Here is a 57,671-nt window from a genome sequence, read left to right on the forward strand (position 1 = left end):
AGGCGTTCGTCCGGCAGACGGTCCTGCCGCGCACGTACCCGAACACCATGGAGCGCCGCCGCGTCCTTCAGGCGCTGGGCGATGCCGGCGGGCTGTGCAAGGCCCGCACGATCGAGTACGCCACCGGCGACGTCATCGTCTGCACCCGGCAGGCCGGCCACTACGACCCCGAGGGCTACACCCCGCAGCGCGGCGGGACAGCGGGTGAGGAGATGCCCGGAGCGCACGAGTGCAACGGCATCACCTGGATCGACGACCAGCCCTACAACTACCCGCACAAGACCGCCTGAATTCCACGTAAGGGAGGTAAGAAGATGTCTGCTATTCGACTCAAAGAACACCAGGTGAAGCAGAAGGCGGCTTTCCGGAAGTGGGTCGGATTCCCCGCAAGATCATCCGTTCCCGAGCGGGGGGAACGGGGCACCATCGTGTCCGCGACCGGATCGGGCAAGACGATCATGGCCGCCGCGAGCGCGCTGGAGTCCTTCCCCGACGGCAGGATTCTCGTCACCGTGCCCACGTTGGACCTTCTCGTGCAGACCGCCCAGGCGTGGCGCGCGGTCGGCCACCGCTCCCCGATGGTCGCGGTGTGCTCCCTGGAGAACGACGCGGTGCTGAACGAACTGGGGGTGCGCACCACCACCAACCCGATCCAGCTCGCCCTGTGGGCCGGGTCCGGGCCCGCGGTGGTGTTCGCCACGTACGCCTCTCTCGTGGACCGCGAGGACCCCAAGGACCCGTCGGGCCGGGAGAAGGTCCGCGGGCCGCTGGAATCCGCGCTGGCGGGCGGAGACCGGCTCTACGGGCAGCGCATGAACGGATTTTCGCTCGCGATCGTGGACGAGGCCCACGGCACGGCGGGTGATCTTGGGCGGCCGTGGGCGGCGATCCACGACAACGCGCGCATCCCCGCGGACTTCCGCCTCTACCTCACCGCCACCCCGCGCATCCTGGCCGCGCCACGGCTACAGAAGGGCCACGGCGGCAAGGAACTGGAGATCGCTAGCATGACCAGCGACCCGGAGGGCACCTTCGGGGCCTGGCTCCCCGGCGCAGAGCTGGGGCTCTCGGAGGCCATCGAGCGGGGCGTACTGGCCGGGTTCGAGATCGACGTGCTGGAGATCGAGGACCCCGACTACTTCCTGGGCCTGTCCGACGAAGCCCGGCGCGGCCGGCGCCTGGCGCTGCTCCAGGCCGCGCTGCTGGAACACGCCGCGCGCCTCAACCTCCGCACCGTGATGACGTTCCACCAGCGGGTCGAGGAGGCCGAGGCGTTCGCCGAGAAGATCGGTGAGACTGCCGCCGACCTGTACACCGACCCGGTCACCGACTACGTCCTGAAGCAGGCCGACGAACGCCCCGACTCCCCTCTCGGGGCCGAGCCCGACGAGGTGGAGCCCGGCCGGCACGTACACCCGGACCGGGTGTGGGCCGCGTGGCTGTGCGGCGACCACACCGTCGCCGAGCGCCGCGATGTGCTGCGGCAGTTCGCGAACGGCATAGACGTCGACGGCCGCCGGGTGCACCGCGCGTTCCTCGCTAGCTGCCGCGTGCTCGGCGAAGGCGTCGACATCCGCGGCGAGCGCGGCGTGGAGGCCGTCTGCTTCGCCGACACCCGCGGCAGCCAGGTAGAGGTCGTCCAGAACATCGGCCGCGCCCTGCGCCCGAACCCCGACGGCTCTGAGAAGACGGCGCGGATCATCGTGCCGGTCTTCCTCGAACCCGGCGAGAACCCCACCGACATGGTCGCCTCCGCCAGCTACGCCCCCCTCGCAGCCGTGCTTCAAGGACTCCGCTCACACGACGAGCGCCTCGTCGAGCAACTCGCCTCCCGCGCCCTCACCCGCGGCCGCGAACAGCGCAAGATCCACGTCAAGCGCGACAGCCAGGGCCGGATCATCGGCGCCGGCAGCGGAAGCGACAGCGACGACGAGCAGCAGGCCGACACCGACGCGGGCTTCGAGTCCGTGCTGCTGAACTTCGCCTCCCCCCGCGACGCCGCCACCATCGCGGCGTTCCTACGCACCCGCGTCCACACGCCCGAGTCCCTGGTGTGGCTCCAGGGCTACCAGGCCCTCATCCGCTGGCGGAACGACAACGGCATCACGGGCGTCCACGCCGTGCCCTACGACACCGAGACGCCCGTCGGAGTGACGGAGGACTTCCCCCTCGGGCGGTGGGTGCACCAGCAGCGCAAAGCCCACCGGACCGGGGAACTCGAAGAACACCGCGAGGAACTGCTGAACGCCCCCGAGGCCGGCATGGTCTGGGAACCGGGCGAAGAAGCGTGGGAGAACAAGCTCGCCACCTTCCGGTCCTACCGGCGAGTCACCGGGCACCTCGCACCCCGCCAGGACGCCATGTGGGGCGAAGGCCAGGCCACGGTGCCCATCGGGCAACACCTGGCCAACCTCCGCCGCAAGGGACCCAAGAACGGACTCGGCAAGGACCCGCAGCGGGCCGCCGTGCGCGCGGCGCAGCTCACCGAGATCGACCCGGACTGGAACTGCCCCTGGCCGCTGGACTGGCAGCGCCACTACCGGGTGCTGGCCGACATCGTCGAAGCCGAAGCCGGGCTGCCCCACCTCGCACCCGGCGTCATCTGGGACGGCGACGACATCGGCAAATGGCGGTGGCGGCAACAAGAACCCGGCACCTGGAAGCAGCTGCTGCCCGAGCAGCAGCAACGGCTGACCGCGCTCGGCATCAACGCCCCTGTAGCCCCCTCTCCCGCCCCGGCAGCCGGGGGCACGGCGGAAGGGACGAGCAGGGCGCAGCAGGCGTTCCAACGGGGCCTGGCGGCCCTCACCCAGTGGGTGGAGCGGGAAGGCCAGCGGCCGGTGCCGCGTGGGCACGGTGAGCAGATCGCGGTCGACGGCGAGACCGAGCCGGTGACCGTGAAGCTCGGCGTATGGATCTCCAACACCAAAAGCCGCCGCGACAAGCTCACCGCGGAGCAGCGGGCAGCGCTCGCTGCACTGGGCGTCGAATGGGTGTAGGACCCGATGCTGAGGGGCCGACCGGGACACTCCGCGGCCGGCCCCTCCTTCGTGTGCTGGAAGACGGCGCGGAATCCACCAGGGCCAGCAGGCCTCCAATCGCCCCCAGTACAGGCTCCCAGTGTTCTCCGAAGACCGACGGCGCGATGGACGGGTAGTTGTCGGGTACGAGGTAGCGATCCCACCGGTAGTACACCGCCCACATGTGATGCTCAGGCGGAACCGTGCCCCGGAGGTAGACGACCGCAGCAGTACGCCACCGGATCTGGTCGCACGGGTCGCTGTCGAACTTCAGATCACGACCGTCACGCAGAAGATCCCGTAGCACGGCCACCTGCTCCTCACTGAGCTCCATACCTAACGCAACGACCAACCGGTTCGTACGGCACCGCGCCTCAGCCATCTGCGGGATACCTCCCGCCCGGGCCTCGGCGCCCCCGGCCGATCGGTCAACGGGCGCCCTGTCGGATCTTGGCGAGGCACCCTGCTTTTCCTTTGCCGAGAAGGGGTGTCCGAGGTGGGTCGTAGCGTTGGACGCAGGTACGTGGAAAGGCAAGAGATGAGCGCGAGTTCCATCCGGTCCCAGCTTGAACGCAAAACCAGAGCGCGAGCTGACGCGGAGAAGAAGGTCGGCGAGTTCCGCAGCAAAGAGGCCGCCAAGCGGACGAAGGCCACCAGCGAGCGGGAAGCCGCCGCGAAGGCCACCAACCCGACGACCGTCAAGAGCAGGCTCAGGGCCGCTGCCCGGTACGAGGACGACGCCAACAAGGCGGCCAAAGAGGCCGGGACTTGGAGCACCACGGCGGCCAAGCACAGCAGGGAGGCGGCGGACTTGCAGGTGAAGCTCGCGAAGGCCGAGCAGAGCGAGCGCGACGCTGTGGAGAAGACCCGTAAGAGGGAGCAGGAGCAGGCCGAGCGGCGTGCGGCTTCTGAACGGCGGAGTTTCGAGAACCGTCTGTCGACGGCGGAGCAGCAGGTGCGGACGGCGTTGAGGGATCTGCGGGCGCCGAAGCCGGAGCCGCTTCGGGTGCTGCTGCTGGGCGCGTCGTCCGAGGGCGATCTGCGGGTGGGCCGGGAGCAGGAGCGGATTCTCGCGGCCGTGCGGAGCGCGACGCACCGGGACCTGGTGAAGCTGGAGGTGCACCCGGCCGCGACAGCGGACATCCTTCTGAACGGGCTCACCCGGTTCCATCCGCACGTCGTCCACTTCTCGGGCCACAGCTCGGCTGACAGTGAGGATGTGACGTGGTGACGCTGCTGGTGGGTCTGACCCCTCGGCTGACTGACGTCTCGACTGTCCTGTTTGGGATGTGTCGGCCCATCCGGGCGTCACCACGCACGCGGCCGGACGGGCGCTTGTGACTTCATAGGAGCTTGTCGCATAAGCCCCGTCACTGTCTTGTCCACCCGCCCGACCGGCGCGTGCCGCCCTCGTCGGTACGGATACGCAAGGACGGACATGACCAGCATGACGCACGACGGGCCGCGGATCACCGGCGGAGTCGACACCCACGGCCTGACCCACCACGCGGCCGTGATCGACTCCATCGGCCGGCACCTGGCCGATCGCGAGTTCGAGGCCACCATCCGCGGCTACCGGTACCTGCTGGACTGGATGCGCTCGCACGGCGACCTGGTCGCGGTCGGCGTCGAGGGCACCGGTGCCTACGGCGCCGAGCTCGCCCGCGTGCTGACCGCCGCCGGGGTCACCGTCTTCGACGTGGACCGGCCGGACCGCAAGACACGGCGGATGAAGGGCAAGTCCGACCCGATCGACGCCTATGCCGCCGCAATGGCCGTGCTCTCGGGCCGAGCCGCCGGCATCCCCAAGAGCCGGGACGGCGTGGTCGAGGCCGTGCGGGTCCTGCGACTCGCCCGCCGCAGCGCGGTCAAGGCCCGCACCCAGGCGATGAACCAGATCCGCGGCCTGCTGGTGTCGGCCCCCGCGATGCTGCGCGAGCAGGTCGCCGGTCTGGACCGGGCCGCGCTGATACGCACCCTGGCCCGGCTGCGACCCGGCGAGGACCTCTCGCGGCCGCTGGCGGCGACCCGGGGATCGTTGCGGCGCCTCGCCCGCCGTCTCCAGGCACTGGACACCGAGATCACCGAGCTGGACGCGGAGATCGGCCCGCTGGTCAAGCAGGCCGCCCCGCAGCTGCTGGAGCTGTTCGGGGTCGGGCCCGAGACCGCCGGCCAACTGCTCGCCTCCGCCGGGGACAACCCCGAACGAATGCGGTCGCAGGCCGCGTTCGCCCACCTGGCAGGAGTCGCACCGATCCCGGCGTCCTCCGGCCGCACACACCGCCACCGACTCAACCGCGGCGGCGACAGGGCCGCCAACAACGCCCTGCACACCATCGTCCTGACCCGCATGCGCTTCGACGAACGCACCCGCGCCTACGTCGAACGACGCACCAAGGAAGGGCTGAACAAGAAGGACATCATGCGCTGCCTCAAGCGATTCGTCGCCCGCGAGGTCTACCGCGCCCTGACCACCACACCAACGGAACGAATCACTCAAACCAACCTCGCACCGGCCGCTTGACAAGCATAGGAGCATCCTCATCGCGTTCGAGCAGGATGTGGACGAGCACCACAAGGGCGCCATCGTCACCGCCGGCGCGTTCGCTCGGGCGATCGGAGCCGTGGACGAGCCGCCGCTGCTGGTCCTGTTGAACTCCTGCCATTCCGCTCCTCAGGCCGAGAAGCTGATCGGCACCGTCCCTTTCGCGATCGGCATGTCCGACTCGATCGGCGACGTCGACGCGATGACGTACGCCGCCCGCTTCTACGCCGCCATCGCCGACGGCCAGTCGGTCGAGGGCGCACACCACGTCAGCCAGGCCGCGATCGAGATGAACGGCCTGCCCGACTACGACCTGCCGACCCTGGCCTGCGCCTCCGACGTCGACCCGCGGACAACGCGCCTTGTCACGCCGCCCCCGGCGTAGGGGGGACAGCTTCCATCCCCGATGGGGCGGTCTCCGCAGACCGGCGAGCTTCTCCGCCGCAGGAGTGACAGTGACATCGGATCCCCGCGTCAGGTGTCCGGCGGGCGGTTCCGGCATCGGTGGAGGGCCTGCGCGAACTGACCGAACATCGCCGCCCGGTGAGCGCCGCGGACCCCGCGCAGGGACGCCAGCAGTCCGAGCAGCAGGACAAGCGGCCGGCCCCAGCGCGCCAGCAGGAACAGCGCCATGGCGGCAGGCGGCAGACCGGCGAGCACGGCGGTCAAGGCGGTCGGCGTAGTGGCCGGCATGGTGATCGGTTCCTTTCCCGGCGCCGCTGTACGCGGCACCTGATGCCATCTCCTCACACCGCCGGACGGCTACTGCCCGACACTTCGCGGGGCTGTAACCTGAGGCAGGTGACCCGCTCCGCGCCCTCCGGCGCCGACGCTGCGCTCATCGCCGCACTCGCCGGCCTCGGACTGACCGTCTCCCAGGCGCAGTTGGAGCGGTGGCGGGCAGCGCACTACCTGCCACCCCACCCCCGCGAGCACTTGGGGCGCGGCCGGGGCACCGCCTCGCACCTGCTGCCCCAGACCGTGGCCCGGGCCGCCTGGCTGGCCGCAGCCTCCCGCCAGGGCCGGGCGCTGCCGGTGGCGGCGGCCTGGGCCTGCTGGGCAGCCGACGGCTCCCCGGGCGGCATGGCCCGGTTGCGCACGGCGGTCGTGGACCAGCTCGACCGGTACGGGAAACTCCTAGCGGCAGGCAACGCCCGTGACAACAACAGCTGGCAGCGGCGCCACAACGCGGCGAAGGCGGCCGCGCGCCGGGTGCCGGACCTCGACCAGCACGCCCTGCTGCGGGCCATCGCCACCACCGCCGCACGCGACCCGGCCGCGGTCGCGCCCCTGCCGCGCGTCGACCGCGGCCTCGCCCTCGTGCTGGGCCGGCTGCTCGCCGGCGGCGGTGAAGACGTCGGCGAGGACGAACTCCTGGACGCGCTGTGCCAGGTCCTCCCCGAACAGGCCGAAGCGCTGCGTACCGCAGCCGCGGCCCGGGACGCAGCCGGGCACGGCGGCACGTGGGAGGGCTTCCCGCTGGCCGGGGGCTGGCCGGCACTGCAGCACGCGGTACAGGCCGCACCCGACCATGCCTTGCGCCGCGCGGTGGAACTGGTCACCGCCACCGCCGCGGCCCTCGAACTGCTCCTGGTCCACCTCGGATCCGCCGCCCAGGCCGGACTGCCCGCACCACCCACCGGACTCGATGTCGAAGCAGTCCCGGACGCCATGACCACCGCGCTGGCAGACCCCATGTGGGACGAGTGGGGCCGCCACATGCCCCTCCACAGCGACAGCCCCGCCTGGCCCACCGTCGCCGCCTACCAGACCGCGCTCACTCTCCTCCTGCCCGGCCGAGCCGACGCCCTTGCCGGCTACCGAGAACGCACCGAGCAACTCATCCGTCGCACCCGGAACCCCGTCCAGCCGTAACCCTCCCCGGCCGCCCGTCGTCCTGGGAACGCCCCGGCACCAGCGCAGGAGCAGGTGAACCATGACCGAGTCCACTCCCCCGGGCCGTATCCCCGACGCGGGGACGCGGGAGCGGCGCCCGGCACAAACCGGTCAGACCGCCGGCCCCCGCAGCGCCGCCCAATCCCAACCGGCCCTCCGGCCAGCGGTGCTGCGGGTCGCCCCGATGACCGGGGAGACAACGTGGTCGTACCTGTCCCGGCTCGCCGGGCGCTACGGCATGGAACCCGCCGCGTTACTGCCCTGGTGGACCTGGTCCGGGTCCCGCCCGCAGGACGAGGGCGGTCCGCGCGACGACGCCGAGGTGCTGCTGAGCCCGGCAGGCCGGCGGTTACTCGCCCAACTGGGCGGGGTCGCCGAGCACGATCTGGCACGTGCCCTGCCCGCGTTCAACGACGAGCCGCGATCAGGCACGCCGGACCGGAGCGGCGAGACCGCCGGGTCCGGCAGACCGGCAGGCCGGTGGAAGGTCGCGTCGGCCGGGGAGCACGGGCCGGTGGCGTACGGGTGCGCGCTGTGTGCGGCGGCGCGTACCGGGCAGGACACGGTGGTGGTGCGCTACGTCGCGCCGTGGCAGCGGGCCTGTGCCCGCCACCAGCGGTGGATGCTCACCGCCGGTGACGGACACCGCCACCACCACCTGGATCTGCGGGCGGCCCCGGAGGTCGCTGCGGCGCAGCGGGCCTGGCCGAAGGTGGCCCGGGTCGCGGCTGCGGCCGGGGCCGATCCGGGGCGGGTGTTCACCCTGGCCCACGCCGTGGTCTGCGCGTGGTGGGAGCAGGCCCTGCAGTGGGAGCGGGAGCGGATCTGGCCGGCCCGGCTGCACGCGGTCGCGGGCGGGGATGCCGGGCCGCGGTTTTGGTGGTGGCGGATCATCGCCCGCGACGCGGTCGTCTTCCCCGAGACGGTCACGCTCGCTGGCGCACTGCTCGACCCCGGCATGCAGGAACGGATCTGGGAGGACCACGGGGCCGGCGGGCTGGTACGCCCGTTCCGGCCGGACGGGGCGTTCTTCCGCGAACTCACGGCGCGGCTGGGGCGGCCCTGGCTGGCCGACACCGGCCAGGCCCCGCAGACGGGGCTGGTGCTGGGCGGCCCGCTGCATGCCGGGCCGCTGCTGGAGTGCATGGGCGCCTTCACCCGCATCCGCCGCGGACAGCAGCACCCCCGCGGGTACGGGCTGGACCCGTGGTGGCTGCGCGCCGACCACCGCCCCGCCTCGGGACGGGTCCAGTTGCGTGCCCTGGCCGAGCGGGCCACCCAGTCCGCGGCCGGGCGCGGAACGGGCCGTTCGGGCGGTGCCGTGAACGCAGGCGGCGGCGCGCTCATGGTCCGGCGCCTGTTCCGCGACCGGCACGGCCGCGCCGGCGTCGCGTACACCGCTGCGCCCCCACCACCGCAGTGAGTGCTCCGTGCCGCCGGCGCCCCGGGGGGAGGCGGCGTACGCCAGGGCAGGGGTCTGCACTGACACCGGCAGCCGGCCTGCGCCATCATCGGCAGCCTGGGTGAACCGGTCAGTGTGCGGCGGAAGTTGGCCGGATTCGGTGGTCCGCGCGCACGGGCACGCTTGACTGGAGCACATGATCGACACGCACCACCCGCCGGCGCCCGGCAGCCCCGCCCTGCCCCCGCCAGCGTCGCTGCCGCGGCCGTTGCCGTGGCAGCCCGCCGAAGCCGCGCGGGCGGCGGCCGGGATGGAGGCGGTCTTCACGGGCCCGGACGGCCAGTTGGTGCAGCAGCGGTGGGATCAGGCGGCCGCCGCGGTGCGGTGGGAGGACCAGCCGCCGGTGGCGCCGTTCCCGGTGGTGCCCGGGCGCAGTTGGGGTCCGGGGTGGTGGTGGTCGGCGACTACCGGCGGGCACGTGATGCACGGCTCGGTGGCGATGCGCACCCAGTTGATGGTCCTGGACCGCGACCCGGGAGTGACGTGGCTGGCGGCGCGGCCGGTGCGCCTGGTGTGGCGCGACCCCGGTGACGGGCGGCCCAGGTCGTGGGTGCCGCAACTGTTCGCGCGCTGCGTCGACGGCAGCGGCCTGCTGGCCGACTGCCCCGCCGCCGCGGACGCGGGCGGGATCCGGGCGCTGCGGGCCGCGCAGATCGTGGACGCGGCGTGTACGGCGGTGGGCTGGTCCTACCGGCGCCTGGCGCTGCCCGGTGCGGTGGTGGCGGCGAACCTGCGGTGGCTTGCCGGCTACCGCCACCCCCGCAACGCCGGCACCCCCGGCCTGGCCGCATCTGTGCAGGAGGTGTTCGCCGAGCCCCGGCCGCTGGAGGAAGGCGCCGCCGCGTGCGGCGACCCGATCGCGGTCCTGCCCGCCGTCTTCCACGCCCTGTGGGCCGGGCGGCTGGACGTGGCGCTGGACCAGCCGCTGCATCACCGGTCCCTCGTCGGCCCGGGGAAAACGGCACAGACGTCAGAACAGGAACGCGGCCAGGAGCGGGAGCACAACGCGCGGTGAGCAGCAGCAGCGGCGGGGCGCGGCGGTTGGAGCCCGGTGCGCAGGTGGTCTTCGACGGCCGCACCTGGCAGGTCGGCGCCCTGGTGGGTGCCACGGTCCGGCTGGTCGACGAGAAGGGGGTCACGGCCTCGGTGCTGGCGACGGTGCTGCTGGCCGACCCGGGCTTTGAGGTGGTCGGGGTGCCGCGGGCCGGGGCGCCGCAGTGGGGGCTGTTCCAGAGCGTTCCGCTTCCCGCGCAGGAGCGGGCTCTGGCCTGGCAGCGGCACATCCGCGAGGTCGAGACCGGCCTGCCCGGCGCCCCCGGCGACGGTGGCGTGCCCCGCCCGCAGTACGACCCGGCTCGGTGGACGCTGGCCCAGCGCGAGCAGGCCGAGGCCGACGAACTGGCCGGCCTGGGCTGGACCAGAGTCTCCCGGGCCACGGTGCAGAAGATGCGCCTGGACTACCGCAAGCAGGGGCTGTGGGGCGTGGTCGACAAGCGCTCCATGCGGCAGACGGCGGGCCGGGGGCGCGGCGACGAGCGGGTGGCGGCCGCGGTGCTGGAGGCGTTGCGCCTGCGGCGCGGCCGGCCGAAGACGAGCATCCGGCAGATCATCGAGTTGACCGAGCAGATCCTTACCCGCACCCACGGGCCGGGGCAGGTGAAACTGCCGGCCCGCTCCTCGCTGTACCGGCTGGTGAACGCCCTGGCCGATCCGCTGGCGCGGCCCGGCAGCCCGGCCCGGACCGCCACCGCGACACGGCGGGGGCCTGCGCCGGAGCCGGTGCTGCGGCCCGGGGAGAGGGTCCAGATCGCCACCGCCGGCCTGGAGGTAACGGCGGTGGGTGATGACGGGCGCGCGGTGGCGGTGGAGGTGACGATCGCGCTGGACCTGGCGACCCGCTCCCTCCTGGCCGCCGGCTTGTGCGCGCAGGGCGGCGGGCCGGTGGATCCCGGCGTGCTGCTGGCGGAGATGGCGGTGCCGCACCCGGTGCGCGCGACCTGGCCGACGGCGCTTCAGATGGCGCACGCCAGCGTGCCCTACGAGCGGCTGCTGGCTGTGGACGCGCGGCTTGAGGCGGCCGCTGCACGGCCTGTCATGGTGCCCGAGACCCTGGTCGTCGACGGCGCCGGCACCACCGGGTCCGGTGCCTTCATGGCCGCGTGCCAGACCCTGGGCGTCAGCGTGCAGGCGGCCCCGCCCCGCAGGCCCGGTGCCAAGGGCGCCGCCGAGCGCACCCTCGCCGCCCTGAACACGCTGTTCGCCCGGCACATCGCCGGCCCGCCCGGTGCCACCGGCCCGCGCGGGCACGGCGGCGTCCACCAGGCGCTGTGGAGCGTGCCGCAACTGCAGGACCTGCTCGACGAATGGATCACCGCCTGCTGGCAGAACCGCAGCCACGAGGACTTGCGCCACCCCGCGATCAGCGGCGCGGCCCTGAGCCCGAACGAGATGTGGGGCGCGCTGGTGGCCTGGTGCGGATACGTGCCACTGCCGCTGACCGGTGCCGACTACCCCGAACTGCTGCCGGCGCGGTGGCAGGCGGTCACCGAACGCGGTATCCGCATCGGCCACCGCACCTACGACCACCCGTGCCTGGACACTCACCGCGGCCAGCCCTCCCCGGTCGCCTCCCGCGGCGGGAAATGGGAGGTCCACACCCACCCCCACGACCTGCGGCAGGTCTGGATCCGCCTGCCCGACGGCCACCTCCACGCAGTGCCGTGGATCGACCGCGACCACGTCCAGCGGCCCTTCGACGACGCCGTGCGGCGGCAGGCCGGGCAAGCCGTGGAGCAGCGGACCGCCCGCGCACAGCACCAGACCGACCTCGCCGACACCACCGGGCAGCTCCTTGCACGCGCCCGGACCGGCCCCGCCACCAGATCCGTCGCCCTCCCGGACGGGGGCCTGGCGGAGCGGCCGGCCCGCGCGACTGCGGCCGGGCACGCTCGCCGGACCGCGCGACTGCGGCCGGGCACGCTCGCCGGACCGGTGCGGGCGGTGACGACGAAGGCCGCTCATCGGATGCCGGGCGGACGACACCGACACCGGCTCAGACCGCGCCGGCGCAGTGGGACACCGGCGAGGACAACCTCGACGCCCTCGACAACGGCGGCGTGTACGGCCGACCGGGAACGGGCCAGGGCGTGTTCGCGGTGTACGACGCTGGTCTGGAGGCCGAGCAGTGGTGAGCGGACACGCCCCCGCGGACGACACCGCCACGACCGCACCCGTCGCAGACGCCACAGTCGCCGCCCCGGACATCGGCGAGGTGCCCGCGGCGCGTGGCACGCCTCGGCCCCGGCGGGCCGAGCTGGGTGCCCGGGTGAGGTTCGAGGGCCGCATCTGGGAGGTGGTGGCCGTGGTGGGTGCCACTGTGCGGCTGGCCGGGCGGGACGGCGGCACCGCGTCGGTGCTGGCCTCCCACCTGTTCGCCGATCCCGCCTTCGAGTTCGTCGACGCCGCCGGGCCGGCCCCCACGCCGCAGTGGGGGCTGTTCGAGAGCGCGCCTGCGCGGGAGAGGGAACGGGCTCTGGCCTGGCAGCGGCACATCCGCGAAGTCGAGACCGGCCTGCCCGGCGGACCCGGCAGCGGCGGGACCCCCAGGCCCGAGTACGACCCCGCCACGCGCCTGCTGGCGGACCGGGAACGCGCCAAGGCCGACGAACTGGCCTCGCTGGGCTGGCCGCAGGCCAGTGCGGCCACGGTGCGGCGGATGCGGCGCCGCTACCGCGCGCAGGGCCTGTGGGGGCTGGTCGACCAGCGCAGCCGGCGGCCCTCCAGCCGCACCGGCCGCGCGGACGAGCGGGTGGTGACCGCCGTGCTGGAAGCCCTGCGGCGCCAGCGCGGCCGCTCGAAGGGGACCCTGACCGGGCTGCGGACCGTGACCGGGCAGATCCTGGATGACGCGCACGGCCCCGGCGCGGTTGCCCTGCCGCCGGCCTCGACGTTCAACCGGCTGGTCCACGCCCTGGCCGACCCGATGGAGCTGCCGGGCCGTCCCGCCCGCACCGCCACCACCCCCGCCCGCCCGTTCACCGCGACGGTGGCCCTGCGGCCGGGTGAGATGGTCCAGGTCGACACCACCCGCCTGGACGTGATGGTCGTCGCCGCCGACGGCCGCCCGATGCGGCCCGAGCTGACCATCGCCGTCGACGTCGCGACCCGCTCGATCCTGGCCGCGGTGCTGTGCGAGGAAGGCACCAAAGCCGTCGACGCCGCCCTGCTCCTGGCCGAGATGGCCGTCCCCCACCCGCTGCGGCCCACCTGGCCGGCCGCGCTGGCCATCGCCCACGCCAACCTGCCCTACCAGCGGCTGCTCGCACTGGACCAGCGCCTGGAGCACGCCGCGGCCCGCCCCGTCGTCGTCCCGGAGACGATCGTGGTGGACCGCGGCGCAGTGTTCATCTCCCACGCCTTCCTGGCCGCCTGCGAAACCCTGGGCACCAGCGTCCAGCCCGCCCCGCCCCGCACCCCGACCGCCAAGGGCTCCGTCGAGCGGACCTTCGGCGCGATCAACACCCTGCTCCTGCAGCACATCGCCGGCTACACCGGCTCCAACCCCACCCGCCGCGGCCCCCGCACGGACGCAGAAGCCCGCTTCACCCTGCCCCAGCTACAGGACCTCCTCGACGAATGGATCACCGTGTGCTGGCACAACCACCCGCACGAAGCCCTGCGCCACCCCGTCCTGCCCAAGACCGCGCTCACCCCCAACGAGATGTGGGGCGCCCTGCTCGGCATCACCGGGTACGTGCCGCTGACCCTGACCCGCGCCGACTGGCTCGAACTGCTGCCGGTGCGCTGGAACGCCGTCACCGACCGCGGCATCCGCATCGACCACCGCACCTACGACCACCCGTGCCTGAACGCCCACCGCGGCCAGCCCTCCCCCACCGCCTCCCGGCGCGGCCGGTGGGAGATCCACACCCACCCCCACGACCTGCGGCAGATCTGGATCCGCCTGCCCGACGGCCACCTCCACGAGATCCCGTGGATCCACCGCGACCACGTCCACCAGCCCTTCAACGACCGCGTCTGGCGCCACATCCAGACCGCGCTCGCCCGGCGCGCCGACCGCGACCGCCACGAGGCCGACCTCGCCGACGCCCTCGACCGACTCCTGCGCCAAGCCCGACCCGCCACCTCAGCAGTGCCCCCTCAGACACCCTCGCAGCGCCTGCCCGCGACGGATACCGCCGCCCCCGCGACCAAACCCGACACGACCGGCGGCCACGCATCGGCGCGGCCGGCCGAGCAGGACGGCGGCGACAGCCTTCAAGCCGCCGCCCAGGCCGGCCACCGCGGCCAGGACAGCGAACCCCACGACGAAGGCGCCCCGCACGCCGGGGCGTTCGTGCTGTACGACGCGCAATCGGAGGCCGACCAGTGGTGAACACCCCAGGTACCGGCACCCCCGCGGACGCGGTGCAGCGCGATACCGAGCCGGGTGCGGTCACCACCTGGAACGGCTTCGCCCGCTTCGCCGCCGCCCCCGCACCCGCTCCCCCGGCGCCCGGTGACCCACCGCGCAGCCTGGAGCAGCGCCTCGCCTACCACTCCGCGTTCGTCACCGTGCGGACCCCGGCCATCGACACCCTGGCCACCAGCGTGCGGACCCTGATGATCCTGGGCCGCCACCAGAGCGTCACCGCGCGGCCCTCGGTGATCCTAACCGGACCGGCCACCACCGGCAAAACCACCGCACTGCTGCAGGTCGGACGCACCTGCCACCTCGCCCACACCCGCCGCGCCGCCCCCGGCGACGACACGGTGCCGGTCGCCTACGTCCTGGTGCCGCCCGCCGCCACCGCCAAATCCCTGGGCGCAGAGTTCGCCCGTTACCTCGGCATCCCCGTCACCACCCGCATGACCACCGCCCAGATCACCACCGCGGTCTGCCACACCTACACCGCCGCCGGCGTGAAACTCGTCCTGCTCGACGAGATCCACCGCCTCAACCCCCGCACCACCAGCGGCGCCGAAGCCGCCGACTGGCTCAAGGACATCACCGAACGCGTCGGGGCGACGTTCGTCTACGCCGGGATCGACGTCACCGGCACCGCCCTGTTCAGCGGGGTCCGCGGCGCGCAGCTCGCCGGACGCGCCTCCCTGATCGACTGCGGGGTCCTGCCCGCCCGCCACGCGGGCAGCGAACCTTTCCGCGACCTGATCGCCGCCATGGAAAACGCCCTCGATCTGCACGCGCACCGGCCCGGCAGCCTGCCCCGCCTGGCTCCCTATCTTCACGAGCGCACCGCAGGCCGCATCGGCAGCCTCGCCCGCCTCATCCGCCAGGCCGCCATCGAAGCCCTCCTGAACGGCACCGAGAAGATCACCCGGACCAGCCTGGACTCCATCGCGGCGGACCACCTCGCCGAAGAGCACTACCGCCCCCGCACCCCCACCCGCCGCCGCACCAACACCGGCCACCCGCCCGGCCGCGGTCCACGTCCCGCGTGAACCGCGCCGTCACCACGCCGACGACGGCACCGATCCCTGCCGGAGCCGCCTGGGCTCGACCGGCCGCGCCAGGCCCGGGGGTCTTCCGCGTGCGCCCGCTGCCCGGCGAGGCCACCGCCTCTTACACCACCCGCCTCGCAGCCGCTTACCGGCTGCCCCTGCCCCACCTGCTCGACGGCCTCGGCATCCACCTCAATCCCGGACCGGGCAGCACCAACGGCGCCGCTCCCACCGCCGAACTCCACCTCAACCTCCCAGCCGCAGCCCGCCTCGCCGCACACGCCCGCACCCCCCAACCGCACCTGCTGCGCGCCCTACCCCGACTCGCCCCGGGCCCACACGAACGCCCCGCCCCCACCAGCCACACCCCGGCGGGCCCGCCCGCCGCACACTGGCAGCCCCTGGAACCAGCGCACCGCCCCGTGCGCGCCTGCACTGCCTGCGTACTCCACCGCAGCCGCGGCACCAGCACCGCCTGGATCCACCCGCCCGACCACACCCCAGCCCTGTGCACCCGCCACCAGCAGGCCGCCGACGACCCCCGGCACACCGCACCGCTCGACATCGCCGCCCTACCAGAACTCACCCGCGCCCACCACCAGCACCGCCGCGCGGCCCGCCACCCCGCCTTCACCACCGCACTGACCTGGGCCGCCACCATCACCACCCGCTGGTACGACCACCACCAACACCTCACCGACCGATGGCACACCCGCCTGACCCGGCTCACCACCACCAACCCCCACACCCAACACGGCCCGGCATCCCCCACCCTGACCTGCCGAACCCTGATCACCTACCCCGAAACCCTCACCCTCGCCGCCACCCTCACCCGCATCCCCCCACACGGCCTCACCCCCAACGCCCAGGCCCGCTTCCTCCACCACCTCGCCGACCAACTGGAGATAAACCACCTCACACCCGCCACCCACGACCCCCTCTGGACCCGCATCCACACACGCTGACCCCGCACCTCCCTCAAGGAACCCAGAGAGCAACTGCGCAAAATCAAGCCTCCACCCAGAACACCTGCACACACCTGAAAAGCCCAGCTCAAACCCCATCCCCAGCGAGCGCCTACCCCCACCCAAACACCACCGGACCACACCCCGACCCCGCTCGCCCACCCGAGACAACTGCACAACCCCAGCACAACCAAGATCAAAAACACCATGATCACCGGCCCGTCACAACGGACTGCGGCGTCGCCGGGCGTAAGTAAGCAGACATCCGGTCTTTCTCCTTGGGGTCTGAGAAGGCTTACTGCCGTGCTCCGGCCAAGGACTGCCGGCAGTAGGCCCCGCTGGCGGACTGGTCCCGGAAGTGTCACGCCCGACGACGGGTTCGTCCAGACGTCCCGTCAGGTGGGCCACCGCACACCGCCGACCACTAAACGCCCCGGGTGAACGGTCGTTGAACCAGGTGCCCAGTCGCTGCAGACCAGCCGGCCGGGACTGACCAGGTGCGGGAACTCCTCCCGCGTCTGAGAGGGGTCCGCCGCCCTGCTCCGGCCAAAGAGACTGCGGCGGCGGACCCCCGTCATCACAACAGCGCAATGCACATACGCCCTGGCCGGACGCCACAGCGAGCCGGAAGAAGGAGCGGGTGTACGCCGATGGGCCCGCAGCGCCGCAGCCCGGCAACTCGATGGGCCACCCGCAGCGCAGCGACGATGAGCCGGCTGTGCGCCGTGCCGGTCATCATGAAGCTCGGCGCAGATGCGGTAAGCACGGTGAGGCCGTGCCCGGCGCGTCGGGAGGTTCGCCCAGGGGAATGCCGGCAGTGGTCCAGTCGCTGTGGGCGCCGCTGACTACCGTGGTGTCTGGTGCCGGTTCCACCCGCGTGCTTTGACACTCAGGTCGTCCACGATCCTTTTCCACCTCCAGGTGTCCGCGACCCTCGCCAATGCGCTGTCTTCCAGATCCTCCAGGCGTTTGGCGGCGAGTTCGTCCAGTTCGGACACCAGCGCGCCGGTGTCGAGCGTGTAGTGGGTGGGGGGCCGCTCGGCGCGCAGTTTGGCAGCGATGTTGTGCAGGCGGTGTGCGGCCCGGTAGTAGGCCATCTGCGCAGGGGTGAGGCGGCGGACGGCATAGCCGCCGCACTTGCCGCACCAGTCGGCATCCTCTTTGTGCAGAAGCTGCTCGAGCGTCAGCAGATCGTCGCGGCAGCTGACGCCGCGGTCGCCCGCGTGCCGGCAATCCGGGGAGTGGCCCTTGCCTTCCACGAGGGGATCGGCGTTGGTAGTGTAGATCTGGACATCGGCCAGGAGGGCCAGCGGAATGCCGGAGGCGCTGTCCCACCGATCCTCGCTCGGGGCACGGAAGGGCCTGAGGTCGATGGTGGACATGGCGAGCAGCCCGTGCCACACCGCGTACGGCAGGGCGGCCGAGCGATGGCCGTTCTGGTCGTAGCCGCCGTCGAGGGTGCGCAGGTCCTTCACGCCGCGTGCCATGGCCAGGCAGCGAGGGTGGTGTTCGCGGTCGCGGTCGGAGTACGTCCGGCGCTCCATGACCCGCGGTCCTGCGGCAACGCCGAGATGTTCACCGAAGGACTGATCACGGCGGTCGTGGTCACGCGCGGCGGAGGGGTGCTCCTGGCCGGGTGCGTCGTCGGCCTCGGGGGCAGTGGGGTTCTTCTCCGGTTGGACTAGGTGGCCCGGCAGGTCGGAGGCACCGGCGATGATGATTCCCTGCCATCCCTGCCTGCAGCGCTCTTCCAGAGCGCTCAGGGGCAGCACCTGTGCACCCTGCTCGGCGGAAAAGACCAGGTAGAGCTGGTCGGCATTGCCCGAAGCGGCGCGCAGCGCTTGCAGGTGGCCGGCGGTGACCGGGCGGCGGTCGGCGATGGGGGTGTCGTCGAAGATTCCCGGGCCCATGGGTTCATCCTCCGCGGCCGCGGAACGCTCGCCGTCCACGGCCGCGGTAGCGCCGGTCACGGCCTGGTGCGGCGTGCTGGCCAGGGGAGAACGCTCCTCGATCAGACGGCCGGCGATGAGCTCTGGCACGCGCACGGTCACCGTTCCGCGCCCCCAGTCGGCGTCCACCAGGGAGGTGACCAGTACGCCCAGCCCCCACGCACCGAGACCCTTCAGCCATTTCCGGCCGCGCTCGTACGGCTCCTCCCCCGCCGCCTGCGGAAGTGTCACGGTCACGAGCACCTCCGCGGCAGCCCCGGTGGACGCAGTCTGCTGGGCGCGGTCCGCCCAGGTGGCCAGCAAGGCCCTGGCGGCTGCCAGGGCTTGGTCGCGACCCTTGCGCCTGCTGCTGATGCCATCGACGAGGTGATGCACGATCCAGGAGTGTTCCGACGGGTGATCCCAGCCGGCTGCGGCCTCACGCTGCCATCTCCCCCACAACGACCGTAGCCTGCGAGTGATGTCGGCCGTCGTACCCAGGACCGTGAACGCCTCGTCCTCGCCGGGAAGCTGCGGGGCTTCCATGAGTGCGACCGCTGCTGCGGTCAGCAGTCCAGCAGGGTCAACGAACAGCGCCGCCTGGCCGCGCAGGGCGGCCAGGTAGCGTTCCTTGACCAGCAGACGGGGCCGGGCCCACTGCTCCAGCCAGGGAAAAGCGAGGAGCGTCTGCTCGGCCTGGTGCAGGCTCGTCGCAGCGCCACGCCACTCCTCCAAGATCCCCTCCCGCAGCCGCTCGGCCTCCTCGCGCGCCTCACCGACGTCATCAGCGGCGTCGTCCTCGTCACTGCCAGGGTCCCGCGGTGCGCCGCGCAGCAGTGCGGCGGCGGCCTCCACCTCCTCCTGGCTCCACTGCTCGTCATCGCCTTCCCCGGTGTAGGAGCCGAGCTGGTAGAGCAGACCCAGGCCACCAAGAGCATCCAGGAAGATCCCCAGACCGGTCTCCCGCCGCACCCACGGCCCGTCACCTGCGCAGTGCGCGCACAGCCGGCCGACCACCGCCGCGTCCAGCGCCACCTGCAGCACACCCACCTCGCGGGTCCGCAGGTACCCGCAGCTCCTCACGGCGTGCAGCTTCGACTGCTTCCCCCCAGCCGCAAAAACCGTCACCCGCGTGCCCTCGAACGGACCAAGCGGAACATCAGGGGTCAACGCGTAACCCAGCACCAAGCCTCCCCAAACCATCGTCCCACTGAGCCTAGAAGCAGCCACCGACATCCCGCAGGCCAACGACACGTCCCCGCGGCACCCGGACACCACCCGTCCACGCAGGCCGGGCAAGCCCCCAAGTTCCCGACCGTGAGAAGTCGCCTCACTCAGAATGGGGCGCGCTCTCAAAACCAGGGTCACCGCAGGTCACAGACATGAAGACTGATGATCTGCCGATGAGGCACCGGGATGATCCCTGGTCAGTGCCACTATCGCAAACTCACTTGATCATTCTCAAAATTTGAGTCACCCCAGGTCACAGCCCCGAAGAACAATCACCGTGCCCCAAACTCACTGAGGCGACACACCCGCAAGGCCGTCGCCCACCTCAGCCAGCCGAACGGATCGCAGACCACCGTGAAGCTGGGGCTGCTCGTCGACAACTGCCGGCGCCGGGCCGACAAGCTGAGCGAGCAGCGGCGCGCGGAACTCGACGCCCTCGGCATGCGCTGGTAGAGACCGCGCGGCGATGGGCCGGACGCACCGCTGTATTCGGCTGTTGCGCTGTCGTACCTGTCGTCGACGATGACGGGCATGAACAACTTCGACCAACTGATTGGCCGCACCGCCACCAAGGCAGCCCAGGGCACAAGAACTCCTTCCCCTATACCTATTGAGCAACTGCAGCAGGCCGAGCGACTGCTCGGATTCCCTCTGCACCCACTTCTGGCAGCGCTCTACCGGCACGTGGCCGACGGCGGCTTCGGCCCCCAGCCCCTGCTCCCCCTCATCGGCGAGGACCCCGAAGACCAGGAGTCGTCCGCGGTCGGGAGTTACCTGGGCAGAACGGCCCCCGAGGCGGCTGGCTCCTGGTGGTCCTGGCCCCATAGGGTCCTGCCCATCATGGACCGGGGCTGCAACATCGTCACCTGCGTGGACTGCCAGGACACGCAGGGAACGGTCCTCCTCTTCGACCCCCACCGCACGCGTGACAGCCTCTCCCGCGGATGGCTCGTGGAAGCGGACAACCTCGCAGAATGGCTGGAGAACTGGCTGGCAGGCCGGGACCGGCACAGAGATCACACTGCGGACAAGGCATCTGCCATGCCCCCATGGGCCGACGCATCCTCACGCCTGCACTCGGACTGAGGACCCTCGGACCCGGAGAATGCGCCACCCACCATGGTCACGTCCGCCGGTGTCACGGGAGTGACTCACTCGGCGGTGTTGTCCAGCGCTGCAACCAGCCCGCGCTTGGGACTGTCGCCCCGGCCCGGTGCCAGACCGGCCCCTGGGGGCCGTGGGCGGTCAGGTCGTCCAGCGCGGCCACCAGCAGCGGCACCTTGCCGGGACCGGTGTGGAGGTCGAGGAAGCTGTGCTGCCAGTGCTCTGCGGTCAGGTTCAGGACGCGGTTGATGCGGGAGGCCAGCACGGTGCGGCCGGCGCCGATGAAGACGAGGGCGACCGGCGGTCTGCCCAGGCGGCCGGTGGGCCGTTCATCCATACGTACTCACGTCTCCTTCGTCGAAGTGAATGTCCACGCGCAGCATTGTTCGGAAGGCCGGCCCGGGGAATGTTTTATGACCAAGCTGTCACCGTGTAACAGCCTCCGGTCATTTCGGTGTGGCAGCCTCATGCGGCACGACCGCCGCCCGACACCCGAGCGCCCAGGAGCCAATCCGGCGCACCACCTTCTGCTCGTCAAGGCTGATGCGAACTGCGACGATTCCCTTGAGGCCGTACTGCGCGCCATGGGACACCGGGTGACCGCGGTGGACCGGGAGACGGAATTCCCCACCCGGGCACGCGAACCGCGCGACATGGGTGAAATGGGCAACATGGGCGAACTGGGCGACGCGGTGGACCTCGTCGTCCTCGACACCGCGGAACCGAATTCCGGCACCTTTGAGACATGCCGTCGAATTCAGGCCGAAAATCCCGTGCCTCTCGTCATTTTCGCCGCCCAGGGCAACCCGGAGGACGTCATCACCGGTCTGGAGAACGGCGCCGCCGACTATCTCGTGAAACGGGTGAGCGCGCGCGTCCTCGAAGCACGGCTGCAAGCCCTCCTCCGCCGCCCGGGACCCCGGACCCGACCCCGTCCCTCGGAACGGGTGCTCGACCTCGGACCACTGACCATCGTCACCGCGACACTGACCGCGGTCCGGGACGGCACGACGATCCGCCTCACCCCGACCGAGGCGCCCCTGCTGTGGGAACTCGCCGCCCACAAGGGCCGGGTGATGCCCCGGCGAACCCTGCTGGAGCGGGTCTGGGGACACCGGCACTCCCCAGGCGACCTCCGACTGGTCGACGCCTGCGTGTCACGGCTGCGCCGCAAGATCGAGCCGGACCCCTCGGACCCCACGCTGCTGCTCACGGTGCGCGGAAGCGGCTACCGCCTGCGCATCTGAACGTGAAGGGGCGGTCCCGGGCACCGGTCGGCCGGCGGCCGGCGCATCGGCGGGGCGGCGGGGCGGCGGGGCTCAGGGGGCGGCCTGTTCGAGGGGGAGGCCGCGCCCTGGGGGCAACCGGCTTGGGCACGGCTATGGGTGGGCAACAACCAGCGGTAGGGAAGCAGTTGTCACGCATGTCGGAGGAGACGCATCGTGAGACGCCCGTACCACTTCACCGCCCTGACCGCCGCGGCCGTGCTGGCCGGGGGCTTGGCCCTGACCGCCGCACCGCAGGCGGACGCCGCGACGAGCACCACGTGTTCCGTGGGACTGACCCAACTGGGCGGCGGTATGCCGCCCGCGTCGTTCCAGACACAGACGTCGCTCTGCCCCGGGTGGGCGGACTCCGGGCCCAACTACACGTTCCACATCACGACCATGCAGGTCGAGGTCTGGCTCAACAACCGCTGGGTCGCCGACGGCACGGTCAGCAACGTCACGACCGCCTGTACGACCATCAGGGTCACCGGCACGACCATCGGCGCCACGGGCTGCACGAACCTCTCGTCCTGACCGCACCTCCCCCGCGGAGTGCCCCTCGCGGACCTGTACGAGGCCGGGGCCGGGGCCCGTGGCCCGGGAGAGACCGACCCGGGCCGCGGTCGCCCCCCGCCACCCCGTGGAGCCCGGTGGACCGGACACCCGGGGCGGGGGCCAACCGGAGCCGACCGGGCCGGCCGTCAGGGCTCGCGGGCGGCGGCGTCACCGGTCGGCTGCGGCGCGCGGGCCGGCACGGTGACGCGGATCTTGGACTGGCCGTGCGGGCGGCGCTCCCAGTCCTCCATCAGCCGCGCGGCCAGGCCGTGCCGCTCCGCCAGTGCGACGAGCGTCTCCGCGCGGTAGTAGAAGTCCTCCCGCAGCACCTGGTGCTCGGCGCCCAGCGTGCGGTCGAAGGTGAAGTCGAAGTAGCCCCCGGGCGCCAGGACCCGCCCCACGTGCGCAAGGCACTCGTCGATCACCGGCAGGGGCGAATGCGAGAACACGCTGTGCGCGTGCACCACCGTGAAGAAGCCCGACGGCAGGAAGTCGAAGGTCAGGTCGTTCGCGAGCGTCAGGTGCGGGAGCTTGTCCTGGAGGCCGTAGCGGACCACCGTGCCCTTCGCCTCCACCAGGATGTCCGGCGAGATGTCGATGCCGTGGTAGTGGCCGGGCTCCAGATACTCGATGAACCGCCAACCCGCCCGCAGGTTCCCGCACCCGATCTCCAGCATCCGGTCTCCCGGCACCAGCCCGTGCCCGACCAGGTAGTCGAACTGCATCCGGCCCAGGGCCAGCCAGCGGTCCATCGTCGCGCTCCCCACGGCGTCCTGCGGGCTGCGCGCGGTGTCCGAGGCCATGACCGCGCGGTAGTACGCCACATGGTCGCGGTGCCGGGCACGCAGCCAGGCATCACGCGCCGAGCGCCGCACATAGGGCCGGATCCGCTCCGGATGGCGCAGCGCGTAGCCGATCTTGTGGGCGAGTGACGCGCGGTTGGCCAGCAGCCGCGACGTGGTCCGGTCCGCCATGACGCCTCCGCTTCCTGTCCGGTCCCCCACATCGTCACCGCGGACGTGCCGACCCGCACCCCGGAAGCCGCCCTGCGAGTGGTCCCCGAGCGCCGCGGGGGTCACCGCGGCGCTCGGGGACCGGGCCCGCGAGGAAGGCGCGGGCCCGCCCGGACTCGGCCGGATCACCCTGGCCGGCATCCCCCGGGTCACCACGCGCCCGGGTCGCCACACACCCGGTGGCCCGGTCAGCGCAAGGGGCGGCACAGCAGGGCCGCCGGGACGCCTCCCGCCAACCACTTCCAGGTGTAGGCGACGCCCGCGACGTACTCGTCGTCGGCGCACTGGCCCTTGTAGGAGCCCACCGCCCAGTCGCTGGCCGTGGAACCGCCGGAGGCGGGTCGGTTGTCGCCCTGGTCGAACCAGACGTCCCGTCCCGTCGTGGGCGGGGGGACCGCGGCGGGCGCGCACAGCAGCGCCGCCATGGCGTCGTTGTGCACGCTGTACCCCACGGCGACGGTGGCGTCCGGGCACTGGAGCTTGCTGTAGCCGGACGCCCAGTCCCCCTCGGTGACGTACCGCTCGTCGGTCACGACGGTGAACGCGCCCGCCGACCGCTGCGGCTGCCCGGAATCCGTGCACAGGCCGCGGCCGTCACCGCGGCCGAGCCCGGCCAGACGCTCGGTGTCGGGGCACACCCCCTTGCGGTTCCCGCTGGACCAGTCCGGCAGCGCGAGCATGGTGGCCGAGGTGTCCTCGTCCGCGAAGTCCAGGTCGAGCATGTTCCACCGGTCGGGTCGCGCGACCGGGCCCGTCACGCTCGGGGCGGTGACCAGCGCGTTCCAGTCCGCCGCGCGCCAGTCGCCGGGGTCGGTGATGCTGATCGCGTTCCCGGACCGGTCGTACGACAGCGCCGCCCAGTTGTCCTGCGGCGTGCCGTCGGCCGCCGTCCACCCCACCAGGGGCCACACCGCGAAGTCCGTGTCGTCGCCGATCAGGATGTCGGTGAACGCGTCGAACCACGCCTGCTCCTTCGGATCCGCCTCGCCGCGGCCCGCCGCGCCGAACTCGCTCACCCACACCGGCGCGGTGAAGTGCTGCCCGGCCTGGGTGACGAACAGCGCCTCCTGGTCCACCGCGGAGGCGAGCTGGGCCGGGGTGAAGTCCTCGTACCTCGGGTCGCTGGTGGCCCCGAGCCCGGAGCCGGCCCCGCTGTTGGCCGGTCCGGTGTAGGCGTAGAAGTGCGCCGAGTACACCAGCTTGTCCGACGCGATCAGGGTGTTGGACACCGTCGCCACCGGGGTGAGCATCGGCCGGCCGTGCGGCAGCCCGTCGAGCGGGATGCCGTACCAGTTGATGCCCTCCATGATGATCAGCAGGTCCGGGTCGTCGGCCAGGATCTCGTTGCCCGCCTCCTCGAACGCGGCGTACTCGTCGTGCGCGTCGCCCGAGCCCCAGTTGGGATCGTCGAGCACGTCCCGGCGCACCTCGTTGCGCAGGTCCGCGCCCACCACCCGCTTGTCCGCCCGGTAGCGGTCCACCATGAACAGCCAGTCCGCCTCCCACTGCTGAGTGCTCTGCCCGCTGTTCCACCGCTCGTTCCCGTCCACACCGCAGCACCAACGGGACGTCGTGGTGTGGTCGTTGAGGATCACCGCGAAGCCGTCACCGGTCAGCGCCGCGACCACCGCGTCGTAGACCTGGAGCGGAGTGTCGCCACGCAGTTGCGGGTTGGCCGCGACCGCGGAATCCGGCACGGGCGTCGTGTCGTGGATCATCGCGTCGGAGAACGGCAACCGGACGCTGTTCAGGCCCAGGCCGTGGAAGTCGGCCAGAATCCGTGCGACCGGCGCCCGGTCCAACCCCAGCGGCAGGCCGTACGACGGCTCCCCCGCATGGTTCTGCGCGGGATCGTCGACAGCGCCGCTGCCCTCCCACGTGCCCTGCGCCCCCTCCCAGTTGCCCGCTTTCAGCTTGAAGCGGTCCCCGTTCGCATCGACGACGTAACGGCCCGCGGTACTCAGCGGAGCGGTCCACGACGCCGCGAGCTGCGCACCGGTCAACACAGTCGGCGCCGCCGACCCCGCCGCTTCCGGCCCCGCTCCCGCCGGTGTCCTCGCAGCCGAGGCGGCCGAAGCGGCGGAAGCGGCGGAAGCGGCCACGCTTCCGGACGTCCCCGGCGCCGCGCCGATCAACGTCCCCGCGACCGCCGCCACGGCCACCGCCACCCGCGCGGCCCGGCGCGAGCGCCCAGGTGCCGGGACCCACGTGATCCACTCCATCGAAGCGCCCCTTCCAGCAACGGATGCGGTACCCCACAGGTTCGGGCACCCGGCCGGCGAACACCACAACCGCGCACGCACGCGAGGCCCCCACCCGTCACTTTTCAGCCCCGCGGCACGCACCGGAGCCGCCCTCGTTCCACCCCCGCCCCCCGCACCACCCCGGCCGGCAACGCCCGGGCAAACAGGGCCGCCCCGCCGGAAACCCGGGGCCGTCGCACACCCCGGCAGCAATCGGAACGTTTCAGACACCCCGCCATATGCCACCCCCGGCCGACCCGCACCGGCCCCGCGGGGGTGGGCTCCCTCGTCCAACCTGTGCGGCCGAAGACGGTGACACGCACGGGATTTAGCCGTAAGTTGCCCTCGCAAGCCCCTCCCCCCGCATCCGCCTCGCGCGGTGGCCGACCGCACACGCGAGATTTGAAACGATTCATTTATGGAGAGGAACATCATGAAAAGCCACGATTCCGACGCCCCCGACGCCCCCCGCGACGCGGGCGCCAGCCGCCGCCAGTTCCTGGTGCTCGGCGGCGGAACGCTCGGCGCCCTGGGCCTGAGCGCGACGGGCCTGCCCAGCGCGTCCGCCGCGCCCGCGAAAGGGACACCGGCGGCCTCCTCGCGCACCGTCACCCCCCGCGGGCTGCGCGCCGCCGCGATGACCGACCCGGTCGGCATCGACGTGCCCCGCCCCACCCTGAGCTGGGAACTCGCCCTCCCCGCGGGGGCCGCGCCGGTCGCCGAGCCGGTGCGCCAGAAGGCGTACCAGATCCAAGTGGCCACCAGCAGCCAGGCGTTCGACCACGGCCGCCCCGACCTGTGGGACAGCGGACGCGTCACCGGCGCGGACACCTTCGCGATCCCCTACGGCGGAAAGCCGGTCCCCGCCCGGACCCGGGCGTACTGGAGGGTGCGGGTCTGGGACGAGCACGCAGGCGCGTCCGCCTGGAGCACGCCCGCGTTGTGGGAGACCGGCCTGCTCGACGCCGAGGACTGGACCGCCCGGTGGATCGGCAACAGCCAGTGGGAGCAGCCCTACGGCATCACCGCGCCGCTGACGGCTCCGCAGACCGCACGCTACGTGCAGATCACCGTCAGCGACCTGGGCCGTCCCGCGTCCGCGCTGGACGACACCGTGAACTGGAAGCCGCAGCTTCAGATCTCCGAGATCACGGTGCTCGACTCCGCCCGGCCCGGGGTCGACCTCGCCCGCGGTGCCGCGGTGACCGCCAACGACTCGCTGACCGTCCCCGGCCAGTGGGCCCCCGAATACCTCACCGACGGCAAGCTGACCTCCCGTGAGGCGCCGTACGGCTACCAGAGCACGGTGCGCGGCGACACCGACATCTCCGACGACCCGGTCACCCTCACCCTCGACCTGGGCGCCTCCGTGTCCTTCGACTCGGTCGTGGTCTACCAGCGCTGGGACGCGCCGAGCCAGTGGGGCATGACCCCGGACTACCCCCGGTCGCTGACCGTGTCGGTCGCCGACGACCCGGCCGGGCCCTTCACCCTGGCCGGCACGGTGAAGAAGGACGACAAGCCGTACCCGCCGTCCAGCATGCACCAGGCACCCGCCGCCCTGCCGCTGTTCGCCAAGGACTTCTCCGTCGAGGGCGCCGTGGACCGCGCCCGGCTCTACATATCCGCCGCCGGCATCCACGCCGCGAGTGTCAACGGCCGCGCCGCCACCAGCGCGGTGCTCGAACCGCCCAACACCAACGCGCTGGTCGAGATCCCCTACGCCACCTACGACGTCACCGATCTGCTGCACACCGGCGCCAACACCGTGGGCGTCGAGATCGGCAACGGCATCTGGGACATCTTCAACACCCTCGACAACCCCAGCCGCTACATCAAGGCCACCGCCGCCTTCGGACCGCCGCGGCTCATCGCCCAACTGGAGATCCGCTACAAGGGCGGCCGCACCCAGACCGTCGCCACCGACAGCTCCTGGCTGACCACGCTCGGACCGACCACGTTCAGCAACTGGTACGGCGGCGAGGACTTCGACGCCCGCCGCGTGCAGCACGGATGGGACCGGCCCGGCGCCGACCGCGGCTCCTGGGACAAGGCGTCGGCCGCCGGCCCGCCCGCCCCGGGCACCGCGCTCGTCGGCCGGACCGCACCGCCCGTGCAGATCGTGGACGTCCACCCCGCCGTCGCGGTCACCTCGCCCTCCGACGGCGTGTACGTGATCGACTTCGGCGTCAACAGCGCGGGCTGGCAGCAACTGCGGATGCGCGGCCCGGCCGGCACCACCGTGAAGATGCTGCCCGGGGAGAAGCTGACCGCCGCCGGCGCCGTCGACCAGTCCACCACCGGCACGCCCATCTACGACAGCTACGTGATGGCCGGCACCGGGGAGGAGATCTGGCAGCCCCGCTTCGTCTACCACGGCTTCCGCTACGTGGAGGTGCAGGGCCTGCCCGCCGCCCCCGCGCTCGCCGACGCCAAGACGCTCGTGCTGCGCACCGCCAACGCCGCGGCCGGCTCCTTCACCTCCTCCGACACCCTGCTCAACAGCATCCACACCATCATCGACCGGTCCGTGCAGAGCAACATGTACTCGGTGTTCACCGACTGCCCGCACCGCGAGAAGCTCGGCTGGCTGGACCAGACCGGACTCGCCCTGGGCGCGGCCACCCGCACGTACGACATCGAGGCGTACGGCCGCAAGCTCGTGCGCGACATGGTCCAGGCGCAGGCGGCCGACGGCATGGTCCCGACCACCGCGCCGGAGATCGCCCTGTTCGCCGGCGCGTACCGCTACGACGCGAACTGGGGCGGCTCCGTCGTCCTCGTGCCCTGGGCGCTGTACCGCGCCTACGGCGACCTGCCCACCCTGCGCTCCACCTACCCGGCCATGAAGCGCTACCTCGCCTACCTGACCGGCCTGACCACCGGCAACCTCCTCGACGGCGGACTCGGCGACTGGGAGACCGTCGAGACCACCACCACCCCGACCATGCTGGTCCAGAGCTACGCCTACCGGCGGCTGGCCGGCACCCTGGCCACGATCGCCGGGGTGCTCGGCGAGAAGGCCGACGCCCGGCGCTACCAGGCCCTGGCCGACGCGATCACCACCGCGTTCAACGCCGCCTACTTCAACGCGTCCGGCGCCACCTACGCGACCGGCTCGCAGACCGCCAACGCCCTCGCCCTGGACGCCGGGTTCGTGCCGGCCGCCCACCGGGACGCCGTGCTGTCGACGCTGATCGCGTCCGTCCGCGCCGCGGGCAACCACCTCGGGACCGGCGAGGTCGGCCTGCCCGCGGCCCTGCGCGTCCTGGCCGACGCGGGACGCCACGACGTCATCTGGGACATCGCCAGCCAGACGACCTACCCCAGCTACGGACACATGGTGGCCACCGGCTCCACCTCGCTGGCCGAGTCCTGGGGCGGCATGGGCACCAGTTCCTCCCAGAACCACTGGATGCTCGGCGCGCTCGAGGAATGGTTCACCGCGGGTCTGGGCGGCATCACCCAGACCCCCGGCTCCGTCGCCTTCGGCGACCTGTCCATCGCCCCGGCCGTCGTCGGCGACCTCACCTCCGTGGATTCCACCTACCGCACACCGCAGGGCACCGTGGGCAGCTCCTGGAAGCGCTCGGGCACCTCCCTCGCGCTGACCGCCTCCGTCCCGCCCAACACCACCGCCACCCTCAGCGTCCCCCTCGCCCCGGCGGGAGGATCCCACGCCGAGGTGACAGCGCCCGCCGGCGCCGCGCTCCTGCGGCGCGACACCGCCACCGCCGTCTACCGGATCGGCACCGGCACGTGGAGGTTCACCGCCCGGCCGCGCTGACCGGAGGGCCCGCGCCATCCGCGGCGCCCACGACGCAGGACCGCGCGGCGGGCCCCGGGACCGATCCGCACGCACCGGGGCGCGCCGCCGTCCATGACGGCCGGGCGGGCCGCAGGGCCGCAGGGCCGCAGGGCCGCAGGGCCGCAGGGCCGTCAGAGCGTGAGGACGATCCGCCGGCGCACCTCGCCGCTCTCCAGGAGGCGGTGGGCGCGCGCGGCCTGCGCCATGGGGAGGGTCATGCGCTCGCGCATCACCAGCCGGCCGTCGGCGAGCATCGCCATGGTCTCGGCGAGGGCTCCCGGCGCACGGTCCGGGGAGGGGTGGGAGAGGGTGACGCCGAAGTCGGCCGCGGCGGGGTCGGACAGGGTGATCACGCGTTCCGGTCCCCCGGCCAGTTCGACCGCGTCCGCCAGCGCTCCCCGCCCGGCCGCGTCGAAGACGGCCTGGACACCGCCCGCCCGCCGGACCTCCGCCACCAGCCCGGGCCCGTAGCGGACCGGGGTGGCACCCAACCGGGCGGCCAGCGCGTCGTCCCGGGCACCGACCGCGCTGATCACCTTCACCCCCTGGGCGACGGCGAGTTGGGTGGCGATGACGCCCACCGAACCGCCGCCGCCCAGGAGCAGCAGCGTCTCCCCCGCCGTGACGCCGAGCTGCCGCAGCACCCCGGCGGCCGCCTCCGCGGAACTCGGCAGGGCCGCGGCGTCGACGAAGGACACCGGGGCGGGCTTGGGCGTCCAGATCGAGGCCAGCGCGTATTCCGCGTAGCCGCCCAGGCCGAAGAGCAGCGCCGCGACATCGTCACCGACGAAGGTGCCCGTCACACCCGGGCCCACGGCGTCGACCGTCCCCGCGACCTCGAAACCCAGCACGGCGTCCGGCTCCAGCGGGAACGCCTTCAGACGGCCGGACCGCAGGTCGAGATCGGTCGGACCGACCCCGGCCGCGGCCACCTTGATCCTGATCTGGCCCTCGGCCGGCTCCGGCAGCGGCACCCGCGCCCAGCGCAGGACCTCCGGCGGCCCGAACGCGGACAGCACCACGGCATTCGGCATGACTCCTCGCTTTCCCATGCACAGTTCACGGTCCCCCACGGCCGAGGGCTTCACGACTCCACGCGGCACCGGTACGACGTCCGAACCCGCTTTGGATGACGCGTCATCTATATACGGCCGGGGAACTCCGACCCGCCGCGACCGCGGCGGCCCGGGTCAGCGGTCCGTGGCGCTCTTTCCGATGACCGTCTCGGATATCTCGGCCAGCATCGTGATCTGGCCCGGGGTGAGGTGGTCCAGCAGCAGCCGCCGGACGTCCTCCACGTGCCGGGGCGCGGCCGCCTCTATCGCCGCACGGCCTTCGGGAGTGACCGCCACGTACGCCCCGCGTCCGTCCTCCGCGCACTCCTCGCGGGCCAGCAGGCCGCGCTTGACCATCCGCCCGAGGTGGTGGGACACCCGGCTCTTCTCCCACCCGAGCACCTTGGTGAGTTCGAGGATGCGCAGCCGGCCGTCGCGGAGGCGGCTCAACTCGGCCAGCACCGCGTAGTCGGCGCCCGACAGCCCGAACTCCTCCTGCATGACCCGGCCGGCCTCGCTCACCACCAGATCGTGCATCCGCATCATGCCCCGCCACGCGCGCTCCTCGACCGGGGTGAGCCAACGCGGTGCCGTGTCCATGCACGCATCGTACGAGAGGGGGGCCGCCGGCACGCCCGCGCCCTTCGCCCCGCCGCGCGGGCGCTCAGACCTGGTTGGCGCCACCGTCGACGTACATCTCGGTGCCGGTGATGAAGCTGGACTCCGCCGTGGCGAGGAAGAGCGCGAGGCTCGCGACCTCCTCGGGCCGCCCCATACGGCCCAGCGGGACCCCGGCGGCGAGCGTCTCGCGCAGTTGGGCGGCCTGCTCCTCGTCGGGGGCCAGGCCGTTGAGCCCGGGGGTCGTGATCGGTCCGGGGGAGATCGTGTTGACGCGGATGCCGCGGCCGCGCAGCTCGTTCGCCCAGGTCCGGGCGAAGGAGCGGATGGCCGCCTTGGACGCGCCGTAGACGCCGAACGCCTCGCTGCCGACCGCGGCCGCGGTCGAGCCGGTCAGGATCACCGACGCCCCGTCCACCAGGAGCGGAAGCGCCTTCTGGACGGTGAACAGCGTCCCCTTGACGTTCGTGCCGAACGTCGCCTCGAAGTGCTCCTCGGTCACGTCCTCCAGCCTGGCGAACGCGCCGCCGCCGGCGTTGGCGAACAGCACGTCGATACGGTGCCCGGCCTCGGCGACGGTGGCGTAGAGCCGGTCGAGGTCCGCGAGGTCGGCGCTGTCGGCCTGGACGGCCGTCACGTTCCCGCCGATCTGCGCGACCGCCCGGTCCAGGGAGTCCTTGCGGCGCCCCGTGACGTAGACGTGCGCGCCCTCCCGGGCGAAGCGCTCCGCCGCGGCGAGCCCGATCCCGCTCGTACCGCCGGTGACCACGGCCGTCCTGCCGTCCAACTGTCCCATGACACGCTCCTTGCTGCTTCCGGATGGCCGGACGGCCACCCTGCGGTTCAATCTTCAACCACCATAACCCAACTGGATGACATGTCAACCATACGTCGATGAGACGCCCGGCGCGTCCACCGGGGAGGACGCGTACGGGCCCCGTCCCGTCACCGGGGCGGGGCCCGCGAGCCGCCGGACGATCAGTTGATCGAGCAGTCCGAGCACAGCGTGGTGTCGCAGCAGCTGAACGAGCCCTGCCAGCTCGCCACGACGCTCCCGCCCTGGACGACGTCCTGGACGTCGAGCGCCTGAAGCGGACCGCCGCCGGCCACGCCGGGCTCGGCGTACGCCTTCCAGGCGCGCACGATGTCGTTCTCCATGGGTGTCACCTCCCTTCTCGTCAGTCGCGCGGGGGGCGGCTCACAGCGGCCGCCCCGACGGTCAGAAGCCGGTGCAGCCCGCGCAGATGGTGGTGTCGCAGCAGCTGAACGTGCCCTCCCAGCTCCCGATGACGCCACCGCCCTTGACGACGTCCCGGACGTCCAGCGCCTCCAGCGGACCGCTCACGGCCACACCCGGCTCGGCGTACGCCTTCCAGGCGCGCACGATGTCGTTCTCCACAGCTCTCACTTCCCTTCTCGTCGGTAACCACCGCTCCCCGCCCGTGCCGGACGGGGAGCCCCGCGGAGGGCGCACCCGCGCGCCCTCCGCGGCCCGCCGGTCACACCGGCGGGAGCAGGAGGACCGGGGGGACCCGGTCGGGAGCGGCCACGCGCAGCAGCCCGTGGCCGACTCCGGACAGGCCGGTCATGAGGCCGGGAGTCGCGATGCCGCCCGGGGTCCCGCAGACCGGGCCGTTCCGCTCGATGCGGGCGACCAGCGCGGCGGCCCGCTCGCGCCATTCCAGGCGGCCCCGCTCCCAGCCCAGGTCGCGCGCCGCGGCGAACAGTTCGAGGTTGCCCGACTCGCCGTGGCACAGGCTGTCGTTGCCCTGCCTCCTGAAGGCGGCCGTGCCGGCCAGCGCGCGCCGCAGGTCCGCCCGCGCGTCCTCGTCGCCCGGGTCGGCGGCGGCCGCCCGCGCCAGGCCCACGCCCGGCGCGCCGTGGCACCACGCGAACAGGTTCCCCGGCGGGTCGTAGCGGCGGTCGGGCCAGTTGCCCGTGCGCGGGTCGAAGCCCGCGCGCTCGAACGCGAAGGCGCGCCGCGCTGCGGCGGCCGCCTCCTGGTCGCCGCTGCGCCGGGCGTGCCGGAGCAGCGCCCAGCCGATGCCGGATGCGCCGTGCGAGAAACCCAGCAGGGCGCGGCCGTCCGGGCCCGGCCAGGACAGGTGGCCGTCCTCGGGAACGGCGCCGGCCAGCAGCACCTCGACGCACCGCTCAGCGAGCGCGCGGGCGGCGCGCCCGAGGCCGCCCGCCCGCGCGGCGGCCTTCCCCCCCGGCGCCCCGGCCCGCTCCCCGGCCTGCTCCCCCGCCGCGCCCTCGTCCGCCTCACCGGCCAGCGCCTCGGCCACCGCGAGGCAGCCGGCGATGCCGCTGATGACGTCGTGTCCCGCCTCCGGGCCCAGCCCGCGCCGGATCATCTCCAGCAGGGGACCCGCCAGAGCCGCGGCGTCCGCCGCCGCCGTGCCGCCGAGCAGTTTCCCGCACGCCGCCAGGACGTAGGCGAGGCCGCCGGCTCCGGTGAAGGCGCCGGGCAGTCCCTCGGGGTCCTGCCCGTCGGGGTCCGCCAGCAGTTCCCGCGCCCGGCCCGCCACGGGCGCCAGCGCGGCTAGGGCCTGCGCCGCGCGCCGCTCCTCACCGGTGACCGCGGCGAGCTGGGCCAGGAACAGCGCGACCCCGCCGTACCCGTTGTAGAGGTCCATGCCGAGCGGGCGCACCGACCAGCGGGTGTCTTCCGCCAGGTCCAGCCCCAGCCAGCCCACCCGGGGGCCGTCGCGGTAGGCCGTCGCCGACAGCCGGTCCGCGATGGCGTCCGCCTGGGCCAGCGCCCGCTCCGCCAGGTCCGCCGGTCCCCCTGGCGCCGGCACGGGGGACGCGGGGACCCCGGCCCGTTCGGCGGCCCTCCCCTCGGGTCCCGCCCCGGTGTCGGCGCGGGTCGCCAACTGGGCCGCGATGATCCACTCCTGCTCGGCCAGGTGGCGGCCGCCCAGGGCGCCGAGGGTACGGCGGACCAGGTCCACCCCGGACTCCGGCAGCAGTTCCCCCACCGGGGTGCCGTCCGCCGCCCGGACCTCGCGCTCCCCGGCCAGCGTCGTGAAGAGCGGGACGTCGCCGGCCCACAGGTCGGCCACCTCGAACCGGGTCAGGCGCGCGCGGAGCGGGTCGGCGGCGCCCCTGGCCCACAGCACCGCGTACACCTGCTCGCGGTCCAGTGCCTCCCGCAGCACGTCGGGATGGGTGGTCTCGGCGAGCAGCACCGAGTACTCGTGGGTGGGGCGCGGGATCACCCGCACGGGGTCGGCGGCGAACCGCTCCGGCGCGAGGAGTCCGGCCGCCGACGGGGCCAGCGCCTCGTAGCAGCCGCGGTAGCCCGCGAGCAGGTCGGCGGCGTAGCGCACCGCGTCCAGTTCCACACCGTCCAGCCGGGGGCGGTTCGCCGCGTCGCGCAGGACCGGCGTGACCCGCTCCAGGCGCATGGTGTCCGTGCCGGCGCCCGCCCATCCCGCGATCCGGTACGGCAGGGCGGCGTCGGCGCCGCCTCCCATCCCGCCCGCGTCGAACGCCTGCCCGTCCGCGCCCACGATCACCGCCGGCAGCAGCCCCACCCGGCCCACCGACTCGCGGTACGCGTGCGCCGCGGGATCGGTGTCGTGGACCCCGCTGCCGGACGGGCGCGGCAGGTCGGCGCACAGCAGCGTCTCCAGGTCGATCGGTACCGGCCGGTCCCCCGCCGCGATCAGGTTCTCGAAGTGGAAGTCGACGCCGCCCAGGACGTGCAGCACCGCCAGCAGCGCGCCCTGCCGCCGGAAGTACCGCGCCGCCGCCGGGGCGTCCGGGCACGGCGCCGCCGTGATGAACTCGCTCCAGCCGTGGTCCCCGCGGTCCACGACGGCCGGCACCCGCAGTTCCGTCCCCGCCGGCAGCACGGCGTTGCACCGCTCCACCACCTCGGCCACGTGCCGGTGCAGGGCGGCGGGGCGCGGCTTGTACGCGACGCGCGCGCCCGACGCGAAGGTGGCGATCCCCGCGGACCGGCCGCCGGCGTGGGTGTCCCCCCGTCCGAGGTCGAGGGCGGCCAGCGGGCCCGGGTCCGTTCCGCCGAACAGCTCCGCGGCGAGCGACGGACGGTCGGCGGCGAGCCGCCGGAGGAACTCGGCGTGCACCTGCGCGACCCGTTCCGCGGCGGCGACCAGCGACCGCGCCAGCACCGCGTACTCGTCCAGCAGTTCGGCGAGTCCCTCGGGGCGGCGGAAGTGGCGGACGAACGACGCGAACCGCGCTTCGGGCGTGTCGCCCTCCAGCCGGCCCGTCACCCGCAGGACGTTCAGCTCCATGACGAGGACCCGCATCGCCAACTGGACCGACTGCCGTGCCGCCTCGCGCCGTACCGACGCGACGACCGCGGGGAGGTCCGCGCGGCGCGCCTCCTCGGCGGCACGGTCGCGGGTGCCGGTGGTGGCGGCGGTGGCGATGTCCGTGCCGGTGGCGGCTTCGGTGCCGATGTCCGCGCCGACCGCGGCGTGGAACAGGCGTACGGCCTCACACACGAACGGGTCCAGGATCCGGGCGAAGTCCCGCTGCCAGCCCGTCCCCCAGGCGGGTTCCGGCCCCTCGCCCTCGCCCCGGCCGTCTCCCGCGGAGGCGGCCACCCGCTCCACGTCCCGCGCCCACCCGGGCCGGGGGACCCGCCGTGCCAGGTCCTCCGGCGGTTCCCCCAGCAGCCGCCACAGGTCCACCGGCGTGCAGCCGTACGCGGCGGCCTGGCGGTCCACCGTGTCGGCGGCCAGGTCGGCGAAGGCCGCGCGCCAGCGCGCCATCCGCAGGTCCGCCAGCCGTCGGGCGTCCGTGCCCTCGGCCAGGTCCACCGCGGGGACACCGGCCGCGCAGCGCTCGTCCAGGCGCAGCGCCCGCGCCCACCACGCGCCTTCCAGGGCCGCGCGCCCCCGCCGCTCCCAGGGCATCGCCAGCGGGCGCTTCGCGGCCACGCCCTCACCCAGCACCTGCTGCGTCACCGCCGCAACCTCCCTCACCCTCCGGTGCGGCCGGTGAGGCCGGTCCGCCGACCGGATACGAGACGGTCCGGGCACCAGGCCAGGCACCCGCCTGATTGGAACCCGGCAGGGCACCCGACGGCATGGGTGCTGGCCACCCACATTTGCCGCCGGCCGGGCGGCGCGGCGGCGCGGGACGGTGGGGCGGCGCAGGGACGGCTCGGCGGCGCAGGGCGATGGGGCGGCGCGGGCCGTCCGCCCGCCCGTGAGCGGAGGTGACGCCTCGTCAGGGCGGTTCAACGCAGGCCGGGCCGGGAGCCGTCGGCACACCTGGCGCGGCCGGGACCGGCCGAACGACGCGGGGCGCGGGGCGGGCGGGCGCGAGCGCCGGTTCCCGCGCGGATGACGGCGCTTCGCTCCCGGCGATGCTACTGATCGTCCGGTCCCGGCAACGGTACGGTGAGGACTCGCTGCTGCCGGACGACCTGTCCGCCGAGAGCTGCGGGAGATCGCCGAGGGCGTCCTCCGCGACACAACCGTGGACTATGTGGAAGGTCCGGAGATGGTGGAGTCCGGCAACCCCTGGGTGCTGACGTTCGGGGAGCCGCCCGTGCCCCCGGGCATCCGGCTGTTCTGCCTGCCCTACGCGGGCGGCAGCCCGCACTCCTTCCACACGTGGGCGGAGGCGCTGGACCCGCGCATTGAGGTCGTCGCGGTCGCGCTGCCCGGCCAGGGCCACCGGATCAGCGAGAAGCCGCACGAGGACTGGACGGCTCTCACCGCCGACGCCTTCGCCGCGCTCGAACCGCTCCTGGAGCAGCCGCACGCCTTCTACGGGCACAGCTTCGGCGCGCGGCTCGGTTACGAGCTGGCCCGGCTTGCGGCCGACCGGTATCCGGGCGCCACCAGGCGGCTGTTCGTCGGCGGGTGCCGCAGCCCGCAGTGGCCGCAGGACCGCCCCTACATGCACGAGCAGCCCTACGACGGGTTCGTGGCGTCGCTGCGGAAGCTGGGCGGCACGCCGACCGTCGTCCTGGACCACCCTGCCCTGATGCGGTCGCTCTTCCCGTCCCTCCAGGCCCAGATCCGGCTCGCCGAGCTGTGGGAGGACGTGCACGGGGCGCCCACGACGGTTCCCGTGACCGCGATGTACGGGCAGGAGGACCCGATCGACGGCGAGGCCGCCATGCGCGGTTGGGCCGCCTTCGGCGGTCCGGGAAGCGAGGTGCTGGCCATGGCCGGCGGGCACTTCTTCCTGGACGCCGATCCCGCGAGCGTGCTGTCGGTGATCGACGCGCGGCTGAGCGGGGTGTGACGGCCGCGGTCGCCGCCGCGCTCAGTCGGGGGTGCGAGCCGGTGGCATCGGGCTTGCTCGGCCGACGTGACGGCCGCCGTCGTCCGACCCGCCGCGCCGGCCGCCGGTGGACGGCCCCTCGCCGCGGGAGGCGCGGATCAGTCGTCGCGGCCGCGGCGCTGACGGTTCCTCAGGCGCGGCAGCGGGCGCGAGGCGGCCGCGGCGGCCAGCGCGGCCGCGGCCAGCAGGGCCAGGCGCCCGCCACCGGCAGCACCGCCCCGGAGACCGCCCTCGACCTGAGTCTCACCCTGGACCTGAGCTTGAGACCCTGCCTTGCCGCTGCCCGCCTGGCGGCCATGGGTCCCCGCCTCGCACGCGCGCGTCGGTCGTCGAGCACCGGCAGCACGAGCAGGGTGGTCGAACGGCTTGTCGTTCGCGATCCGGCCGGTCGTCCGCTCGCCCGACCCGGCGCGCTCGGCGGGCTGGAACCGCGTCATCCCCGCCCGCTTGCGCGGCCGACGCACCAGAGCCCGGGGGGTCTCCGCCACCGCGTCGCCCCTCGCCCTTCCGGGTGACCGGAACGGCGGGCCTACCCGGACGCCGTGTCACCTGTGGCGGGTGTGCCGGCGCGGGGCGGGGGTTCGGTTGCCGGGTCGCCGGACGCGCCGCCGGCGGGGCGCAGGGTCGCCAGGAACGCCTCCGCGGCGTCCTGGACCCTCGCCCGGTCGCCGGTGGCGAGCAGGTCGAGCAGCAGGCCGCGGATCGTGGCGATGACGAGGGTGGCGGTGCGCGCCGCAAGTGCCGGGTCGGCGTCCGGGCCCTGTGCCTCCCGCAGGACCTCGCTCCAGTCGGCCACGACGTGGCCGAGGAAGTCCGCGAACTGCTCCGGGTCCTGGAGGGCGCGTCCGTAGACCGCGAAGAACAGCCGGAACTCGGGGCCCTGGCCGGGGTCGGAGGTCCGCTGCCAGACCGCGCGCGCGGCGGCCTCCAGGCCGCCCGGCCCGGCGGGGGCGGTGGCCTTGCCGGTAGCGGTAGCGGTAGCGGTAGCGGTAGCGGTAGCGGTGAGGATCCGCTCGCGCAGCCGGCCCAGGACCGCCTGGAGCATCTGCTCCTTGGAGCCGAAGCGGTGGACCAGGGTGGTCGGCGAGACCCCGAGGGCGGCCGCGACCGGCCGCCAGGACAGGTCGTTGAACCCGTGCTCCACCGTGTGGTCCACGACCGCGTCGAGCAGTTCGGCCCGCCGCTCGTGGTCCACGGGACGCCCCGCCATCGCCACCTCCATGTGTGTCACGGCCCGCCGGTGCGCGGCCGCCGGCTCTCCCGGACGCCGGCCGTCCCGGCCGCCGCTTCCCGGACGCCGGTGCCGGCCGCACCCCGGTGCCGGGTACCAGTCTCCGCCACCGGCGGCCACCGGTGCGCCGGGCGTGCGGTCACCTGGTGATCACCCGGCGGTCACCACGATCTTGCCGGGGCCCTGCTGCCCCTCCTCGAGGTAGCGGTGGGCGGCCACGACGTCCTCCAGCGCGAACACCCGGTCCACGGCCGGGTGCAGCGCCCCGGTACGCAGACCGGCGCGCAGGAACGCGGCGATGCGGCGTACCGCGACCGGGTCGAGGGTGTGCTCGAAGCTCATGTACCGGTGGGTGGTGATGGCGTTGCCGGGGTAGGGCGCGGGCCGCGGGTCGAGCCAGCCGACGGTGACCAGGGTGCCGGTGAAGCGCCTGGTGGCGTTGGCGAGGGCGGCGAGGCCGGGGCCCATGACGGAGTCGAGGACGACGTCGGCGCCCGCGCCGCCGGTGTGCCGGCGGGTGGCCTCGACGACGTCCTCCTCGTCGGTGGCGACGACGGCGGCCGCGCCGGCGGCCAGCAGCGCGTCCCTCTTCGCCGCGTGGCGGCTGACGGCCAGCGGGACGGCCCCGATCTGCCGGGCGATCTGGAGGGCGGCCAGGCCCACCGTGCCGGACGCGGCGGTGATCAGGACGTGGTCGCCCGGCCGGGTCCCGGCCTTCTCCACGAGCGCGCCGTAGGCGGTGGAGTACGCCACCCACAGCGCGGCCGCCTCGGTGGCGCCCAGGCCCGCGGGCCGCTCGATCACCCTGGCGGCGGGGAGCACGACGGTCTCGGCGTAGGTGCCGCCCGCGGTCATGTCGGGGACGGCGGTGATCAGGACCGCGTCGCCCTCGGCGAGTCCCTCGACGCCAGGGCCGACCGCGTCGATCGTGCCGGTGCCCTCGCAGCCCAGGCGGGCGTGCGGCAGCCGGGCCGGCATCGGGGCGGTCCCGGCGCGCACCAGCGCGTCGAGCCGGTTGACCGCGAACGCCTCGATCCGCACGCGCACCTCGCCGGGTCCGGGTTCGCCGGCCGGTTCGTCCACGACGTGCAGGACCTCGGGTCCGCCGGTCTCGTCGAAGATGACGACTCGTGACATGGGTGTGCTCCTCACTGGGGACGGGCGCGCGCCTCGCGACGCGCCGTCGGCGACCGCCTCCATTCTTTGTACGGTCGTTCAATTAAGTCAAACGGCCCGGTCGGGGGATGTCCCGGCGGAGGATGCCTCGGCAGGGGGTGCCCCGGCGGCGGACCGCGCGCGGCAGGAGACGCCGGTGCGCAGGTTCCCGGACGCGCCGCCGATCACCGCGTCGAGCCGGTCCCGGGTGCGCAGCAGGTCGGTGACGCGCCGGTCGACCCGCTCGCGCTCGGCCGCGAGGCGGTCAAGCAGTTCGGGCGTGGCGCGCCCCTCGACCACGCACGGCATGAGTTCCACGATGGTCCTGCTGGACAGCCCGGCGGCGTACAACTCCTGGATCAGGCGGACCCGGTCGACCGCACCGTCCGGGTAGTGGCGCTGCCCGCTGGCGCTGCGCTCGGCGGTGAGCAGGTGCTGTTCCTCGTAGTAGCGCAGCGCCCGGACGCTGACCCCGGTCCGGGCGGCGAGTTCTCCGACGCGCATCTCTTCTCCTGTCGGCGGGGTGCGGCGGTCCGCCGCAGGACGGGGGCCGCGGCATCTTGCCCCTGACGTCAACGTCAGGTTTTAGCGTAGCCACGCCCCGCCGCATTCCGCACGCGCGGGACCCCGAGGAGAGAAGCGCGCCCATGCCCCGCTACGAGACGACCGGTCTGACCGGCCCCTCCCCCGTCGCCGCCGTGTCGGTCGGCCCCGTCGTACTGCCGGCGCCGGACCGCGGCACCGACCTGCACGTGCGCGTCAGCGCACCGGTCACCGGCACCGGCCTGCCGGTCGTGCTGTTCGCGCACGGCTTCGGCTCGGACCTCGACGGCTACGCGCCGCTGGCCGCCCACTGGGCCTCGCGCGGATTCGTGGTCGTCCAGCCCACCCACCTGGACGCGAAGCGCCTCGACCTCGCCCCGGACGACCCGCGCCGCCCCAACCTGTGGCTGCACCGCGTGCGGGACATGCGCCGCGTCCTGGACGAACTCGGCACCCTGGAGGCGGCGCTGCCCGGCCTGGCCGGGCGGGTGGACCGGAGCCGGGTGGTGGCGGCCGGGCACTCCTTCGGCGGTCAGACCGCCGGCCTCCTCGTCGGTCAGCGCGTCACCGACCCGCTGACCGGACGGGTTCAGGACCTGTCCGACCCGCGCGTCACGGCGAGCATCCAGTTGGCCACCGCGGGCCGGGGCGGCGACGACCTGACGCCGTACGCCCGCGAGCACGTGCCCTGGCTGGTCGGCCAGGACTTCTCGGCGATCACCGCGCCGGGGCTGGTGGTCGCCGGCGACCGGGACGAGTTGCCGCTGTCCACCCGGGGCCCGGCCTGGACCGCCGAGCCGTACACCCTCGGCCCCGGCGCGAGGAGCCTCCTGACGGTGTACGGCGGCCGGCACTTCCTCGGCGGCATCTCCGGCTACGGCGCGGCCGAGACCACCGACGAGGACCCGGACCGCCTCGCCCTTGTCCAGCACGTCACCCTGGCCTACCTTCGCCATGTGACGGGCACCGGCGACGGCGACTGGGACGCGGCGCGGGCCGAGCTGGCCGGCGGTTCCCATCCGCTGGGCCGGCTGGAGTCCAAGTGACCGCGGCCTCGGCCCGCCCGCCTCACTCCTCCTCGGGGCCGAGGTCGGGCGTGTCGCGCAGCGCCACCGTGGTCCGGGCGGCGGTGTGCAGTTCCAGCACGACGACCTCGTTGGCACCCGCGCGCAGGACCGGCGCCGGCACGTAGAGGGTGGCCTGCGGGCCGCGGGACCAGAAGCGGCCGAGCGGGAACCCGTTGATCCAGGCGTTGCCCTTGGTCCAGCCGGTCAGGTCGAGGTAGGTGTCGGCCGGGGTCTCCACGTCGAACACGCCGCGGTGGAAGGCCGGGCCGACGGGGGGGCGGTCGGCCGCGGTGAACTCCAGCCGTTCCAGGCTCGCCGCGGTGAGCGGCAGCGGGCGGCTGGTCCAGTCGCGCAGTACGGCGCCGTCCAGCCGCGCCTCGCCGAGCAGGCCCTTGCGGTCGTGCAGCGCCTGGCCGTAGTTGACGCGGCCCTGGTTCTCCACCAGGACCTCCAGGCGGGCGCCGGCGCGCGGCACCGTGAAGGCCACCGCCGGCTCGTGTCCCTCGCGCTCCAGCACACCGGCCGGCTGCCCGTCGACGAACACCTGGGCGCGGTCGCGCACGTCCTGGAGGGAGAGCACCGCCGGTCCCGGCTCGGCGAGCGTCGTCCCGTAGAGCACGAACCCGAAGTCCTGGCCGAGTTCCTCCATGGACAGCGGGCGCGGGCCGCGGACGGCGTCGCCGAGCAGGGGCGCGCCGTCCAGCAGCGGGGCGGTGCGGTCCAGGGTGACGCCCAGGACGCTCAGCTTCTTCGCGGGCGGCGGCGCGGCCTCGTCCGGCACGGGCGCGTGACGGGCGATCACCTCGCGGAAGGCCGCGTACTTCGGGGTGGGGTCGCCGGCCTCGTCGAGCGGCGCGTCGTAGTCGTACGAGGTGACGGTGGGCCGGTAGGTGTGCTTGTCGTTGGCGCCGTTGGTGAAGCCGAAGTTGGTGCCGCCGTGGAACATGTAGAGGTTCACCGAGGCGCCGGAGGCCAGGACGGCGTCGAGTTCGGCGGCCGCGTCGGCGGCGTCGCGCACCACGTGGACGCCGCCCCAGCGGTCGAACCAGCCGTTCCAGAACTCGGCGACCATCAGCGGCCCCTGCGGCTGGTGCGCGCGCAGGGCGGCGAGGCCGGCGGCGGCGCGGCTGCCGAGGTTGACGGTCGCGAGCACGCCGGGCAGGGCGCCGCGGGCGAGGTCGCCGGGCTGGTCGCAGGTGAACAGGGGCACGTCCACGCCGCCGTCCCGGAGCAGGTCGGCGATCCGCCGCAGGTGACCGGTGTCGTCGCCGTAGGCGCCGTACTCGTTCTCGACCTGGACGGCCAGCACCGGGCCGCCGTTGCTCGCCAGGTGCGGGGCGACCACCGGCAGCAGGGCCCGGAAGTAGTCCTCGACGGCGGCCATGTAGCCGGCGTCGTTGCTGCGCAGCCGGACGTCCTGCCGCGCCAGCAGCCAGGACGGCAGCCCGCCGCCCTCCCACTCCGCGCAGATGTACGGGCCCGGGCGCAGCAGCACGTGCAGGCCCTCGGCCGCGGCGAGTTCGAGGAACCGGGGCAGGTCGAGCATGCCGGCCAGGTCCAGTTCGGCGCCGGGGCGCGGCTGGTGCAGGTTCCAGGGCACGTAGGTGTCGATGGTGTTCAGGCCCATCAGGCGGGCCTTGCGCAGCCGGTCGGCCCACTGCTCGGGGTGGACCCGGAAGTAGTGCAGGCCGCCGGAGATGATGCGGAACGGTTCGCCGTCGAGCCGGAAACCGTCGGGTTCGATCCGCAGTTCCTGGGGCATGGGGTCCTGCTCCTTCCGGGGAGCGTCGTCGAAGCAAGGGGATGGTTGCGCAACCATCGGTGTGCGCGGGTCGGTCCGGGCGCGCCGAAGGGCCCGGCGCGCACCGGGGGTCCGGTGTCGGTCGGCCGCGGGTGCGGCTCAGCGCGTGCTGCGCGGAGGGGCGGTGCTGGCGCGGGTGACCAGCCGGGTGGGCACCAGCGTGGTGCCGGTCGCCTCCTGGTCGTTGCGTATCTGCGCCAGCAGCTCTTCCACGCAGCGCCGTCCGACCTCGGAGAAGTCCTGGTGGACGGTGGTGAGCGGGGGCAGGAAGGAGCCGGCCTCGGGCAGGTCGTCGAACCCCACCACGCTGATGTCCTCCGGGACCCGCAGCCCGTGCTCGTGCAGGGCCCGCAGGAGGCCCAGCGCCATCTGGTCGTTGGCGACGAAGACGGCGGTGCAGTCGGGTTCCTCGGCGAGCTGGAGTCCGGCCCGGTAGCCGGAGTCGGCCGTCCAGTCGCCGCGCAGCGGTTCGGGCACCTCGCGGCGCCGGGACTGGAGCGCCGAGCGCCACGCCTCGACCCGCCGCTCCGCGGAGTAGGAGTCCGCGGGGCCGGCGACGTGCCAGACCGTGTCGTGTCCGAGCTGGAGCAGGTGCTGGACGGCCGCCTGCGCGCCCCCGACCTGGTCGGTGTCGACCACGCGGTAGCGGTCGCCGGCGTTGGAGTCGGCGACGACGGCCAGGGCTCGCGGCGGCAGCGTCACCGTGGAGGCGTCCAGCAGGTGGGCCTCCATCAGCATGATGATGCCGTCGACGGCGAGTTCTCCCATCCGGGTGAACGCGCCGCGCACGCTGTCCTGGGTCGCCGCGGCGACCGGCAGCAGCGTGATGGCGTACCCCTCGGCCGCGGCGGAGGTCGCGATGGCCTCCAGCGTGCGGGTGTTGCCGGTGGTGGAGATGTTGAACAGGATGACGCCGATCGTGTGGAACCGGCCGCTCTTGAGGGCCCGGGCGGCGGAGTTGGGCCGGTAGCCCAGCTCCTTCATCGCGGCCAGCACCTGCTGGCGGGTGGCGTCGACCACGCCGGGCGCGCCGTTGGACACCCGGGAGACGGTCTGCGCGGAGACCCCCGCGAGCCGGGCCACGTCCGCCATCGACGCGCTGCGGCGCCGCCGCTGGGCGGTGGCCGGCCCGGGCCGGAGCCGAGCGGTGTCGCCCTGCTCGGCTGTTTCGCTGTCGGTCACTTGCTGCCTGCACCTTCGCCCGCTGGCCGGGCTCTTACGATGGCCGATGCCACAGTCTACGGATGGCGCCGTCGCCGGGCCGGGGCGGCTTCCCCGGCGCCGGGTCCGGCTGCCGCGGGGACCGCCCGTCAGGCGGGCCCCGCGGCACCCTTGCTGAGCGGGCGTCACTTGACGCTGAAGCCCTGTTCCTTGCCGTAGGAGATCGACTTGTTCTGCCATGCCTCCAGCGCGGAGGTCAGCGGCGTGCCCGAGGTGTACGCCTTGCCGACGGAGTCGTTGAAGACGGAGTTGGCGTAGACCTGGTAGGGCAGGTAGGACCAGCCCGGCAGCACGTCCTTGGCGGACTGGGCGAAGACCTTGTTGGCCTGCTGGCCGCCGAAGTAGGCGAACTTCTGGTCCTGGAAGGACGCGGAGTCCAGGTCCGCGGTGGTGGCCGGGAACGCGCCGTTGGAGATCCGGGTCTGCACGCCGGCGCCCTGGTTCGCGTACTGCAGGAAGGCGTAGGCGAGGTCCTTCTTGCTGCTGGCCTTCATCACCGCGAGCGAGCTGCCGCCGTTCTCGGCGCTGGCGTTCGCGCCGGCCTGCCACTGCGGCAGCGGGGCCACCCGCCAGTCGCCGGCCGCGTCCTTCACGCCGGAGGCGAAGTTGGCCGGCATCCACGCGCCGGTGGCCAGGGTGGCGATGGTGCCGTCGCCCAGGCCCTTGTACCACTGGTCGGTCCAGCCGGTCACCGGCGCGAGCAGGTGCTCGGAGATGAGCTGCTGCCACACCTTGGTGTAGGTGGCGGTGCCGGAGTCCTTCGAGAAGTCGATCGAGACGTTGCTGCCGTCGACCGAGTAGGGCTTGCCGCCGGCCTGCCAGATGAGGCTGGTGGTCTCGCCGGCGTCACCGGTGTCGTTGGCGATGTACGCCTTCGGGTCGGCCTTGTGCAGCTTGCGGGCGTCGTCGAGGTACTGCTCCCAGGTGGTGGGCACCGGCAACTTGTACTTGTCGAAGACCTTCTTGTTGTAGAACAGCGCCATCGGACCGGAGTCCATCGGCAGCGCGTAGACGCCGCCGTCGACGTTGACGGAGTTCCACGGCCCGGTGGAGTAGGTGCTCTTGAGGTCCTTGGCGCCGTAGCCGCTCAGGTCGGTGAGGGACTTCGACAGCGCGAACTGGCCGAGCGCGTAGTACTCGATCTGCGCGACGTCAGGGACGCCCTTGCCGGCCTCGACGGCGTTCTGCAGCGCCGTGTACTGGTCGTTGCCGGTGCCGGCGTTGACCAGGTTGACGTGCACCTTCGGGTACTTCTTCTCGAAGTCGGTGACGACCTGCTTCAAGGTGGGCTCCCACGCCCAGACGGTGATCGACCCTCCCTTGGCCAGCGCGGACTGGACGTCGGAGGCCGAGGTCTTGTCGCCGGACGAGCCGGAACCACCGGACGAGCCGCAGGCGGCCAGACCGACCGAGGCGGCGCAGAGCGCGGCCACCATCCCCGCGAAGCGGGAGAGGGACGAGGTTCTCATTGATGTCACTCCGTTGTGCGTGATGAGGGTGCTGAAGCGTGGAACGTGGTGGTCCGGAGCGGCCCGGGACGGGTCACTCCTTGACGCTCCCGGCGGCCAGGCCGGACTGCCAGTACCGCTGGAGGAGGAGGAAGGCCGCGATGAGCGGGATGATCGTCAGCAGCGAGCCGGTGATCACCAGGTTGAAGACGGGCTGGCCGCCGGCGGTGGCGGCCTGCGCGTTCCAGGAGTTGAGGCCGATGGTGAGCGGGTACCAGTGCGGGTTCTTGATCATGATCAGCGGCAGGAAGTAGTTGTTCCAGGTCGCGACCACGGTGAACAGCAGCACCGTGACGATGCCGGGGGCCAGCAGCGGCAGCGCGATCCGGAAGAAGGTGCGGATCTCGCCCGAGCCGTCCATGCGGGCGGCCTCCAGCAGCTCGTCGGGGATCGCCTCGGAGGCGAACACCCACATCAGGTAGAGGCCGAAGGGGGAGATCAGCGACGGGATGATCACCGCCCAGGGGGTGTCGGTCAGCCCCAGCTTGCTGAACATCAGGAACGTCGGGACGGCCAGCGCCGCGCCGGGCACCGCGACCGCCCCGATGACGACGGCGAACACCGCCCGCTTGCCGGAGAAGTCGAACTTCGCCAGGCCGTACCCGCCCAGGACCGCCAGGAACGTCGCGCCGCCCGCGCCGACCACCACGTACAGCAGGGTGTTGAGCAGCCAGCGCACGAAGATGTGGTGGTCGTAGGTGAGCGTCTGGTGGACGTTGTCCCACAGCGCGAAGTGGCCGCTGAACCACAGGCCGAAGGAGTCCATCAGCTTCGGCTGGGTCTTGGTGGCGTTGATGAACAGCCAGGCCAGCGGGATCAGCGTGTACAGCACCACCAGGGCGGTGAGCACGGTCATCAGCACGCTGCGCCGCGGCCGGTCGGAGGAGTAGGCGCGCCGCTGGGCGCGGCTTCGCGCACGCAGGGGCACCTGCTGCTGGTGCCGGCGGCGGACGGCGGCGGTGTCGGCGGCCACGGTTCAGTTCTCCTTGCGCATGCCGCGCAACTGCACGGCGTAGGCGACGATCATGGTGACGATCCCCATGAGGATCGCGACCGTGGCGGCGTAGTTGTGCTGGCGGCCGCCGAAGGACAGCGAGTACGTGTAGAGGTTCGGCGTGAAGAAGGTGGTGATCGCGTTCGGCGCCAGGCTCTTGAGGATGCTCGGCTCGTTGAAGAGCTGGAAGCTGCCGATGGTCGAGAAGACGGTCGCGATCACCAGCGCGCCGCGGATCGCCGGGATCTTGATCGAGCGGATGACCCGCCACTGGCCGGCGCCGTCGATCGCCGCGGCCTCGTACAGGGAGGAGGGGACCACCCGCAGCGCCGCGTAGAAGATCAGCATGTTGTAGCCGACGAACTCCCAGGTGACGATGTTGCCGATGCTCACCAGCACCCAGTGCGGGCCGAGCGGGTCGGGGATCGAGGTGTGCAGGTGGTCGTTGATGCTCTGCACCAGGCCGAACTGCTTGCCGTACATGAAGCCCCACATGAGGGTGGCGACCACGGCCGGCACCGCGTAGGGCAGGAAGATCGAGATCCGGAAGAAGTTCCTGCCGTACAGCCGCCCGCTGTCCAGGGCCAGCGCCACCAGCAGCGCGATGCCGAGCATGATGGGCACCTGCACGACCAGGAACAGGCCGACCCGGCCCAGGCCCGACCAGAACTCGTGGTCGTGCAGCGCCTGGGTGTAGTTGTCCAGGCCGACGAAGTGGTTGCCGCCGATGAGCTGGTTGCGGTACAGGCTCAGGTAGATCGAGTAGCCGATCGGTGCCAGGAAGACCAGGGCGAACACCGCCACGAAGGGGGCGACGAAGCCCCAGCCGATCCAGCGCCTGCTCCGCGCGGGCCCTCTCGGGCGGGAACGCGCGGGCGCCGGGCCGCTCCGCGCCGTGGCGGGTGCACTACTGGCCATGTCGAAATCCCCTGACGTCTTAGCAGACGAACGTGTCCGTCGTCGCACGCCGATGGTTACGCAACCATTGCGCATCTGGCAAGCCTTGACGGTGGGGAGAATTTCCCCATACGACGCATAGCGGACAAAATCCGTGGCATTCTCATCCGCGGAGGCGTCCTGGCGGCCGCAATCGGGGCCTGCGCACCGCCGACGAGGGGCTTCGCGCGCCCTCGCCCGCTCCGACCCGGGGCCCGACACACGATCAGCGCGGGACCGCCGGCGGGCGGCCGCCGACCGGCGCACCGCGCCGGGGGCGACAACGTCCGAGGTCACAGGGCACGGCGGCGCCCTTTCGGGGTCGGGACGCGATGCGGTGCCACCGTAATGGTTGCGTGATCATCGCGACGCGGCATCCGGCGGCGTATTTCGGTGTGTGCGCCGCCCGGGGAGGAAAAGGGGGGTGGGATCGACATCGTGACGAATACCGGGGACAGCGCCCGAATGTGGCGGAGTGTCATCGCGGAATGCGGCCCGCCCCGCACGGGCAACGGCCCGCCCGCACCCGAAGTCACGCCCGGACGAGGGACGTTGCCCCCGCGCGGCCGCGGCCGGGGGTGAAATCGGGGGTGCGGGCGAGCCGTTGTCCGATGGTGTTTGCGCAATCATTCCTATTTGCCGCCGCCCCGCCGCGTGCAGCCGGCACCGACCGGTTTCCGGCGGCCCGGGCGGAGTCCCGCCGCGCGGGGCGCCGGATGCGCGGGCCCGTGGGAAGCGCTCGGTTTCCGGTCGGGTTCCTCGGCGGAATCGGCGTCCGTTGGGTGGTCGTACGGCAGTGGCGCCCCGGTCGGAGCGCCGCCTCAGGTACGCGGCCTCAGGTACGCCGCCTCGGCTGAGTCGCCTCAGGTACGCGGCCTGGTCGCGAACACCCAGCGGTTGCCCTCCAGGGCGTCGTTCGGCTCGGGCAGCGGACCGCGGCCGTGCTCGCGGCTGAACTCGAAGGGCGTGCGGACGGACGTGGACCAGCCCATGGCCGCGAGGGCTCCCGCGGAGTCGGGGCGCGGCTCCCGGTCGAAGAGGGTGAGCAGGTCGATGCCGATCTGCCGGTTCGTCGCGACGTACAGCGGGCTGGTGCGGTACTCCAGCAGGTCCGGTTCGAGCTTCACCTCGAACGCGAGGGCGCTGCCGGGGGTGGTCAGGCGGTCCACGGTCTCGATGAGGAAGGTCTCGGCGGCACCGGGCAGGTAGAAGAGCAGGCCCTCGGCGAGCCAGACGCTGGGAACGGCGGGGTCGAAGCCGGCACCGGTCAGCGCCGTGACCCAGTCACCGCGCAGGTCGGTCGGGACGGGGACGCGGGTGGCCCGCGGGGTGGCCGCGAGGCCGGCCAGCACCCGGTGCTTGAAGGCCAGCACGCCTTCCCGGTCGAGTTCGAAGATCGCGCAGTCCGCCGGCCAGTCCAGCCGGAAGGCGCGCGAGTCCAGCCCGGCGCCGAGCAGGACCACCTGGCGGGCGCCGCCGGAGTGCACCGAGCTGAGCAGGAAGTCGTCCAGGACCCTGGTGCGCAGCCCGAAGTAGCGCGCGAACCGCCCCCACAGCGGGTTCGTGTCGCCGTCCGGGACCTCCCCGATCCGGACCGGCCATCCGGCGCAGGCCGGCGCGGCCCGCACGAAGTGCTCGGCGTAGACGTCCTGGGCGAGGCTGTCCAGGCGGTGGGTCTCGATCGCGCGGGCGGCGGCGACCAGGAGTGCCGTCAGGCCGACGCCTCCCTCGACGTCTTCCCCACCGGTTTTCCGAAGTGCCGTGCTGACCATGTGTCTCCTTCAGGTGTGCGGGGATGCTCTGGGCGGGCCGGCAGGACGGCGCGCCCGCGGTGGGCCGGTGAGCGGGGCGGGTGCGGGGGCCGGATGGCGGGTCGGGCGGCGGGGCAGGTGCGTGCTCCGGGCGGTGGGAGGGACGGATGCGTAGTGCGAGCGGCGGGGCGGTGGGCGGGGCGGATGCCTGGTGCGGGCGGCGGGGCGCCGCGGTGTCACCGGCCCGCGCCCTGCGGGATCAGGACCGGTTTGACCACGCGTCCCGCGTCGCAGTCGCGTTCGGCGTCGTTGACCGCGGCGAGCGGGTAGGTGCGGATGAGTTGGTCGAAGGGGAAGCGGCCGGCCTGCCACAGGCCGATCAGGCGCGGGATCAGCACGCCCGGCACCGCGTCCCCCTCGCAGATGTGGGAGATGCGCCGGCCGCGGTCCAGTGCCCCCACCTCCAGCGGCAGCGGGCTGTGCAGCCGCGCCACCAGTCCGAGGTGGCCGGTCGGGCGCAGCGCCTGGAGCGCGTCGTTGATCAGCCGGGCCGAGGCGGTGGTGTCCAGCGCGTAGGCCGCGCCGCCGTCGGTCAGCCGCCGGAGGCGGGCGGCCAGGCCGGCCGGCGCGGCCGGCACCGGGACCGCTCCCAGCCGCTCGGCCGACGCGAGCCGTTCGCGGTGCCGGTCGACGGCGACCACCGTGGCACCGGCCGCGGTCGCGGCCATCACCGCCGCCAGGCCGACCGCGCCGGCGCCGAGCACCACGACGCTGTCGCCCGGGCCGGCCCGGAAGGTGTGCAGGACGGCGCCCGCGCCGGTCAGGAACCCGCAGCCGAGCGGGCCGAGCAGTTCGACCGGCAGCGCCGGGTCGACGCGCACCGTGTTGCGCGCGGCGACCACCGCGTACTCGGCGAACGCGGACTGGCCGAACCAGCGGGGCGCCAGCGGGCCGCCGGCCGCGTCGGTGAACCGGCCCGCGTGCTCCCTGCGGCCGCCGAAGAGGTTGAGCGCGGCGAAGGAGTCGCAGTAGGCGGGGGCGCCGGCCGCGCAGGTGCGGCAGCGCCCGCAGGAGTCGAAGCTCAGCACCACGTGGTCTCCGGGGTCCAGTCCGGTGTCCGGGCCGCCGGTCTGCACCACGACGCCGGAGCCCTCGTGCCCGAGCACGGCCGGCAGCGGGGAGCGGCCGGCCGACCCCCGCACCGCGAGGTCGGTCCGGCACATCCCGCAGCCGGCGATCCGGACCAGGACCTCGCCGTCGGCCGGGCCGGTCCGCAGCACCACCTCCTCCACGGCGAAGGCGCTGTCGTAGCCGCGCAGCACCGCCGCGTCGAACGTCAGGGCCACCCGCCTACACCTCCGCCGGCCGGTGCACGACGAACGGCCGCAGGTTGCCGTAGAGGCCCCAGGGTCCGCCCGCCACGCCGACGCCGCTGTCCTTGGCGCCGGCGAACGGCTGGGCCAGGGAGAGTTCGGCGTGGTGGTTGATCCAGGCCGTCCCGCACTCCAGCCGGTCGGCGACCGGCTCGGCCCGGTCGGGGTCGGCGCTCCAGACGGAGCCGCCCAGGCCGAACCCGGTGGCGTTCGCCGCGTCCACCGCGTCGTCGAGGTCGCGGTAGGCGAGTACCGGCAGGACCGGGCCGAACTGCTCCCCCGTCACCACCGCGCTGGTGGGCGGGACGTCGGCGAGGACCGTCGGGGCGTGGAAGTACCCCGGCCGGTCCAGCCGGTGGCCGCCCGCCGCGGCCCGGGCGCCATCGGCCAGCGCCCGGGCCGTGACGTCCTCGACGCGGGCGAGCTGCGGGGCGTTGTTGACCGGCCCGAGGCGCACGGCCGGGTCGAGTCCGCTGCCGACGGTGACACCGCGGGCGCGGGCGGCGAGGGCTTCCACGACGCGGGGGTAGAGGCGGGCGGGGGCGTAGACGCGTTTGACGGCCATGCAGATCTGGCCGCAGTTGCGGAAGGCCGCCCAGAACAGCCGGTCGGCGATCGCGTCGACGTCCACGTCGTCGAGCAGGATCGCCGCGTCGTTGCCGCCCAGTTCCAGGGTGACCCGGGCGAGGGACGCCGCCGCGCCGGCCGCGACCGCGCGCCCGGTGGCGACCGACCCGGTGAACGTCACGTGACGGATGCCGGGGTGGGAGGCGAGCCGCGCGCCCAGTGGCTCGCGGCCGGTGACGACGGTGAGCACGTCCTCGGGCAGCGCGCCGGACAGCACCGACGCGAGCATGCGCGTGGCCAGCGGCGTGAACGGGGAGGGCTTGAGGACCACGGTGTTGCCGGCGGCGAGGGCGGGCGCGAGTTTCGCCGAGGCGAGCTGGAGCGGGAAGTTCCACGGGACGATCGCGGCGACGGGGCCGAGCGATCGCCAGCGGACCTCGCTGCGCACCGGGCGGCCGTCCGTGATCGGCTGCGGCTCGGGGGCCGGTTCGGCGAAGTACCGCAGCCGCGCCGCGGTGCGGGCGACCTCGGCGAGCGCCTCCGCCAGCGGCTTGCCCTGCTCCCGGGTGAGCAGCGCGGCGAGGTCCGGGGCGGCCGTGTCCACGGCGTCGGCCGCCGCGCGCAGGGCGGCGGCGCGCGCGGCGTCGTCGTCGCGCCAGCCGTGCCAGGCCGCGCGGGCCCGGGCGACGACCGCGTCCAGTTCGTCGGGGTGCTGGTCGGGGGCCTCGTCGAACGCCTCGCCCGTGGCCGGGTCGAGGACCGCGAAGCATCCCGCGCGGGGCCCGGCGGTCCGGCCGGGGGGGTAGGTCGTCACGCTGTCAGCCCGCCGCGGCGACGGTGGCCGCGTGCTCCCGGGCGTGCCGGTTCATCTCGGCCCGGAAGGCGGCCACCAGCCGTGGCTGAATCCTTCCTGCGTTGCGGTCCCCGCCCTCGCAGACCGCGCCGCGCACGCCCACGATGTCGGTGCCGATCCGGGTCAGCGCGCCGAGGTCGCCGACCTTGACGCTGCCGGCGAGGGCGGCGAGCATCCCGCCGTCGTGGGTGCGGCGGACGAAGTCGGCGCAGACGTCGGGCGGCAGGTGGTCGAACAGGCCCGTGCCGTCCTTGATCGCGGTGTCGAGCATGGCCGCGTCGCAGCCGGCGCGGCGGGCGACGTCCGGCAGGGCGAGCGGGTTGACGCAGCCGATCCGGTGCGCGTCGGCGTATCCCGAGGCGACGACGAACGCCTCGGGCCGGTACTCCTTCACGGCCCGCACGACGCCGCGCATGACGTCGACGGCCTGGTCGGGCGTGGTGCACCCGTAGAGGCCGACCTTGATGTAGGACGCCCCGGAGACGACGGCGCCGAGCGCCGCCTGGGCCACGGTGCCGGGCTTGTAGGGCACGTCGCCCACCGTGGCGGACACCGGCTTGTCCGCCGGGACGGCCTCGCGGATCTCCCGGATCACCCACGGGAAGTTGGCACCGAGCGATCCCTCGTCGGGCTTCTTGACGTCGACGATGTCGAGGTGTTCGGCCGCCCTCGCGCAGTCGAGGGCTTCCTCGACGCCGTCCGGGGAGATGAGCAGCAACAACGCGGACTCCTTCGGTCGCACGGTCCACCCGCCGCACGGCATCCCGTGCGGCCTGCTCATCATCACCACGCCGCGCGGCCGGGCGGCAGAGCGCTCGACGCGCGTACGGATCACTTCCCCGCCGGCCGCGCGCCGCCCGGCGCGCCGTCCACGCCGTCATGCCCGGCGCACGGGAGCACGCCCCGCGCAGGCGTTCAGCCCAGCGAGGCGGTCGCGGCGCGGAGGTCCTCCAGGGCGGACAGCACGTGGGGGGCGAGACCCTCGGCGGCGTCGTCGCCGTCGGCCGCGGACCAGCGGGCGTAGCCGCGTTTGAAGGCGAGGACGCCCAGCTCGCCGGCGAGGTGGGCGGTGGGGTCGGGGACGCCGCGGGCGACGAGGGCGGCGGTCATGGCGGCGGCGAGCCCGACGCTCTTGAGGGCGTCGCGCTCCTGGAGTTCGGTGCTGGCCGCCACGGCCGCCTTGATGCGCGGGCCGAGTTCGCGGTTGGCCGGGCCCATGGCGCCCGACGCGCGCTCCAGGCCGGCGGCGACCGCCTGGAGCGGGGTGGCGCCGGCGGGCGCGTCGGTGATGCCGTCGGCCAGCAGCCGGCTTAGCGTCTCCTGCCCGGCGACCAGCAGTTCGCGCTTGTCGGAGAAGTGCCGGAAGAAGGTGCTCTTGGTGACGCCGGCCCGCTCGGCGATCTGCGCCACCGTGGTCGCGTCGTACCCCTGCTCGGTGAACAGGTCCACGGCCGCGACGACGAGTCGCTCGGTCGCGCCTGGTTGCCATCTCGCCATGGCACCCAGCTTAGGTGAGGGGACCGTTGTCCCGTCACGGTGTACTGTCGATGACGGGACAAGTGTCCCATCACCTTCAGGGAGAGCTCATGCACGTCTTCGTCACCGGCGGCACCGGCACCATCGGCTCCGCCGTCGTCGCCGAACTGCTCGGCAACGGCCACACCGTCCTCGCACTGGCCCGCTCCGACGGCTCCGCGCAGACCCTTGAGCGCGCGGGCGCCGAGGTGCTGCGGGGTGACCTGGCGGACCTCGACGCCCTGCGGTCCGGCGCCGCGCGGGCCGACGGGGTGATCAGCCTGGCGTTCGGCCGCAACTACGGGAGCGCGGACGCGCTCGCGCAGGCCATGGCCGAGGAGGGCGCCGCCCTCGACGCGCTCGGCCGGGAGCTGCTGGGCAGCGACCGCCCGATCGTCACGGTGTCGGGCACGCCCTGGGTGCCGGGGCGCGCCTCGACCGAGGCCGACCCGCTGCCGACCGACGGTCCGGTGGGGGGCCGGGGCCGCTCGGTGACCGCCCTGCTCGACCTCGCCGAGCAGGGTCTGCGCAGCTCCGCGGTCCGCATGCCGCGCACCGTCCACAACGAGGGCCGGGGCGGGTTCGCCGGCATCCTGGTCGACGCGGCCCGCCGCACCGGTGTCGCCGGCTACCCCGGCGACGGCACCCAGCGCTGGCCGGCCGTGCACGCCCTCGACGCCGCGGCCCTGTTCCGGCTGGCGCTGGAGTCGGCGCCGCCCGGCACGTCCTGGCACGCGGTCGACGACGAGGGCGACGCCGTACGGGACATCGCGGCCGTCATCGGCCGGCGGCTCGGCCTGCCCGTCGAGCAGGTCCCGCAGGAGGACTTCGGCCCGTTCGGGCCGATCTTCGCGATGGACCAGCCCGCGTCCAGCGCCCACACCCGCGAGGCGCTGGGCTGGAAGCCGAGGCACCCGCGGCTGCTGGAGGACCTGGAGAACGTCGGGGCCTGACCCGGCGGCCGCGCGGGCGCGGGCACGGGCTTGAACCGGCGGCTGCGCGGGCGCGAGCCTGCACCCGCGATGACGCTGGGAGGCGCCGGGCCGCCCGCGGCTTCCTCTGGGGGGAGATCCGGTGGCCTCGTCCGACCGGCGCGCGGCCGGCACCCGGCTGCCCTTCGCCCCGCCCCCGCCGGGGCTCGGCACCGCACGTCCGGGCGAGCTGTTCGAGGAGGTGACCGAGCAGGACGCGGCGGCGACGCTCAGGGCCGCCGAGGCGGTCGGCGACCGGCTGGCCGACCCGTCCGACGACGCGATGTTCCCCCACCGTCCGGTGCCCGCCGACACGCTGGCCCGGGCCCGGCGCTGCCAGGAGGTCTGCGCGCGGTTCGGGGTGCCGTTGCCCGCGGCGGCGGTGCGGTTCCCCTCCCTGCACCCGGCGGTCACCTCGGTCGTCGTCGGCTGCCGCTCGGCGGCCGGGGTGGCGGCGAACGCCGAGGCGGCCCGGCTGCCGATCCCGGACGAGCTGTGGCACCGGCTCGCCGACGAGGGATACGTGCCGCGGCGGCTGCTGGCCGGGTAGGCCGGGGCCCGGGGTGGGCGGGAGCCGGGGTCAGCCGGCGGGGCGGATCACGTCGGCCGCCGCCTGGAGCTCGTCGAGGACCGGGCGGATCAGCGGGTGCTCCTCGGCGCCTCGCCGTACCGCCGCGAACACCCGGCGCGTCACGGGGCTGCCGGCGACCGGCCGGACCACCACGTCCGGCAGGTGCACGCCGCGCAGCGCCGAGCGCGGCACCAGGGCGACGCCGGCGCCGACGCCGACCAGCGCGGCGACCGCCCTGAAGTCGTCGGAGGAGTGCGCCACCCGCGGCTGGAAGCCGGCCAGTTCGCACGCGAGCGTGACCACGTCGTGGCAGGGGTTGCCCGGGTAGGGGCTGACCCAGGACTCGTCGGCGAGGTCCCGGACCTCGACCCGTTCGCACCCGTCGAGGCGGTGCCCGCGCGGCAGCACCGCGTCGAAGGGCTCCGCGTACAGGGCGGCCCGGGACAGCCGCCGGTCGTCGTCGCGCGGCGCGCCGCGGTACTCCACCGCGACCGCCACGTCGGCGTGCCCGTCCAGGACCATCGCCAGGCTCTCGTCGCCCTCGGCGTCGCGCACCCGGACCCGGATGCCGGGGCAGGAGACGGCGAGCCCGGCCATCGCCCGGGCGAGCACGGTGGCGATGCCGGTGGCGAAGGACGCCACGGTCACGGTGCCGGCCACGCCGCCGGCGTACGCGGCCAGTTCGGCCTCGGCCCGCTCAAGCTGGGCGAGCACGGTGCTGCTGTGCGCGACCAGGATCTCGCCGGCGGCGGTGAGCCGCACCCCGCGCCCGTCGCGCACCAGCAACCGGTGGCCGACCTCGGCCTCCAGCGCCGCGAGCTGCTGCGAGACCGCGGAGGGGGTGAGGTACAGCGCGGCGGCCGCGGCGGTCACCGTACGGTGGTCCGCCACGGCCCGCAGGGTACGCAGTCGGCGCGTGTCGATCACCTGGTCATCCTGCCAGGGACTCCCGGGCGGCCACGAACGCGCCGACCGCCCGCTCGACGTCCTGCGCGGAGTGGGCCGCGGAGAGCTGCACCCTGATCCGGGCCCGGCCGTGCGGCACCACCGGGTAGGAGAAGCCGATCGCGTAGACGGAGTGCTCCAGCAGCAGGTCGGCCAGCCGCCCGGCCCGCTCGGCGTCGCCGACCATCACCGGCACGATCGGGTGGTCGCCGGGTGCGAGGTCGAATCCCTCGCGCGCCATCCGCTCCCGGAACAGCGCGGTGTTCTCCCGCAGCCGGGCCCGCAGCCTCGGGCCGGGCCCGGCCGGGGAGTCGTCCTGGAGCAGGTCGAGCACCTTCAGGGAGGCGGCGGCGATCACCGGCGCGAGGGAGTTGGAGAACAGGTACGGGCGGGAGCGCTGGCGCAGCAGCGCCACGATCTCGGCGCGGGCGGCGACGTATCCGCCGGAGGCGCCGCCGAGGGCCTTGCCGAGGGTGCCGGTGAGGATGTCGACCCGGTCGGTCACGCCGTGCAGTTCGGGGGTTCCGCGCCCGCCGGGGCCCACGAAGCCGACCGCGTGCGAGTCGTCCACCATGACCATCGCGCCGTAGCGGTCCGCCAGGTCGCAGATCTCGTCCAGCGGGGCGACGTAGCCGTCCATGGAGAACACGCCGTCGGTGACGACCAGCCGGCGGCGCGCGCCGCCGGCCTCCTTCAGCCGCTGCTCCAGCTCGGCCATGTCGCGGTTGGCGTAACGCAGCCGGCGGGCCTTGGACAGCCGGATGCCGTCGATGATGCTGGCGTGGTTGAGGGCGTCGGAGATCACCGCGTCCCGCTCGTCCAGCAGCGTCTCGAAGACCCCGCCGTTGGCGTCGAAGCAGGAGCTGTACAGGATCGTGTCCTGCGTGCCGAGGAACGCCGACAGCCGCGCCTCCAGTTCCTTGTGCACCTCCTGGGTGCCGCAGATGAAGCGCACGGAGGCCATGCCGTAGCCCCAGCGGTCCAGCGCGTCCTTGGCCGCGGCCACCACGTCGGGGTGGTCGGCCAGGCCGAGGTAGTTGTTGGCGCAGAAGTTGAGCACCTCGCCGGGGCGGCCGCCGGCGGTGACGTCCACCGTGGCGCTCTGCGGGGTGCCGATGACCCGCTCGGGCTTGTGCAGGCCGGCGGCGCGGATCTCGTCGAGGGTGGCGCGCAGGTCCGCGCGGACGGAGTCGAACATCGGGGTCTCCTCAGGGC

Annotated in this window: 46 protein-coding genes and 1 pseudogene; 20 read left to right on the forward strand and 27 right to left on the reverse strand. The window is 73.6% G+C overall.

The window, feature by feature from the left end:
- The 5 genes and pseudogenes from RVR_RS00005 to RVR_RS00025 all read left to right on the forward strand — a co-directional run.
- Positions 1–290: pseudogene (locus tag RVR_RS00005) on the forward strand (hypothetical protein); the annotation flags it as partial.
- Between the two features lie 24 nt (positions 291–314).
- A complete protein-coding gene (locus RVR_RS00010; protein ID WP_202231793.1) occupies positions 315–2,999 on the forward strand; it encodes a DEAD/DEAH box helicase in 2,685 nt (894 codons plus the stop codon).
- Positions 3,000–3,558: 559 nt separating this feature from the next.
- The gene (locus RVR_RS37230; RefSeq protein WP_237404474.1) at positions 3,559–4,251 is read left to right on the forward strand and encodes a cell envelope integrity TolA family protein; all 693 of its coding nucleotides are present in this window, start codon (positions 3,559–3,561) and stop codon (positions 4,249–4,251) included.
- A gap of 216 nt (positions 4,252–4,467) precedes the next feature.
- On the forward strand, positions 4,468–5,544 hold the full coding sequence (locus RVR_RS00020) for an IS110 family RNA-guided transposase (RefSeq protein ID WP_430393209.1): 1,077 nt from the start codon (positions 4,468–4,470) through the stop codon (positions 5,542–5,544).
- 37 nt (positions 5,545–5,581) lie between these two features.
- Entirely contained in the window at positions 5,582–5,950 is a 369-nt protein-coding gene (locus RVR_RS00025; RefSeq protein WP_237404475.1) for a hypothetical protein, read from the forward strand.
- 89 nt (positions 5,951–6,039) lie between these two features.
- Here the strand turns inward: RVR_RS00025 and RVR_RS00030 are convergent, their stop codons facing one another.
- Entirely contained in the window at positions 6,040–6,258 is a 219-nt protein-coding gene (locus tag RVR_RS00030) for a hypothetical protein (RefSeq protein ID WP_202231795.1), read from the reverse strand.
- Positions 6,259–6,366: 108 nt separating this feature from the next.
- Between RVR_RS00030 and RVR_RS00035 the strand changes: the two genes are divergently transcribed.
- The 6 genes from RVR_RS00035 (at position 6,367) to RVR_RS00065 (ending at position 16,350) form a co-directional block, all read left to right on the forward strand.
- Positions 6,367–7,440, forward strand: a complete 1,074-nt coding sequence (locus RVR_RS00035) for a hypothetical protein (protein WP_202231796.1) — start codon at positions 6,367–6,369, stop codon at positions 7,438–7,440.
- A gap of 61 nt (positions 7,441–7,501) precedes the next feature.
- Positions 7,502–8,884, forward strand: a complete 1,383-nt coding sequence (locus tag RVR_RS00040) for a TniQ family protein (RefSeq protein WP_272933047.1) — start codon at positions 7,502–7,504, stop codon at positions 8,882–8,884.
- A gap of 175 nt (positions 8,885–9,059) precedes the next feature.
- Positions 9,060–9,938 carry a TnsA-like heteromeric transposase endonuclease subunit gene (locus RVR_RS00045; protein WP_202231798.1) on the forward strand — a complete coding sequence of 293 codons (879 nt, stop codon included), beginning with the start codon at positions 9,060–9,062 and terminating at the stop codon, positions 9,936–9,938.
- A 2,700-nt stretch (positions 9,939–12,638) separates the two neighbouring features.
- Positions 12,639–14,318, forward strand: coding sequence for a DDE-type integrase/transposase/recombinase (locus RVR_RS00055; RefSeq protein ID WP_237404476.1), 1,680 nt, complete (start codon positions 12,639–12,641; stop codon positions 14,316–14,318).
- Between the two features lie 32 nt (positions 14,319–14,350).
- Positions 14,351–15,385, forward strand: coding sequence for a TniB family NTP-binding protein (locus RVR_RS00060; RefSeq protein ID WP_237405187.1), 1,035 nt, complete (start codon positions 14,351–14,353; stop codon positions 15,383–15,385).
- An 89-nt stretch (positions 15,386–15,474) separates the two neighbouring features.
- Complete coding sequence (locus tag RVR_RS00065; RefSeq protein WP_237404477.1) at positions 15,475–16,350, forward strand: TniQ family protein; 876 nt, start codon at positions 15,475–15,477, stop codon at positions 16,348–16,350.
- 845 nt (positions 16,351–17,195) lie between these two features.
- Here the strand turns inward: RVR_RS00065 and RVR_RS00070 are convergent.
- A complete protein-coding gene (locus tag RVR_RS00070; RefSeq protein WP_202231801.1) occupies positions 17,196–19,463 on the reverse strand; it encodes a hypothetical protein in 2,268 nt (755 codons plus the stop codon).
- A 336-nt stretch (positions 19,464–19,799) separates the two neighbouring features.
- Here RVR_RS00070 and RVR_RS39280 point away from each other — a divergent pair, with 336 nt between their 5' ends.
- Together RVR_RS39280 and RVR_RS00075 are read left to right on the forward strand one after the other, a co-directional pair.
- On the forward strand, positions 19,800–19,961 hold the full coding sequence (locus RVR_RS39280) for a Helicase associated domain protein (protein ID WP_488165670.1): 162 nt from the start codon (positions 19,800–19,802) through the stop codon (positions 19,959–19,961).
- Between the two features lie 78 nt (positions 19,962–20,039).
- Positions 20,040–20,594, forward strand: a complete 555-nt coding sequence (locus tag RVR_RS00075) for an SMI1/KNR4 family protein (RefSeq protein ID WP_202231802.1) — start codon at positions 20,040–20,042, stop codon at positions 20,592–20,594.
- Positions 20,595–20,646: 52 nt separating this feature from the next.
- Here the strand turns inward: RVR_RS00075 and RVR_RS00080 are convergent, their stop codons facing one another.
- Complete coding sequence (locus tag RVR_RS00080; protein ID WP_202231803.1) at positions 20,647–20,949, reverse strand: hypothetical protein; 303 nt, start codon at positions 20,947–20,949, stop codon at positions 20,647–20,649.
- Between the two features lie 76 nt (positions 20,950–21,025).
- Here RVR_RS00080 and RVR_RS00085 point away from each other — a divergent pair, with 76 nt between their 5' ends.
- Positions 21,026–21,859, forward strand: coding sequence for a winged helix-turn-helix domain-containing protein (locus RVR_RS00085; RefSeq protein WP_202231804.1), 834 nt, complete (start codon positions 21,026–21,028; stop codon positions 21,857–21,859).
- A gap of 195 nt (positions 21,860–22,054) precedes the next feature.
- Entirely contained in the window at positions 22,055–22,414 is a 360-nt protein-coding gene (locus RVR_RS00090) for a hypothetical protein (RefSeq protein ID WP_202231805.1), read from the forward strand.
- Positions 22,415–22,581: 167 nt separating this feature from the next.
- Here RVR_RS00090 and RVR_RS00095 read toward each other — a convergent pair whose 3' ends face one another.
- On the reverse strand, positions 22,582–23,409 hold the full coding sequence (locus tag RVR_RS00095; protein ID WP_202231806.1) for a class I SAM-dependent methyltransferase: 828 nt from the start codon (positions 23,407–23,409) through the stop codon (positions 22,582–22,584).
- Positions 23,410–23,636: 227 nt separating this feature from the next.
- The gene (locus tag RVR_RS00100; RefSeq protein ID WP_272933048.1) at positions 23,637–25,454 is read right to left on the reverse strand and encodes a glycoside hydrolase family 5 protein; all 1,818 of its coding nucleotides are present in this window, start codon (positions 25,452–25,454) and stop codon (positions 23,637–23,639) included.
- 670 nt (positions 25,455–26,124) lie between these two features.
- Between RVR_RS00100 and RVR_RS00105 the strand changes: the two genes are divergently transcribed.
- Entirely contained in the window at positions 26,125–29,478 is a 3,354-nt protein-coding gene (locus RVR_RS00105; RefSeq protein ID WP_202231808.1) for an alpha-L-rhamnosidase, read from the forward strand.
- A 152-nt stretch (positions 29,479–29,630) separates the two neighbouring features.
- Here the strand turns inward: RVR_RS00105 and RVR_RS00110 are convergent, their stop codons facing one another.
- The 6 genes from RVR_RS00110 to lanM all read right to left on the reverse strand — a co-directional run bounded on the left by RVR_RS00110 (position 29,631) and on the right by lanM (position 36,121).
- Positions 29,631–30,533 carry an NADP-dependent oxidoreductase gene (locus tag RVR_RS00110; RefSeq protein ID WP_202231809.1) on the reverse strand — a complete coding sequence of 301 codons (903 nt, stop codon included), beginning with the start codon at positions 30,531–30,533 and terminating at the stop codon, positions 29,631–29,633.
- 156 nt (positions 30,534–30,689) lie between these two features.
- Positions 30,690–31,154 (reverse strand): MarR family winged helix-turn-helix transcriptional regulator, encoded by a 465-nt coding sequence (locus tag RVR_RS00115; protein WP_237404479.1) that lies wholly within the window; start codon positions 31,152–31,154, stop codon positions 30,690–30,692.
- A gap of 64 nt (positions 31,155–31,218) precedes the next feature.
- Positions 31,219–31,968: an SDR family oxidoreductase gene (locus RVR_RS00120; RefSeq protein ID WP_202231810.1), complete on the reverse strand. Its 750-nt coding sequence runs from the start codon at positions 31,966–31,968 to the stop codon at positions 31,219–31,221.
- 182 nt (positions 31,969–32,150) lie between these two features.
- A complete protein-coding gene (locus RVR_RS00125; protein WP_202231811.1) occupies positions 32,151–32,330 on the reverse strand; it encodes a hypothetical protein in 180 nt (59 codons plus the stop codon).
- 61 nt (positions 32,331–32,391) lie between these two features.
- Complete coding sequence (locus RVR_RS00130; RefSeq protein ID WP_202231812.1) at positions 32,392–32,571, reverse strand: hypothetical protein; 180 nt, start codon at positions 32,569–32,571, stop codon at positions 32,392–32,394.
- Between the two features lie 100 nt (positions 32,572–32,671).
- Complete coding sequence (lanM, locus tag RVR_RS00135) at positions 32,672–36,121, reverse strand: type 2 lanthipeptide synthetase LanM family protein (RefSeq protein ID WP_202231813.1); 3,450 nt, start codon at positions 36,119–36,121, stop codon at positions 32,672–32,674.
- Positions 36,122–36,647: 526 nt separating this feature from the next.
- On the opposite strand from lanM, the gene RVR_RS00140 reads away from it, so the two are divergent.
- Positions 36,648–37,415: a thioesterase II family protein gene (locus RVR_RS00140; protein ID WP_202231814.1), complete on the forward strand. Its 768-nt coding sequence runs from the start codon at positions 36,648–36,650 to the stop codon at positions 37,413–37,415.
- 137 nt (positions 37,416–37,552) lie between these two features.
- Here RVR_RS00140 and RVR_RS00145 read toward each other — a convergent pair whose 3' ends face one another.
- The 4 genes from RVR_RS00145 to RVR_RS00160 all read right to left on the reverse strand — a co-directional run bounded on the left by RVR_RS00145 (position 37,553) and on the right by RVR_RS00160 (position 40,344).
- Positions 37,553–37,942, reverse strand: a complete 390-nt coding sequence (locus RVR_RS00145) for a hypothetical protein (protein ID WP_237404480.1) — start codon at positions 37,940–37,942, stop codon at positions 37,553–37,555.
- 41 nt (positions 37,943–37,983) lie between these two features.
- Positions 37,984–38,664: a TetR/AcrR family transcriptional regulator gene (locus tag RVR_RS00150; RefSeq protein WP_202231816.1), complete on the reverse strand. Its 681-nt coding sequence runs from the start codon at positions 38,662–38,664 to the stop codon at positions 37,984–37,986.
- Positions 38,665–38,835: 171 nt separating this feature from the next.
- On the reverse strand, positions 38,836–39,822 hold the full coding sequence (locus tag RVR_RS00155) for a zinc-dependent alcohol dehydrogenase family protein (protein WP_202231817.1): 987 nt from the start codon (positions 39,820–39,822) through the stop codon (positions 38,836–38,838).
- A gap of 87 nt (positions 39,823–39,909) precedes the next feature.
- Positions 39,910–40,344 carry a MerR family transcriptional regulator gene (locus tag RVR_RS00160; protein ID WP_202231818.1) on the reverse strand — a complete coding sequence of 145 codons (435 nt, stop codon included), beginning with the start codon at positions 40,342–40,344 and terminating at the stop codon, positions 39,910–39,912.
- Positions 40,345–40,487: 143 nt separating this feature from the next.
- Between RVR_RS00160 and RVR_RS00165 the strand changes: the two genes are divergently transcribed.
- The gene (locus tag RVR_RS00165; protein WP_202231819.1) at positions 40,488–41,429 is read left to right on the forward strand and encodes an alpha/beta hydrolase family protein; all 942 of its coding nucleotides are present in this window, start codon (positions 40,488–40,490) and stop codon (positions 41,427–41,429) included.
- A gap of 22 nt (positions 41,430–41,451) precedes the next feature.
- On the opposite strand, the gene RVR_RS00170 is transcribed toward RVR_RS00165, so the two are convergent.
- The 10 genes from RVR_RS00170 to RVR_RS00215 all read right to left on the reverse strand — a co-directional run bounded on the left by RVR_RS00170 (position 41,452) and on the right by RVR_RS00215 (position 53,951).
- Positions 41,452–43,212 (reverse strand): glycoside hydrolase family 35 protein, encoded by a 1,761-nt coding sequence (locus RVR_RS00170; RefSeq protein WP_202231820.1) that lies wholly within the window; start codon positions 43,210–43,212, stop codon positions 41,452–41,454.
- A 138-nt stretch (positions 43,213–43,350) separates the two neighbouring features.
- Complete coding sequence (locus RVR_RS00175) at positions 43,351–44,343, reverse strand: LacI family DNA-binding transcriptional regulator (protein ID WP_202238269.1); 993 nt, start codon at positions 44,341–44,343, stop codon at positions 43,351–43,353.
- A gap of 254 nt (positions 44,344–44,597) precedes the next feature.
- Positions 44,598–45,941, reverse strand: a complete 1,344-nt coding sequence (locus RVR_RS00180) for an ABC transporter substrate-binding protein (protein ID WP_202231821.1) — start codon at positions 45,939–45,941, stop codon at positions 44,598–44,600.
- Between the two features lie 73 nt (positions 45,942–46,014).
- On the reverse strand, positions 46,015–46,908 hold the full coding sequence (locus RVR_RS00185) for a carbohydrate ABC transporter permease (RefSeq protein ID WP_237405188.1): 894 nt from the start codon (positions 46,906–46,908) through the stop codon (positions 46,015–46,017).
- A gap of 48 nt (positions 46,909–46,956) precedes the next feature.
- Entirely contained in the window at positions 46,957–47,892 is a 936-nt protein-coding gene (locus RVR_RS00190) for a carbohydrate ABC transporter permease (RefSeq protein WP_202231822.1), read from the reverse strand.
- An 881-nt stretch (positions 47,893–48,773) separates the two neighbouring features.
- Positions 48,774–49,682 carry an SAM-dependent methyltransferase gene (locus RVR_RS00195; protein WP_202231823.1) on the reverse strand — a complete coding sequence of 303 codons (909 nt, stop codon included), beginning with the start codon at positions 49,680–49,682 and terminating at the stop codon, positions 48,774–48,776.
- A 215-nt stretch (positions 49,683–49,897) separates the two neighbouring features.
- Positions 49,898–51,001 carry an NAD(P)-dependent alcohol dehydrogenase gene (locus RVR_RS00200; RefSeq protein WP_202238271.1) on the reverse strand — a complete coding sequence of 368 codons (1,104 nt, stop codon included), beginning with the start codon at positions 50,999–51,001 and terminating at the stop codon, positions 49,898–49,900.
- A gap of 10 nt (positions 51,002–51,011) precedes the next feature.
- Positions 51,012–52,415 carry an aldehyde dehydrogenase family protein gene (locus RVR_RS00205; protein ID WP_202231824.1) on the reverse strand — a complete coding sequence of 468 codons (1,404 nt, stop codon included), beginning with the start codon at positions 52,413–52,415 and terminating at the stop codon, positions 51,012–51,014.
- A 4-nt stretch (positions 52,416–52,419) separates the two neighbouring features.
- A complete protein-coding gene (locus tag RVR_RS00210) occupies positions 52,420–53,217 on the reverse strand; it encodes a (5-formylfuran-3-yl)methyl phosphate synthase (RefSeq protein ID WP_202238272.1) in 798 nt (265 codons plus the stop codon).
- 152 nt (positions 53,218–53,369) lie between these two features.
- The gene (locus tag RVR_RS00215) at positions 53,370–53,951 is read right to left on the reverse strand and encodes a TetR/AcrR family transcriptional regulator (protein ID WP_202231825.1); all 582 of its coding nucleotides are present in this window, start codon (positions 53,949–53,951) and stop codon (positions 53,370–53,372) included.
- 89 nt (positions 53,952–54,040) lie between these two features.
- On the opposite strand from RVR_RS00215, the gene RVR_RS00220 reads away from it, so the two are divergent.
- Positions 54,041–54,922, forward strand: a complete 882-nt coding sequence (locus RVR_RS00220; protein WP_202231826.1) for an SDR family oxidoreductase — start codon at positions 54,041–54,043, stop codon at positions 54,920–54,922.
- A gap of 121 nt (positions 54,923–55,043) precedes the next feature.
- The gene (locus RVR_RS00225; protein ID WP_202231827.1) at positions 55,044–55,490 is read left to right on the forward strand and encodes an aldo-keto reductase family protein; all 447 of its coding nucleotides are present in this window, start codon (positions 55,044–55,046) and stop codon (positions 55,488–55,490) included.
- A gap of 30 nt (positions 55,491–55,520) precedes the next feature.
- On the opposite strand, the gene RVR_RS00230 is transcribed toward RVR_RS00225, so the two are convergent.
- Together RVR_RS00230 and RVR_RS00235 are read right to left on the reverse strand one after the other, a co-directional pair.
- Positions 55,521–56,438, reverse strand: a complete 918-nt coding sequence (locus RVR_RS00230; protein WP_202231828.1) for a LysR family transcriptional regulator — start codon at positions 56,436–56,438, stop codon at positions 55,521–55,523.
- A gap of 4 nt (positions 56,439–56,442) precedes the next feature.
- Positions 56,443–57,654, reverse strand: coding sequence for a glycine C-acetyltransferase (locus RVR_RS00235; protein ID WP_202231829.1), 1,212 nt, complete (start codon positions 57,652–57,654; stop codon positions 56,443–56,445).
- Between the last annotated feature and the right edge of the window lie 17 nt (positions 57,655–57,671).

The sequence above is a fragment of the Streptomyces sp. SN-593 genome (assembly GCF_016756395.1).
Classification (GTDB): domain Bacteria; phylum Actinomycetota; class Actinomycetes; order Streptomycetales; family Streptomycetaceae; genus Actinacidiphila; species Actinacidiphila reveromycinica.

Excerpts from the sequence above, each read along its gene's own strand:
- RVR_RS00010 (WP_202231793.1), top strand. The coding sequence starts at position 315 with ATGTCTGCTATTCGACTCAAAGAACACCAGGTGAAGCAGAAGGCGGCT.
- RVR_RS37230 (WP_237404474.1), top strand. The coding sequence starts at position 3,559 with ATGAGCGCGAGTTCCATCCGGTCCCAGCTTGAACGCAAAACCAGAGCG.
- RVR_RS00020 (WP_430393209.1), top strand. The coding sequence starts at position 4,468 with ATGACGCACGACGGGCCGCGGATCACCGGCGGAGTCGACACCCACGGC.
- RVR_RS00030 (WP_202231795.1), bottom strand. The coding sequence starts at position 6,258 with ATGCCGGCCACTACGCCGACCGCCTTGACCGCCGTGCTCGCCGGTCTG.
- RVR_RS00040 (WP_272933047.1), top strand. The coding sequence starts at position 7,502 with ATGACCGAGTCCACTCCCCCGGGCCGTATCCCCGACGCGGGGACGCGG.
- RVR_RS00045 (WP_202231798.1), top strand. The coding sequence starts at position 9,060 with ATGATCGACACGCACCACCCGCCGGCGCCCGGCAGCCCCGCCCTGCCC.
- RVR_RS00055 (WP_237404476.1), top strand. The coding sequence starts at position 12,639 with ATGCGGCGCCGCTACCGCGCGCAGGGCCTGTGGGGGCTGGTCGACCAG.
- RVR_RS00075 (WP_202231802.1), top strand. The coding sequence starts at position 20,040 with ATGAACAACTTCGACCAACTGATTGGCCGCACCGCCACCAAGGCAGCC.
- RVR_RS00080 (WP_202231803.1), bottom strand. The coding sequence starts at position 20,949 with ATGGATGAACGGCCCACCGGCCGCCTGGGCAGACCGCCGGTCGCCCTC.
- RVR_RS00085 (WP_202231804.1), top strand. The coding sequence starts at position 21,026 with ATGACCAAGCTGTCACCGTGTAACAGCCTCCGGTCATTTCGGTGTGGC.
- RVR_RS00095 (WP_202231806.1), bottom strand. The coding sequence starts at position 23,409 with ATGGCGGACCGGACCACGTCGCGGCTGCTGGCCAACCGCGCGTCACTC.
- RVR_RS00105 (WP_202231808.1), top strand. The coding sequence starts at position 26,125 with ATGAAAAGCCACGATTCCGACGCCCCCGACGCCCCCCGCGACGCGGGC.
- RVR_RS00110 (WP_202231809.1), bottom strand. The coding sequence starts at position 30,533 with ATGCCGAATGCCGTGGTGCTGTCCGCGTTCGGGCCGCCGGAGGTCCTG.
- RVR_RS00115 (WP_237404479.1), bottom strand. The coding sequence starts at position 31,154 with ATGGACACGGCACCGCGTTGGCTCACCCCGGTCGAGGAGCGCGCGTGG.
- RVR_RS00120 (WP_202231810.1), bottom strand. The coding sequence starts at position 31,968 with ATGGGACAGTTGGACGGCAGGACGGCCGTGGTCACCGGCGGTACGAGC.
- RVR_RS00125 (WP_202231811.1), bottom strand. The coding sequence starts at position 32,330 with ATGGAGAACGACATCGTGCGCGCCTGGAAGGCGTACGCCGAGCCCGGC.
- RVR_RS00150 (WP_202231816.1), bottom strand. The coding sequence starts at position 38,664 with ATGGCGGGGCGTCCCGTGGACCACGAGCGGCGGGCCGAACTGCTCGAC.
- RVR_RS00155 (WP_202231817.1), bottom strand. The coding sequence starts at position 39,822 with ATGTCACGAGTCGTCATCTTCGACGAGACCGGCGGACCCGAGGTCCTG.
- RVR_RS00160 (WP_202231818.1), bottom strand. The coding sequence starts at position 40,344 with ATGCGCGTCGGAGAACTCGCCGCCCGGACCGGGGTCAGCGTCCGGGCG.
- RVR_RS00165 (WP_202231819.1), top strand. The coding sequence starts at position 40,488 with ATGCCCCGCTACGAGACGACCGGTCTGACCGGCCCCTCCCCCGTCGCC.
- RVR_RS00170 (WP_202231820.1), bottom strand. The coding sequence starts at position 43,212 with ATGCCCCAGGAACTGCGGATCGAACCCGACGGTTTCCGGCTCGACGGC.
- RVR_RS00175 (WP_202238269.1), bottom strand. The coding sequence starts at position 44,343 with ATGGCGGACGTGGCCCGGCTCGCGGGGGTCTCCGCGCAGACCGTCTCC.
- RVR_RS00180 (WP_202231821.1), bottom strand. The coding sequence starts at position 45,941 with ATGAGAACCTCGTCCCTCTCCCGCTTCGCGGGGATGGTGGCCGCGCTC.
- RVR_RS00190 (WP_202231822.1), bottom strand. The coding sequence starts at position 47,892 with ATGGCCAGTAGTGCACCCGCCACGGCGCGGAGCGGCCCGGCGCCCGCG.
- RVR_RS00195 (WP_202231823.1), bottom strand. The coding sequence starts at position 49,682 with ATGGTCAGCACGGCACTTCGGAAAACCGGTGGGGAAGACGTCGAGGGA.
- RVR_RS00210 (WP_202238272.1), bottom strand. The coding sequence starts at position 53,217 with ATGCCGTGCGGCGGGTGGACCGTGCGACCGAAGGAGTCCGCGTTGTTG.
- RVR_RS00215 (WP_202231825.1), bottom strand. The coding sequence starts at position 53,951 with ATGGCGAGATGGCAACCAGGCGCGACCGAGCGACTCGTCGTCGCGGCC.
- RVR_RS00220 (WP_202231826.1), top strand. The coding sequence starts at position 54,041 with ATGCACGTCTTCGTCACCGGCGGCACCGGCACCATCGGCTCCGCCGTC.
- RVR_RS00235 (WP_202231829.1), bottom strand. The coding sequence starts at position 57,654 with ATGTTCGACTCCGTCCGCGCGGACCTGCGCGCCACCCTCGACGAGATC.